Source organism: Flavobacterium sedimenticola (assembly GCF_030053345.1).
GTDB classification, from domain to species: Bacteria; Bacteroidota; Bacteroidia; order Flavobacteriales; family Flavobacteriaceae; genus Flavobacterium; species Flavobacterium sedimenticola.
In genome coordinates this window covers 1-57,671 of record NZ_JASGBP010000009.1, presented here as the reverse complement: position 1 = coordinate 57,671, position 57,671 = coordinate 1, and the positions used below count along the sequence as shown (strand labels likewise).

Genomic DNA, 57,671 nt, shown 5'->3' with positions numbered 1-57,671 from the left:
CAGCACGAGATAAACCAGGGCTTGTGTCATCCAATATGAAATTTTCATAATTTTATATTTAGAATTATGCTGCAATAGTATTTCAGGAAATCAAGCCCTTAAAATCATTTATACTAACGCTTTAAAAAAAATGATTAACCGCTGTAAAAAGAATTTAAAATGCAATTGGCATAAAAAAAGGAACGTTGGTCAATAAAATCATATAGTTCGTCATTCTTTTTTTTAAGCGTTCAAAACGCCCATTACTTTTAACCCAAAATAGTAAGCCTTGAAAAAAAACACATACCTCAATAGCTTCCTTCACCTCTCTGTCTGGATAGCGCTGCATCTCTTTTTTGTGACCAATGTGAAGACGGTAGGTGTTATTAAACAAACGCATGCGCATTTTCAATTGGCAATCTTTATCAGCAGCCTATGTAACGCCGGTCTCTTCTACACTATTTCACTTTACTTGTTGCCCAAAATGACTTTGGGGTATTCCATTCGCAAAACCGTTTGGCTTAGTGTCCTTCTGTGGGTGTTGTTCTCCTTAGTAGAAACAATAATCGATTTCTCTTTTTTTGTTAACTTTTATTCTACACACGACCAAGATTACGCCGGTCAATTATTCAGTAATTCTATAGTCAATCTTTTTGTGATTACCATGGGAGCTTCCTACGGTTTACTTCGCATTTGGAAAAAAAGTGAAAAGCAAAAGGAAGACCTCAACAGAGAAACCTTAAAAGCCGAGTTAGACTTCCTGAAAGCACAGGTTAATCCGCATTTTCTGTTCAATGTGTTAAACATGGCCTACTCGAGTGCCAATAAAAATAACGATACCGAAACCGCAGGTATCATAGAAGAGTTAGCCAACATGATGCGATACATGTTGTACGAAAGCAATGTGAATAAAATAGCGCTCGAAAAAGAGATCGAATACTTGCAGAGCTTTGTCAATCTTCAAAAAAAACGATTGTCTACAGAGGTGCTTCCTAACATTGCGTTTAGCATAGAGGGAGCTATTAAAAAACACCAAATAGCACCACTATTGTTGATTCCTTTTGTAGAAAACGCTTTCAAACACGGTATCCGGATGGGGAATGAAACCTTCATCATCATCAGGCTGGAAGTGACAGACCAGGCGTTGTGGTTTGAAGTAAAAAACAGCATCTCCAAAAACTCAAACGAATTAGAAACCCAATATGGCGGTGTGGGACTGGAAAATGTCAAAAAAAGACTCGAACTGCTCTACCCCAACCAATATGAACTGAGTATTACAGAGGAAGAAAAACAATTCAAAGTGATCTTAAAATTAAACATGTAAACTATGAAGTGTATTATTATTGATGACGAACCGTTGGCCTTAGATTTAATCAAATCGTATGTCGATAAAACCCCCATGTTGCAATTGGAAGCCACGTTTACCAATCCCTTCAAAGCGCTTTCGTTTTTGATTGATAATGAGGTCGATTTACTTTTCTTAGATATTAACATGCCGGAGCTATCCGGACTGCAATTGCTCAAATCGTTGTCTAAAAAACCTTTGGTCATTTTTACCACCGCCTACCCCGAATTTGGGGCCGAAAGTTATGAGTATGATGCCGTTGACTACTTACTGAAACCCATTAACTATGTGCGCTTTTTAAAATCGGTGACCAAGGCGTTGGATGTCTTCAAAAGTAAAAGTCCCGAGAACCTTTCAACAAGCACTTTAACCACATCCGAGCCCGCTAAAGAACATCACATTCTCATTAAGAGCAGTACCAAACTGCACAAAATTAACCTCGATGAAATACTCTACATCGAAGGCGCCGGCAACTATTGGTCATTTCAGCTCAAAGACAAAAAAATACTCTCGCTCTTTACCTACAATGAAATTGTGGGCTTAGTACCGCAAGACGAATTCATCAGAATCCACAAATCCTATATCGTACCCAAATCTAAAATAAGTGTCATCGAAAAACATCAGGTTACCATTAACGGCAAAACACTGCCTATAGGCCTAACATTTCGCGAGCATTTTTCAAAATTCATACACCAATAATTCATGTTACCCGTAAGTCAGTCCATCACACTGCGCCCCATTCAATTACAAGACAGTGCTGTTATTTATAAAACCATCATGCGCCAAAGAGAATACCTCGGCAAATGGCTTCCCTTTGTGGCACATACCCATACCGAGCAGGACACTTTAAACTTTATTACGTCTGTAATCAGCCGACCTGCAGCGCAATGGGAACCCTTTTTTGTTATTGAATTTGAGGGGCAATTTTGTGGCCTCATCAATTGTAAAAACACCGATTTTATCAACAAAAAAACCGAAATCGGTTATTGGTTGTCAAAAGATTTTCAAAAGCAAGGCATCATGATTCAATCCCTGCAAGCACTTACGCACTATGTATTTGCCGAATTCGGAATGAATCGCATTGTAATTAAATGTGCCGTAGAAAATGAACCCAGCCAAAATGTGGCCCTAAAAGCCGGCTATAAATGGGAAGGAATTGAACGTGAAGGCGAGCAAATTAGCGCCCTTGCCTACAGAGACCTGCAAGTATTCAGCTTGTTAAAAAAAGATCTTCATGCCAAACCAATCCTCAAAAAGACAAAACCCGGTATTAACCATATCGAATTGTGGGTAGCCGATTTGGACACCTCGGTATCGTTTTACAGGGAAATACTGAATACCATCGGTTGGGTCCAAATTAATCCTACAGCGTTCGCCACAGAAACCATGGAGGTTTATTTAAAAGAAATGCCGCCACTCACTACAACCAATAGTTTGGGGGTGAGACACATTTGTTTTCAAGCAACAGAAAAAAAACAAGTCGATAAAGTGGCAAAGTTTCTCGTTTCCGAACAAGCCGTAATAATCAGAGGCCCTATACAAATGAATTATTCGGAAGGCTATTACACTGTAGACTTTTATGATCCTGATGGCTTAATTGTAGAAGTGGCCTATACCCCTAACATGAAATTCCTGAACTGAAACTAAGCCGAAGTTCAATTGGTAGCGCCAAATAAATCCAAAAGCCCATAACATTCCAAAAACAGGAAAACGTATAGCAGGCTCAACTCACAACGATTTGAAAACAGCAATCGTTAAGGGTTTGAGGTTCCCTATCAACCAAAAAACGTTAAAAACTACCGCAAATACCATGGTCAACAGAGCGATACCACGGTATTGGAGGAAAAAACACATGCCTTGTCCCTGCATCAGGAATTAATGGTTATTGATGCGCTTTGAGTTACAGCTAATACGTTGTTTAGTAGCTGCTGTGTGTTGCAACTCTAAGCTAACCCATCAGTTCGAGTGATTTTCGCGAAGTGAAAATTGCATCGAGAATCCATCAGTTCGAGTAGCCCATAGGGCGTACTTCTCGATACGATTTACAGCTACAAAAATTGGCATTTTTGTAGCTATTAATCACTCGAAGTGACGCTGCTGTTCGTTCAAAAAAGAGGGGCGTCAGTTCGAGTAGCCCGGAGGGCGTATCGAGAACCCCTCCACTAAAATCCGGCACAGATAAAATCATTGGGGTATTTTTACTATTTTTAAAGCGCATCGAAAAACATATGGAAACCAAATCGCGCATCAACTACATCGACAACATCAAAATAGCCATTACCTTTTTGGTAGTGGCCCATCATGCCGGACAACCTTATGGAAACACCGGCGGGGTATGGCTATTGGAAGACACCCCTAAACTGGAGTGGCTGTCTTCCTTCTTTTTTATCAATGCTGCTTACATGATGGGGTTTTTCTTTTTTGTCTCCGGTTACTTTATGTATTTTTCCGTAGCCCGAAAAAGTACGGCCGTTTTTCTTAAAGATAGATTTCGTCGCTTAGGCATTCCGTTGTTGTTTTTTATGTTCGTGGTTTTTGTTCCCCTCAGTTACATGATGGCAGATACCCGGGAAAACTATTTTGTATTCCTATACGATACCTATTTTCATAAACCGCCACTGGCGGTGGGGCATTTATGGTTTGTGGCGTCATTGTTGGCGTATACCTTTATCTTTATGGCCCTGAAAAAGCCCCTGCTAAAAAGCCGGGAATTGGTGTGGCAACCCTGGTATCCTTTAGTGTTTATCATGGTACTGGCTGCGGTAAACTATGGGGTTCGGTTAAAATACCCTATAGACCATTGGGAAACCTGGCTCATCCCGATAGAAGTAGCCCACCTGCCTCAATACCTAAGTTTGTTTCTTTTGGGTGTGGTAGCCAATAAAAATAATTGGCTCGAACAACTGCAACCCAAAACAGGATGGGTTTATTTTGCCGTAGGGGTCTCCCTATTTTGCATACGAGAAACACTAAACGAATGGGTTTCCGAAGCTATGGCAGAACCCTTAGTAGAGACTTTTTTATGCGTGGGTATTATTATGGGCAGCCTAGTAGGCTTCAAAAAATGGGGAAACAGTACCCATGCGGTAGTACAGTTCTTTTCCAACTGTTCTTACGGTATTTATCTTTTTCATGTGTTGTTGGTCATTGCTTTCCAACTACTGTTCCAAGGAATGGGCATGCCCACCTTGCTCAAATTCATTGCTGTAACCCTACTGGGCATAACATCTGCCGCCGTCCTCACCAACTTTTTAAAGAAAAATAAAGGGTTGAATAAAATTCTCTGAAAGCCACCATTAGCACGAGTAGCCCGAAGGGCATATCGAGAACCGAGAACCATTGTGCGTAAAAGCTTCTCGATACCATTTTACAATCTAAAAACTACCGTTTTTAGATTGCAAAATCACTCGAAGTGACGCGTCTTGTAGTAAAAAAAAACCAGGGTCGTCAGTTCGACCCTTCGATATATTTTGGCTTCGCCAAAATACTCAGGGTGACATCCTGCATTATTACCGTCAGTTCGAGTAGCCCGAAGGGCGTATCGAGAACCGAGAACCTGTAGTGCCTTCGAGCCCTAGCGCAGCATGGCAAAATGCCCCCGCTCCTCGGTACCGTTGGCCCGTTGCACCACAAACCAATAATCGGTAGAAGGCAACATCCGTCCCTGAAACTGTCCGTCCCATCCGTAACCATCTCCCGAAAATGAAGTGAGTATCGTACCATAGCGGTCAAAAATACGCACACGCATACCGGGTTCTAAATAGGCATTGGGTATAGCCCACACATCGTGTATTCCATCGCCGTTAGGGGTAAAGTATTTGGGATACATCAGCAAAACCGCTTCGCCTCGGGCTTCGCCACAGCCGTACACGTCGCGAACAAACACCTCGTATTTTCCGGGCAATAAATCGGTAAAGGTATTGGACTGCTGGTAGCTGATGCCGTCCAACGAGTATTCATAGAGGCCCGAGCCCGATACCGTCACCACTATACTGTTGTTTTGATCGGTCCAATCGCGAACACTGATATGGGTAATTACCGGGGCCGACGATAGTGATACCGTCGTAGTGGCTGTAGTGGCACAGGCAAAATTACCGTCCAGATGGGTTACCGTCACACTGTAATCCCCCGGTTGGGTCACCACTATATGAGGGGTCGTGGCACCGGTAGACCACAAATAGTGGTCAAATCCCGTAGGTACCGTCAAGGCAATAGCACTGCCGGCACACAGCCAATTAACAGGTTCTAAGTGTAGCTGCGGTTTAAGAACCACATGTAGGTCAAAAGACGTAACAGCATAGCAACCCGAAGCCGAAGTAACCCGGGCATAAAGGGTTTGCGGGTTCACCGTATTTTGAAACTGAAGCGGTAAGGCTCCTGTACCGCTTTCGGCATCCGCCTGCGAGGTATAAAACGTTACGGTGTGCTGGGTGGCAGACTGATTGGCCAAAACCACACTTTGCCACGGCGACAAGTCAAATAAGGCCAGGCCGTCGTTACCGGCATCGTCACATACTTTTACCGTTGCAGGTGCGGTAGCCGTCACCCCCGGCAATACGGTAACTGTAGTGCTGAAATAGCGCTCAAAATCTTGGCTACGGGCTTTCACACGCACGGTGTAGGTACCCGGCTGTGCATATACATGCGTCGGTTGCCAGGCCGTCGAAAAATTGCCGTCACCAAAATCCCAATACATGCTGTCGGGAGTCTTGGTGGTAGTCGCATTAAATACGATAGCATTACCGGCACAAGAACCGTTATGCTGTACTGCCGTAATATAAAAACCCGGTTGGTAAAAAGTAGGCAACCCGTAAAAGGTAATCCTACCGGCTAAGGCTGTGGTTAACGGCTGTAAGGTGCATCCCAAGCCAATCACATCGGGTTGCTGAATCACCGACAACCTGTTAGAACCATACGTGGCTACATAAATTTTGGCATCGGGCGCTAAGTCGAGCATACCCCATTGCAAATTATTCAAACCCGGCGTCACCTGAAGGGCAGAGCCTACGATATCGGCGGCTTGCAAATCAAACTGAAAAACAGCCGAATTGTCGTAAGAGGCTTCATTAACATAAACCGCATTGCTCGAAGGCGAAAACTCGGCACCAAACTGGTACCCTGTCATCAGCGTTAGCGGATTACTCACTACACCGGTTTGGGTATCAAAATCAAACAACTGCGTGTTGATAGAAGTATTCACATTCACCAATTTACGACCATCGGGCGATACCTTGAGTTGCCCGGCCGCGGCTATATAAGGCTGCGGTCCTATTACGACCGTGCCTACCGCACTAATCACAGGAGCCGAAACACCGGCCGCCGTTACCCGCCAAGCATAAAAAGCATTGCTGTTCCATTGGTGCCCCAGTACCCAAATATCGGTACCGTTAGGATGAGGAACGGCTGCCAGCTTTTCGCAACTTTGGGCCAATAACAAAACATTTTTAACCACCACATCGCCCAAACCGTTTTGTGCACTCATGTCGATTTCCGAATAGTATATCCCTTCTGAAGCTACTTCGCCGGCGGTAAACAAATAATACCTGCCGGGAACCCCCGGATGGGCAATACTCAAAGCCGAATGAGTACTCGAGCTGCCGCCTTTTAAACCGCTTCCGTTAGGCATGGTAGCGTGGTTGCGGTTAACCACGCGCATCCCATTAGAGTAAAACAGCAATTGCCCGTTGGCATCGCAAACGGTAGTGGTCCCTTCGTACGTATTAAAAACATTATCGGTGAGCGGCACCGGAACTCCTGAAGCAAAGGTCAGACCTGCCCTATTGCCAAAGTACCACACAGGATCGCGCTGCGCCGTTCCCGAAGTAAAACAAAACATGGCCCCCACAAGAAAAAATATCGGGCCGCATAATTTCTTTTTAAGCTTGATAATCAAGCGTGTAACTCCATTTTTCATACGCCAAATGTAAGCGTCAAGGTAACGTCATGCGCATGGTAATGTAATGAAGGGGAAACATTTTGACATAAACCGGGATTATCCCATCATGAAATTACCGGCTCAGTATTATGGCTTTGTTATACGAAGAGTGTGTTTTCGGTAGGACTCCCCCAACATAATGCGGAATACTAAGACCATCCTCATCCTCATCCTCATCCTCATCCTCATCCTCATCCTCATCCTCATCCTCACCCTCATCCTCACCCAAAACTTTTTTATAATTAGTATGCATGCATAATAAATTTTTTGTATCTTTGGATTTTAATCGCAATCGATATCGTAATTTTTAGGTATGAAAGATAAAACTATAGATTATATCCTCCGGGCAACATGGCAAGCGGTAGCACGCATGTACAACGAGGAAGCTTCAAAGTTTGACGGTTCTATGGCGATTGGTTTTGCCTTACTGAGTATTGACAAAGAAGAAGGTACGCCTTCTACCTACATCAGTTCGCGCATGGGCATGGAAGCCACCAGTTTAACCCGAACCTTAAAAACCCTGGAAGATAAAGGATTAATCATTCGCAAAAAAAATCCGGATGATGGTCGGGGTGTTTTAATTTACCTCACCGACCTAGGCAAACAAATGAGAGAGCAATCGAAAATAACGGTGCTCAAATTTAATGAAGTGGTCAAACAAAATGTACCCGAAGAAAAACTGCAGCACTTTATAGAAGTAGCCGATATCATTAACGAATTGATTACAGAGAAGAAGATTTTTTAAAGAAGTTGTAGGTGCTACGTTATAGGTTGTAAATCCTAAAACAATAAACAACTTAGCGCCTACAACACAGAACATATGACATACAACTTACAACAACAAAGAAATGAAACGAACAATTAAAAAAGTGGCCGTAATCGGTTCCGGAATCATGGGTTCGGGAATTGCGTGCCATTTTGCCAACATTGGGGTCGAAGTGTTGCTTTTGGATATCATTCCGAATGCCTTAACCGAAGCCGAAGAGAAAAAAGGACTAACGCTCGAGAGCAAAGCCGTTCGCAATCGTTTGGTCAATGAGCATTTGGCGAATGCCTTAAAGTCGAACCCATCGCCCATTTACAGTCAGAAGTTCGCTTCCCGAATCACGACCGGAAACACGACCGATGACATGGCCAAAATAGCCCATTACGATTGGATTATTGAAGTAGTGGTAGAAAGACTGGACATCAAAAAAGTAGTATTTGAACAAATAGACCGCTATCGAAAACCGGGCACTTTAGTAACGTCTAACACCTCGGGGATTCCTATCCAATTCATGAGCGAAGGCCGAAGCGAAGATTTTCAAGCGCACTTTTGCGGCACGCACTTCTTTAATCCGGCGCGTTACTTAAAATTGTTCGAAATTATACCGGGACCCAAAACCAGTAATGAGGTATTGGACTTCTTGTTCGATTACGGTTCCAAGTTTTTAGGGAAAACATCGGTCGTAGCCAAAGATACACCGGCCTTTATCGGGAACCGTATCGGTATTTTCGGCATCCAAAGCTTATTCCACTTAGTCAAAGAAATGGATTTAACCGTTGAAGAAGTCGATAAATTAACCGGTCCCGTTATCGGTCGTCCCAAATCGGCTACTTTCCGAACCGTGGATGTGGTCGGTTTAGACACCTTGGTGCACGTAGCCAATGGTTTATACGAAAACTGTCCGAACGACGAAGCACACGAACTATTCAAATTACCGGACTTCATCAACAAAATGATGGAAAACAAATGGCTGGGGAGCAAAACGGGGCAAGGCTTCTATAAAAAAGAAGGCAAAGAAATTCTGTCTCTCGATTTAAATACACTTGAATACAGAGCCGCTAAGAAAGCCTCATTCGCTACTCTGGAATTAACCAAGACCATCGACAAACCGATTGACCGTTTCAAAGTACTGGTCAAAGGAAAAGACAAAGCCGGTGAATTTTACAGAAAGAACTTCGCAGCGATGTTTGCTTATGTGGCCAACAGAGTCCCTGAAATTACCGACGATTTCTATAAGATAGACGACGCCATGAAAGCCGGATTCGGTTGGGAAAACGGACCGTTCGAAATATGGGATGCCATCGGAGTGCAAAAAGGGATTGAACTTATGGAAGCTGAAGGTTTAAAACCCGCCGCTTGGGTAGGCGAAATGATTGCTTCGGGTCACAATAGTTTCTACACCGTCAAAGAAGGAGCGACTTATTATTACCACATCCGAAGCAAGTCGCAAACCAAAGTTCCCGGACAAGACAGCTTTATCATCCTCAACAATATCCGCGAAAGCAAAAAAGTTTGGAGCAACAGCGGTGCTGTCATTCATGATTTAGGTGACGGCATCTTAAACCTTGAATTCCAGAGCAAAATGAACACCATTGGTGGTGATGTGTTAGCCGGAATCAACAAAGCTATCGACTTGGCCGAAAAGCAATACAACGGATTGGTTATCGGCAATCAAGCCGCTAATTTCTCGGTTGGCGCCAACATCGGTATGATCTTCATGATGGCCGTCGAACAAGAATATGATGAATTGAACATGGCCATCAAAATGTTCCAAGACACCATGATGCGTTGCCGCTACTCTTCTATTCCGGTGATCGTGGCACCACACGGCATGACTTTAGGGGGTGGTTGCGAAATGACCATGCACGCCGATAAAGTAGTCGCTGCGGCAGAAACTTATATTGGTTTGGTGGAATTTGGCGTGGGTGTTATTCCCGGAGGTGGTGGCTCTAAAGAAATGACGTTAAGAGCCTCTGATTTATACCGAAAAAATGATGTGGAATTAAACACCTTGCAGGAATATTTTTTAACCGTAGCCATGGCCAAAGTGGCCACTTCCGCTTATGAAGCCTTTGACATGGGCGTGTTGCAAAAAGGGAAAGATATTGTGGTGGTTAATAAAGACCGTCAAATAGCGGAAGCCAAGAAACACGCTTTACTAATGGCCGAAGCCGGTTACACTCAGCCTATCCAAAGAAAAGACATCAAAGTATTAGGTAAGCAAGCCCTCGGAATGTTCTTGGTAGGTACTGACCAAATGGTAGCCGGACAATACATTTCGGAACACGACCAAAAAATCGCCAACAAATTAGCTTATGTCATGGCCGGAGGAGATTTATCGGAACCAACACTAGTTTCAGAACAGTACTTGTTAGATATAGAAAGAGAAGCTTTCTTATCGCTTTGTACCGAAAGAAAAACATTGGAGCGTATCCAATACATGTTAACCAAAGGGAAACCGCTTAGAAATTAGTAGTAAGACAGAAGTATTAAGTAGTAAGACAAAGAGTATGCACAATTTCGAGAAATTAAAGATATGGCAAAAAGCAATGGACATTGCGGTAGCTGTTTATGAAATTTCCCTGCATTTACCCAATGATGAGAAATTCAATTTAATTCATCAAATTAAGAAATGTGCTGTATCTATTCCTTCAAATATAGCAGAAGGTTCCGGGAGGAATCACAACTCAGAATTTATTCAATTTTTAGGAATTGCCAACGGCTCAACGTTCGAATTAATAACACAATTAATACTTGAAAACGACTAAATCTTATAAAAGAGGAAATAGCACAACCCATAATTAATCAATTGGTAGAAATTTCAAACATGAATTTCTCCTTCCAAAAAACGTTAAAATCATAAACAAATGATTGGCAAGTCTTAATACTTAATACTCCAATCTTAATACTCAAAATATGAAAACAGCATATATCGTAAAAGCATACAGAACTGCCGTCGGCAAAGCTCCCAAAGGCGTATTCCGCTTCAAAAGACCCGATGAGTTGGCCGCAGAAACCATTCAGTTTATGATGAATGAACTGCCCGATTTTGACAAAGCCCGTATCGATGACGTCATGGTAGGCAACGCCATGCCGGAAGCCGAACAAGGTTTAAATGTAGCGCGTTTGATTTCCTTAATGGGATTAAAAGTAACCGACGTACCGGGCGTAACCGTAAATCGCTATTGTGCCTCAGGTTTAGAAACCATCGCGATGGCAACCTCCAAAATCCAAAGCGGAATGGCGGATTGTATTATCGCCGGAGGAGCTGAAAGCATGAGTTTTATTCCGATGGGTGGCTACAAACCAACACCCGATTATCGTGTAGCTGCTGAAGGACATGAAGATTATTACTGGGGGATGGGATTAACGGCAGAAGCCGTGGCCAAACAGTACAATGTCTCCAGAGAAGACCAAGATGAGTTTGCCTTGAACTCTCATTTAAAAGCGATTAAGGCACAAGCCGAAGGGAAATTCGACAAACAAATTGTACCGATTACCGTAGAGCACACTTTTATCAACGAAAACGGTAAAAAAGAAACCAAATCCTATACGGTTACGAAAGATGAAGGCCCGAGAGCCGACACCAATGCCGCTGCCTTAGGAAAATTAAAACCTGTTTTTGCTGCTGATGGAAGTGTTACCGCCGGGAATGCTTCTCAAATGAGTGACGGCGCCGCTTTTGTACTCATTATGAGCGAGAAAATGGTTAAAGAATTAAACCTTTCGCCTATCGCTCGTATGGTAAGTTATGCCGCCGCCGGAGTGGAACCGAGAATCATGGGAATCGGACCGGTAAAAGCCATTCCGAAAGCTTTAAAACAAGCCGGTTTACAACTAAATGATATTAATTTAATTGAGTTAAACGAAGCCTTTGCTTCCCAAGCCTTAGCCGTTACAAGGGAACTAGGTATTAATCCCGATATCGTAAATGTGAATGGTGGCGCGATTGCTCTGGGCCATCCGCTGGGATGTACCGGAGCCAAGCTATCGGTGCAATTGTTTGACGAAATGAAACGTCGTGGAGACAAATACGGTATCGTTTCTATGTGTGTCGGAACCGGTCAAGGGGCAGCAGGAATCTATGAACTATTATAACCTAACATTTCCTCTTTTTGTCATTCCGACGAAGGAGGAATCACCTATTTTCAGGAAGGATTTGATGAGATTCCTCCTTCGTCGGAATGACAAGATTGTAAAATAATTAATAAACTAAAAAAGCATATAAAATGGAAGATATAACAAGAGGCGGACAATTTTTGGTCAAAGAAACCAAATGCGACAATGTTTTTACTCCTGAAGATTTCACTGAAGAACAAATCATGATGCGCGATGCGGTGAAAGAATTTGTAGACAAAGAAATTTGGCCCAACAAAGATCGCTTTGAGCATAAAGACTATGCCTTCACCGAAGAAATGATGCGCAAGGCAGGAGAAATGGGCTATTTAAGTGTAGCGGTTCCCGAAGCTTACGGCGGCATGGGAATGGGATTTGTGGATACTTGTTTGGTGTGCGATTACATCTCGGGTGCAACCGGTTCGTTTTCAACAGCGTTTGGAGCGCACACCGGAATCGGTACCATGCCGATTACCTTGTACGGAACCGAAGCTCAAAAACAAAAATACGTTCCGAAATTGGCTTCGGGCGAATGGTTTGGAGCGTATTGCTTAACCGAACCGGGCGCCGGTTCGGATGCGAATTCGGGTAAAACCAAAGCCGTACTCTCCGAAGACGGTAAATACTACAGCATCACCGGACAAAAAATGTGGATTTCCAATGCCGGTTTTTGTTCGTTATTCATTGTTTTCGCGCGTATTGAAGACGATAAAAACATCACCGGTTTCATTGTGGAAAACGATCCGAGTAACGGCATCAGCATGAACGAAGAAGAACACAAACTCGGGATTCGCGCCTCCTCTACCCGACAAGTCTTTTTTAACGAAACCAAAGTGCCGGTAGAAAACATGTTGGCCGGTCGTGGCGAAGGGTTTAAAATTGCCATGAATGCCTTAAATGTAGGACGTATTAAATTGGCGGCTGCTTGTTTGGATGCACAACGTCGTGTAACATCTAATGCCATTCAATACGCCAATGAAAGAGTACAATTCAATACCCCGATTTCGAGTTTTGGTGCCATTCGCTACAAATTAGCCGAAATGGCCACTTCCGCTTACGCCGGAGAAAGTGCTACGTATCGTGCCGCGAAAGACATTGAAAACCGCATCAAAATTCGCGAAGCCGAAGGTGCCAGCCACCAGGAAGCCGAATTAAAAGGTGTGGAAGAATTCGCCATCGAATGTTCTATCTTAAAAGTAGCGGTTTCGGAAGATGTACAAAACTGTGCTGACGAAGGTATCCAAATTTACGGTGGTATGGGATTCTCCGAAGACACGCCAATGGAAAGCGCTTGGCGTGATGCGCGTATTGCCCGTATTTACGAAGGTACCAATGAAATCAACCGCATGTTGTCTGTTGGGATGCTAATCAAAAAAGCCATGAAAGGGCATGTTGATTTATTAGGCCCGGCCATGAAAGTGCAAGAAGAATTAATGGGCATCCCTTCCTTCGAAACACCGGATTATTCGGAATTGTTTTCGGAAGAAAAAGAAATGGTAGCCAAATTGAAAAAAGCGTTCTTGATGGTCGCCGGAGCCGCCGTTCAAAAATACGGTATGGATTTAGACGCACATCAGCAATTATTGACCGCAGCGGCAGATATGCTGATTGAAATATACGTAGCCGAAAGTACTATTTTAAGAACCGAGAAATTGGCCAAAAAACAAGGTGAAGAGAAAGCCAAAGAGCAAATTGCCATGGCCAAATTATACCTGTACAAAGCCGTAGACATCGTCACTCAAAAAGGAAAAGAAAGCATTATTTCGTTTGCCGAAGGCGATGAACAGCGCATGATGCTTATGGGGTTACGTCGTTTTACCAAATATACCAACATGCCGAACATTGTTGGCCTAAGAGAAACTATTACCGCCAAATTGGTGGCGGAGAATAGCTATTGTTTCTAAATTTTAGTTTAGTTAATTGTTTTTTTGAGAACCATCTGCTAACGCAGATGGTTTTTTTTTGGAGTTGCCTTACCGCTCTGTATATTTAAAAAAATAAAAACACTTGTTAACTAATTTAACATTTTTAAAAAAAATATATGAAAAAAGTTACGTAAATTTGAGATACTCTTCTAATCTTTTTAGTTAAAATGTATTAAAATTCAAGCAATGTATTCTTAGGTATGAGCAAAAAAGAAGGAGACGACAATGAGCTTCTCGTGAAGATCAAAGAAATCTCCGATTACAAATATGCGCTTGATGAATCGTCCATAATAGCTATCACTGACCAAAAGGGAATTATAAACCATGTTAATGACAACTTCTGTAAAATATCAAAGTATTCACGAGAGGAACTTCTAGGTAAGGATCACAAGATAATTAATTCAGGGTATCATTCTAAAGAGTTTATAAAAAACCTTTGGAGGACGATTGCACAAGGTAAAATTTGGAAAGGAGAACTTAAAAACAGAGCCAAAGACGGTACCGCCTATTGGGTCGATACTACTATTGTACCCTTTTTAAACGAACACGGGAAACCGTACCAGTACGTGGCGATTCGTTCCGACATCACTGAACGCAAAAAAGCGGAAGAGGAATTACTCAAAAAAATCAAAGAAATCTCCGATTACAAGTATGCCTTAGACGAATCCTCCATAGTAGCCATTACCGATCAAAAAGGCATCATCACCCACGTGAATGATAACTTCTGTAAAATATCCAAATACAGTCGTGAGGAGTTGTTGGGACAAGACCACAGGATCATCAATTCGGCTTACCATTCCAAGGAATTTATCAAAAATTTATGGAAAACTATTGCCAAAGGAAACGTTTGGAAAGGCGAATTAAAAAACAAGGCCAAAGACGGTACCGCCTATTGGGTCGATACCACCATAGTGCCTTTTTTGAACGAGCACGGCAAACCATATCAATATGTAGCCATACGCTCTGATATATCGGAAAGAAAAAAAGGAGAAGAAAAAATTGCCAAAATGCTCATTAATGCCGAATACCAAAACAAACAATTGGTGGACTTTTGCAACATCGTTTCCCACAATCTCAGAGCGCCATTGGTCAATATTTCAATACTGCTCGATTATATAGAAACCTGTGATGACCCGGAAGAAAAAATAGAAGTATTCGACAGAGTCAAACCCGTTATAAACCATCTCAACGGAATACTCGACGAATTGGTCGAATCCTTGCAAGTAAGACAAGATAACGATATCGAATCAACCATCATCAATTTAAAAGAAACAACCGAAAAAATATTAATCGGATTCGAGGGACAAATCAAACTGTATAATGCCAAAATCACCACAGACTTTAGTGAAGCGGAAAAAATAAACTATCCGCAACGCTATATCGAAAGTATACTGGCCAACCTGATCAGCAACGCCTTAAAATACAAATCACCCGACCGAGACATCGCTATTGATATTAAAACTCAAAACAGCGATGAAGGTGTGATTTTGTCGGTAGCCGACAACGGACTCGGTATTGATTTAGACTTACACAAAGACAATATCTTTAAAATCCGTAAAGTATTCCACAAGCATCCCGATGCCAAAGGCTTTGGATTATTTATGACAAAAACACAAGTGGAAGCCATGGGAGGCAAAATTTGGATTGACAGCATCCCCGACAAGGGAAGTACTTTTTACATACAGTTTAAACCCTAACTATCATGAAAAAAATCGAACTACTGGCGCTGGTTGATGACGATGATACATTTGTATTCATCACCAAAAAAATCATTGAAAAAACGAATCACGTGAAAGAAATTAAAGTTTTTCATAACGGATTAGAAGCCATCACCTACTTAAAAGAAAATTTAAATGCTGACTATAAATTGCCGGAAGTTATCTTTTTAGACTTGTCGATGCCGATTATGGATGGCTGGCAGTTTTTGGATGAATTTACCACGTTGGAGACACACAAAACAAGCAAAATTATCATTTACATTTGCTCGTCCTCTATTTCGCCACACGATATCATGAAAGCCAAAAAAATGAGCGCGGTGAGCGACTTTATCATCAAACCCGTAACCAAAGACAAGTTTACGGAAATCATATTAGCGCTTTAACAATTTGCAGATAAAATCATAAGTAATGAATTGGCCGCTCCAAAGCGGCTTTTTTTATTAGACGCAAATGCCTATTTTAGTGGCTTAAAATGCATACTTATGAAATTATTAGGAATAGGCTCCCGAATCAATCATGCCGAATACGGCAAAGGCGTAGTAACCAACGTCTCATCTAAAGACTACTGGGTAACTTTTATCGACGGCGGTTTAGAAACCATCGCCATCAATAGCGAGTTCGACGTCATAGAAGCGGCCGAAAATGAAGTAGACACGGTTAGTTTTTACGAGGTAGAACAAAGCTTACTATCCATATTGAAAAAATGGAATGGCTTGGGCGAACCCGTAGCTATTGGCGACAAATGGAAAGGCGGCAACATGAAGTTAGAACCGGGCCAACCCGGATTAGCCGCTAAAGATGTTCCGATTGATACGTTTTTTCACAAAATTGTGATGCTTCGCGATCGTTTGCGCGTGATGGAACAAAAAATAAATGCCAGCAACTTAGAGGAAATTGAAAAAGTAGAACTGCAGCAATACATTACCCGAATTTACGGAAGTTTAACTACTTTCAACGTATTGTTCAAATCGCAAAGCGATTACTTTGTAGGCGAAAAATCGAAATGATTTAACACATCTTTGTATCGGCAGTACTCCATTTTTGAGTAATTTTATAAAAATTAAATTGTAACCCGATGAAAAAGTTTTTTTACACCATTACCATAGCCGGAGTATTGCTTTTTGCCTGCAAAAGTTCCAATGCCGGTGACCCGGCCAAAACCTTGTCATTGAACTTTGAAGCTAAAAGCGGCAGTAAGGTGAGTGGTACCGCTGTTTTTGTTGAAAAAAACGGTAAAGTAACCCTCACCGCCAAACTAAGCGGGTTAAAACCGGGGGTACACGCCATTCACATTCATGAAAAATCAGATTGTTCGGCAGCCGATGCTACTTCTACCGGCGGTCATTGGAATCCTACCTTCAAAAAACACGGTAAATGGGGCGATGCCGAGTATCACAAAGGCGACATCGGGAACTTTACCACCGACGTAGACGGAAACGGAACTGTGCTGTTCACCACAGATGAGTGGTGTATCGGTTGCGGCGATGAAACCAAAGACATTTTAGGAAAAGGATTGATTGTACACGACAAACCGGATGATTTTGTGACCCAACCTACCGGAAATGCCGGTGCTCGTGTAGCGTGTTCCGCCATTATTAAATAATTTTTTTTGGAAGATAAAGATCATTTGTACTTTAAAAATGCACAAGAATGGCGCGATTGGTTACACGAAAATCACCAATCGGCCACCAAAGTGTATTTGATTTTTTATAAAGTAGGCAGTGGCGTAGAAAGTATGCGCTGGGAAGAAGCGGTTCAGGTAGCTATTTGCTATGGCTGGATTGATTCTACCGTAAAGAAACTGGATGACGAACGCCGTCGTCAAATGTTTACGCCGCGTAAAGACAAAAGCGTTTGGAGCAAACTTAACAAAACGTATATTGAAAAACTCATCGCCGAGAATTTAATGCATGAGAGTGGTTTGCGCAAAATAGAAATTGCCAAACAAAACGGTTCATGGGAAGCATTGGACCACGTAGAGAACCATGTGATGCCCGAAGATTTAAAGTTGGCTTTTGAGCAACATCCAATGGCTTTAGAAAATTACAACAACTTTAGTCCTTCCTATCGAAAAAGCTATTTGTATTGGTTAAACCAAGCCAAACGAGCCGAAACAAGGGCCAACAGAATTGCCGAAATCATCTCACTTTGCGCTCAAAACATCAAATCAAGAGATTCATTTTAAATTTGGTTACAAAATCATAACCTGCAACTCTCAAAAATAAGTTAGTTTTGTGCTTATAATTGTCTCTTTAAAATGATTAACCCTTCAGTTCCCGGTTGGATTGATAAATTTTTCACAGAATTCAGTCAGTCTGAGCATTCTTTTCCGCAAAACGAAACGGATTTCTATATCCGAACACGAACCACGGGATTTATCTTTGGACATATTGTAGGCTTTGATGCTGCAATCAGTATCGAAACGGAAGATCGATTCCCGCAGGAAATATCGAAAATCGGTATGTTGAATACTCTTTTTCAAGTGTATCGCTTGATACGGAAAACCAATCAGTCGGAAGATTTCATCCAAGAAGCAGTAGCTTTTTACAATACAATGATTCCGAAAGGCTTTAATCCGTTGAAAAAAGTATTAGAATCCCATTCGCCTTCCAGCAAACTGGAGAAAATTATCCACGATCGGGTGCAAACCAATGAGGACTTATTCAGTAAGAACTTTTCACACGTCATCACCAATGCATTATTGTTTATTGATGTTTTGGCCTTCAAAAAACATTTGGAAAAAGGCGAAATTCCCGAAAAGTACTCCAATAAAATTGAGGATATTGTTATCAGCATTATTTCGCTTTCGCTAAAATCCAAAACCGGTATATCCCCGCACGATGACTTGCTGCTCAAACTCTTTGAGTCGTCGGTTCGGTACAATAAATTTTCTTCAAAAAAACTGACTACTATTGAAGATTTAGATTTAAGTTACTTATCGGATAATCTTGAAAAATACTATGTTATCGATTTAGCCGGAATCAGTTTGTGGAGCGATGAAAAAGTAGAAAATGAAGAGCGCTATTTTTTGTTCAAACTGGGTGAAACTTTACAAATCAGTGATGCGGTAGTTTTGGAAAGCATTCATTTTATTAACGAATTTATAGTACAATACAAAAGCGAAATTCCGTATTTTAACTTTTCGAACCCGGTAAAACATTTTTACGAACAAACCACCGAAAGTGTGGCTATTTTAATCAACCGAAACAAGTCGAGATTGCTCAAAGAAATCACGGAAAGTAAAGAACTGATGCAACTCTTGGCAAAGTCGACTGTAAAAGATTTAAACAAAGAAGAGAAAAAGAAAGTCAAACGACAAATGCTCGACATTTGCAAAACCATTCCGTCACTCACTATTTTTTTATTGCCCGGTGGCGGGTTACTCCTACCGATTTTAATCAAGTTTATCCCCAAAATGCTGCCATCGGCATTTAATGAAAATATCGATGACTAATAGGCGTCAATCCAGGAAAAAGAGTTCAAACGAATACTTTCTTTAGTCGCTCGTATAAACTCTAAATAGGCGGCTGCCACCGGACTCATTGCCTTCCCTTTCAACCAAATCAAACGCCAGTTCGTTATCATCGGCAAGCCTTCGGCAGGAATAATGACAATATCATTCTTTTCCAATTCATTTTTCAACCCAATCAAGGGCATAATAGAATAACCCAAACCGGCTACTACCGCTTGCTTGACGGCCTCGTTAGAGGTGAGTTGCAGGCGCATATTGGAAACTATCCCGTTTTGTTGTAAGTACTTCTCCATACTGGTTTTGGTAGCCGACCCATCTTCCCTGAAAATTAAAGGAACTTTGGCAAAAAAGTCAGATTGAACCGGTTTGGTATCAATAGGCAACGTTTCTTTGTTACCGACCAAGAATAACTTATTGGCCATTAACACCTCCGATTCGAGGGCTAAATCGTCGGGCGGAATGGAGACCAAAGCAAAATCGACTTCATTATTCTTCAAACTTTTAACCACTTTTGTCTTATTGGTCACATCCATGACCAGTTCGATACCGCTGTTCATCTTCATAAAATCGGAAAGAAAATACGGAATCACATACTTACCGGTAGAAACGACCGATATCTTTAATTTACCCGATAAAATACCTTTGTAGGCGAGTGTTTTATAATTAATGGTGCTTACCTCATCAATAATTTTTTGTGCGGCTACCGCAATTTCTCTTCCGAACTCGGTAACGTACAATTGTCTTCCGATAACTTCCGTCAGCGGGATGTCGAATTGATCTTGCAAGTTTTTTAATTGAATGGAAACCGCCGGCTGTGTCAGATGCAGCTCTTCTGCTGCTTTGGTAATGCTCTTGGTTTGCGTGATTTTTAAAAAAACCACCAACTGATGCAATGTAAAATTCATAAAAAATATTTATGTTATTCATTACAAATATAAATAAAAATATATGAAATATAATTTTGAATTTTGCCTCGTCAAACCATAAAAATTAAATACAGCATGACGCGAATTACAGTAGCCAAAGGCGACGGAATTGGTCCGGAAATTATGGAGGCCACGTTAGATATCATTAAAGCGGCCGGAGCTCAAATTGAAATTGATGAAATTGAAGTGGGTGAAAAAGTATATTTATCCGGAAATACTTCAGGCATTGCATCGGAATCTTGGGATATTATCCGCAAAAACAAAGTATTCTTGAAGGCGCCTATTACGACACCACAAGGCGGCGGTTACAAAAGCTTGAATGTGACCACGCGCAAATTTTTGGGATTGTACTCTAATGTAAGACCTTGCATGAGTTTGCATCCGTTCGTAGAAACCAAACATCCGGAGATGGATATCGTAATTATTCGCGAAAATGAAGAAGACTTGTATGCCGGAATTGAGCACCAACAAACCGATGAAGTCGTACAATGCTTAAAATTAATCAGTCGTCCCGGCTGCGAAAAAATTATTCGTTATGCTTTTGAATATGCCAAAGTATACGGACGAAAAAAAGTGACTTGCTTTACCAAAGACAACATCATGAAGCAAACCGACGGTTTATTCCACCAAGTATTTGATGAAATTGCCGCCGAATATCCTGAAATTGAAAATGAGCATTGGATTATCGACATCGGAGCGGCCAAAATGGCGGATACACCCGAAGTATTCGATGTGATTGTAACTTTAAACTTATATGGGGATGTCTTGTCGGATGTGGCTGCTCAAATAGCCGGTTCGGTAGGGTTAGCCGGTTCAGCTAACATCGGTGAAGAATGCGCAATGTTTGAAGCCATTCATGGATCGGCACCAAGACGTGCGGGCCAAAATTTGGCCAATCCGTCCGGACTGTTACAGGGTGCCATAATGATGCTGAATCACATCGGGCAAACCGATGTAGCCGAAAAAGTGCAAAACGCATGGCTTAAAACCATCGAAGAAGGGACTCATACCTACGACATTTACAAAGAAGGTGTCAGCAAACAAAAAGTGGGCACCAAAGAATTTGCGCAAGCCGTAATAGCCAACCTCGGGCAAAAACCAAAACTCCTCAAAGAGGTTTCGTATGCCAAAGACGTGGTGTTAAACCTGCCTAAATATGTTAAAAAACCGGCTAAAAAAAAGGAACTCGTTGGAGTAGACTTGTTTGTACACTGGGATGGCACAAATCCGGACGCGTTAGCAGCCCTGTTACAAACAATTAATACCGAAAACAAACACCTCACCATGATTACCAATAGGGGAATCAAAGTATGGCCCGACGGTTTTAAAGAAACGTATTGCACCGATCATTGGCGTTGTCGTTTCAAACCGACACAAGGCAAGGTGATGTATAAAAACAATATCATCAATTTATTATCAAGGGCATTGGATGCCAAAATTGATGTCATTAAAGTAGAAAATCTCTATGAGTTCGATGGGAAACCGGCTTACTCTTTAGGACAAGGACAATAACATTTCACATGAAAAATAACACCAACAACACTGTAGTACATAATTTGAAACTACTCCTGAATCTTCTTTTTTTATTTGCCGGATTGTATTTGTGTATGCACGAAAACTCAGTACAACACAACGGATTATTAGGCACAGGAATTCTGCTTTCAGGTTATACTTTGATGAACATTGCAAAAAAAGAGTAATTATGAATACCCACGAAGAATACAAATTAATTGACGGGACCTTCTCGGCAGAAGACGCCGACAAAGTTTTAACCGCATTGTTTAATTATAAAATTGATTATCACAATCGAGAAGACTTCAGCAATCATATCCGATTCAATCAGGATATTGAGCACTCCAAGAAGCGCATTCAAGAACTTATTCAAACAAAAGAGTCTATCCAACAGAAGATAGCAGAAGCAAAATCGAACAAATTTAATTTGGTTATTAATAGTACGATTACCATTCGTTTAGAAAAGTAAGAATGTTTACCGGAAGAAGTCTTCTCATTGCTACCAAGCATCGGAAAGAAACAGTGATAGCGCCGCTTTTTGAGAGGAAATTTGGCCTGCACTGTTTCACCTCCGATGTATTTGACACAGATACCCTCGGAACCTTTACGGGAGAAATTGCACGAAAAAAAAATGTACTGGAGACCCTGCGCGACAAATGCCACATGGCAGCTCAAGCCACAACAGCCGATTTAGTTGTGGCGAGTGAAGGGTCATTTGGGGCACATCCGACAATTTTTATGGCTCATGCCGATGACGAATGGGTAATGCTGAAAGATTATCGGAACGATATCGAAATTGTAGCACGGGAAATAAGCACGGACACCAATTTTTACGGGGAACTGATTTCAAGCAAAACGGCTTTGGAAGCATTTGCCGAAAGGGTTCAATTTCCCTCACACGGCATCATTCTCAAACCGAGTGAAACCAACTGCCATTCCATCATTAAAGGAATAACGTCTCATTCCGAATTAATCGCAGGGTTTAAAAAATTACATTCGGAATACGGTTCGGTGTATGCCGAAACCGATATGCGTGCGCTCTACAACCCAACCCGTATGAAGGTTATTGAAAAGGCTACCGAAAAACTAATTGCTAAAATCAAGAACCACTGTCCGCAATGCCATACTCCCGGATTTGATATTGGAGAAGTAAAACCGGGATTACCCTGTGAAATGTGTGGTTCCCCTACTCGTTCCACACTGAGTGTAGTGTATCAATGTAAATCCTGTCAGCATGAAGAAGAAAAAAAATACCCGCGCGGGATTCGTTTTGAAGATCCCATGTATTGTGATTACTGCAACCCTTAACTCATGAGTATTATTTCAAACGACATATCCAAAGCGAAAGCCATCCTTGAAAAGGAAGACTTAGTAGCCATTCCTACCGAAACCGTGTATGGCTTGGCAGGCAATGCTTTTAGTGAAAAAGCCATTCGCAAAATATTTGACACCAAAAAACGACCTTTATTCAACCCGTTAATTGTACATATTCACGCTGCTGCCGTCGTATCGGAATTGGCCAAGGATATCCCGGAAAAGGCCTATCAATTGGCCCAAGCTTTTTGGCCCGGCTCACTTACTTTAGTGTTGAAAAAAAAGAGCGTGGTTCCCGGCTTGGTTACAGCCGGAAAAGACACGGTCGCCATTCGTGTTCCCAATCATCCGCTCACTCTCGAATTATTGCGCTCGTTGTCCTTTCCGTTGGTAGCACCGAGCGCCAACCCGTTTGGTTCCATCAGTCCGACTCGGGCAGTCCATGTGGCCGGTTACTTTGAAAACACCTTGCCCTTAATATTGGATGGTGGAAATTGTACCAGCGGTATTGAGTCGACCATCATCGGGTTTGAAAACCAGGAACCGGTTCTCTATCGTTTGGGCGCCATTTCATTGGAAGAAATTGAAGCGGTGATTGGTAAAGTAATCATCAAAAATCATAAGGAATCGGCACCCGAAGCTCCGGGCATGTTGTTAAAACATTATGCCCCAAAAACCAGAACCATTTTAGTCGATTCCGTTAAAGATTTCATTCAACACGCTGAAACGGAAAAAATCGGAGTGATTACTTTTCAGCAAAAGATTTCGGGTACCCAAATCATACACCAAGAAATACTCTCAGAGCAAGGAGACTATAAAGAAGCAGCGGCGAACTTATACGACGCTATGCATCGCTTAGATACTATGAAACTAAACCTAATCGTGGCCGAGCGTTTTCCGGAGGAAAATTTAGGAAAATCCATTAATGATCGATTAACCCGAGCCACAAAATAACAAACCATGAATTTAGACTTACTCTTTGACAATCTGACTAACCCGGCGCTATTATTCTTTATGTTGGGAATTATGGCTGCCCGATTGAAAAGTGATTTGGAAATCCCGCCCAACTCGTCCAAGTTTATCTCTTTGTACCTACTCTTTTCCATAGGTTTCAAAGGCGGACAAGAATTAGCACACAGTCATTTTGATATGGAAATCATTTGGTCGGCCTTGTTTGGGGTTTGCATTGCCATTGTAATTCCGATTTACAGTTTCTTTTTACTGAAAAGAAAATTCAGCATTGAAAATTCGGGTGCTATAGCCGCAGCTTACGGTTCGGTAAGCGCAGTTACTTTTGTCACTGCCGTGTCTTTTTTAGAAATACAAAAGTACAATTACAGCGGACATATGGTGGCTATAATGGCTTTAATGGAAGCTCCCGCTATTATTGTTGGCGTTATTTTAATGCGCTTGTATCACAAAAAAGAGGTCGTAAAAACCAAAATGCGCACTGTGATTAGTCACTCATTCACCAACGGGAGTGTATTGCTCATTTTGGGAAGCTTACTCATTGGCTATTTGGCAAGCGATCAACAAGCTATGGGTATTAAACCGTTTACTACCGATATTTTCAAAGGTTTTTTAGCAATTTTTTTATTAGATATGGGCATCATCAGCGGCAAAAAACTGGATGTGTTTTTTAAAAGCGGTTGGTCACCCGTAGTGTTTGCCATTATCATACCATTGTGTAACGGAACTATGGTGGCCTACCTGAGTGAGCATGTAACAGATTCTATCGGCAATCGATTTATTTTAGCCATACTGGCTGCCAGTGCTTCTTATATTGCGGTCCCGGCTGCCATGAAAATTGTCGCGCCTAAAGCCAACCCGGGATTGTTTTTACCTATGGCGTTGGCCATTACATTTCCGTTCAATATTACCTTTGGAATGCCTATATATTTGGGTGTTATTATGAACTTTTAAAAAAAAAGCAATCTTTAAAAGATTGCTTTTTTTCTGAATTAATTAAAAAATTAAACTGAAAACTTCAATCGGTATACTTCATCCAGATTATCATTAGAAGTCATGTTTACCCCTAAATCGGTTACATAACCCGAATTTAATCCGTAAGCCCAACCGTGTAATGTTAAATCCTGTCCGTTTTTCCATGCATTCTGAACAATAGAGGTTTTAGCCAAATCGAAAACCTGCTCCTGTACATTGATTTCTACAAACTTGTTGAAGCGATCTTCTTCATCAGCAATGGAATTTAAATAATCTTCGTGCAAACGATACACATCTTTAATGTGACGAATCCAGTTATCAATCAATCCGATAGACTGGTTGCCCATAGCTGCTTTTACACCGCCACATCCGTAATGACCGCATACAATAACGTGTTTTACTTTCAAAACATTTACGGCATAATCCAAAACACTCAACATATTCATGTCACTATGAACTACCATGTTGGCTATATTTCTGTGCACAAACACTTCTCCCGGTTTAGCCCCGATAATTTCATTCGCAGGCACACGGCTATCAGAGCATCCAATCCACAACAATGGCGGTTGTTGGCCTTTGGCTAAATCTTTAAAATAATCTTTGTCGATAGCCAATTGGGATTCTACCCATTTCTGATTGTTTTCTAATATTTTTTTATAATAATCTGTACTCATTGTATTTTTTATTTATTAGTTATAAAGTTACGTATTTCAAATTGTAAATAATCACTATGTGAGGGAGCTATTTTTAATCTCTCGTTTTAATGTCTTTCGTTTGGCCACATCATAGTAATGTTCAAACGTGACTTTGTTCAGATTTTCTTCACTGTTTTCCAGTTGGTATGCTTTTTTAAATCCTTTAAGCTTGACTTTGATATTTTCGTCTTTGGCTCGGGTTTCTTTAAATTCTTTAATTAAATCCAGCACATCATGGGCAATATAAACCGTATCTTGAGCATTAATAATCACTCTCGAATTCTCCGGTATTTCTTTCAGCGTGGCTTTAATAGCCGCTTTGTTTAAAAACGATACTTCTTGCGCCAAATCGATACGTATTATATCGCCTTCATTATACTCTTCTCTACTAAACTTGTAAGCTCGTTTAGCATTTCCAATCAATACAAAAATGATGTTCACTATCATTCCCAAGGCAACTCCTTTTAATAAATCGGTTAGTACTACTGCTACAAAAGTGAGTATGAAAGGAATGAATTGGTAAATCTTGTCCTTTTTCCAAAAATGCTTTATGGTTTTGGGATTAGCCAGTTTGTATCCCACTAACAATAAAACAGCAGCTAAAGTGGCTAGTGGTATTTTATTCAACAAAACGGGTATGGTTAACACACTAATTAGTAAAAGAAAACCGTGTATTATAGCCGACATCTTTGACTTTGCACCGGCTGCATTGTTGGCCGATGTTCTAACCACTACCGAGGTCATTGGCAATCCGCCTAAAAGGGCACTAACCATGTTTCCGACTCCCTGTGCTTTTAACTCGACATTGGTATCGGTGTATCTTTTTTGTGCATCCATACGATCTGCAGCTTCAATACAAAGCAAGGTTTCTATAGATGCCACTACAGCAATGGTAGCACCTACTACCCAAACTTTCGAATTGGAAAAAGCCGTAAAATCGGGCAATACAATAATGCTTTGAAACTCTTCAAGTGTTGTAGGCACCGGTAATCTAACCAAATGATTTTCCTTTACAGCCAGAAAACTTCCGGTTTGGATGAAAATTTCGTTCACCACTATACCTGCAATAACCGCAATTAAAGCTGCCGGAACCAACTTAATCTTTTTCAAAAAGTCAATTTTATTCCAGCTAATTAAAATAACCAACGAGATAAATGTGATTATCACTGAGCCCAATTGAACATGGTCTAAAACAGCAAATAATTCCGAAAAGGTATTATGACCATCGGCCTGAACAAAAGACTCATCTCCTTCAAAGTCATTGTCATAGCCAAAAGCATGCGGTATTTGTTTTAAAAAGATAATCACACCAATACCGGCCAACATTCCTTCTATAACATTGTTCGGAAAAAAATTGGAGATGGTTCCAGCCTTTAAAAAACCTAATGTCAACTGAATTAGTCCCGCTATCAGAACAGCGGTGAGAAATATATTAAACGCACCCAAATCGGTAATTGCCGTTAAAACTATAGCTGTTAAACCGGCGGCCGGACCCGTTACACTCAAGTGTGAAGTGCTTAAATATCCGACAACTATCCCGCCTATAATACCCGAAATAATTCCCGAAAAAAGTGGCGCACCAGACGCTAAAGCAATGCCTAAACACAAGGGCAAAGCCACTAAGAAAACCACTAAGCCTGATGCGAAATCAGATTTAAGGTTCGCCAAAAGATTGATTTTTTTTGTCATCCCAATAAATAATTTAATACAACGAAAGTTTCGCATATGCGAAACTGAAAACAACAGGTATTAAATGAACTCGGGCGGCGGAGAAAAAATTTCTTCTAAAACATTATCGTGCTTGGAACGGTTTTCCGAAATAATTTTTGAATTGATTTTTACCGGAAAGTTTTGAAAAACAAAATCATATTCGTGACCAAAATCAGCTTTTAGTTTTAAGTCTTTATGGATTTCTTCTTCCGTGAAGTTATAAAACATCGAGATATTACAGTTTTTTTCGATCAAACTGATTACAGTAGGCGTTGATAAAAACGCCAAAAACATGATTAATATGAGTCTCGATACAAGTTTCATGCTGTAAAAGTAGCTATAATACCTTATATGCTGCAACCGTTGCGATAAAATTTTAACAAAGTTTTATATCTCTTATTTTTAGCTTATGGTTCAGCTCTCAAACTGACTTCAGCCCTCAAAAATAAAGTCGTTGACCCAATAAAGCGCAAAATAGACCGCCTTCAACTCTATAAATTAAATTGATAGTTTTTATATTTGCATCAAATCAAATTATACAATGACTATCACACAACTCAAATATGTTTTGGCAGTAGCCGAATATAAAAATTTTACCTTGGCTGCCGAAAAATGCTTTGTAACACAACCTACGCTGAGCATGCAGATTCAAAAGATTGAAGAAGAATTGGATGTTCAAATTTTTGACCGGACCAAAAAACCCATTCAGCTTACCGAAATCGGGCAGAAAATTGTCAACCAATCCAAAAATATTGTCAACGAAGCCGATCGGATTCAAGATATAGTGCACCAGCAAAAAGGATTTATCGGAGGAGAGTTTCGTTTAGGAATAATTCCGACCGTTATGCCTACTCTTTTACCGATGTTTCTGAACAATTTTATTAAAAAATATCCCAAGGTAAAATTGATTATCGAGGAATTAAACACCTCTGATATCATTGACAAACTCAAAAACGGGCATTTGGATGCTGCCATCGCGGTAACTCCGTTAGAAGACGACAAAATAAAAGAGATTGTTTTGTACTACGAGCCTTTTGTCGCTTATATTCCTTCCAATCATCAATCGTTTCATAAAAAAGAAATTGAAGTTTCCGATTTGAACGTGAATGAAATATTGCTTTTACAAGACGGTCATTGCTTTAGAGACGGAATTTTAAATTTATGTAAAAATCAAAATCAAGAGGAAAAAAGCAGTTTCCAAATTGAAAGCGGCAGCTTTGAAACTTTAATCAAATTGGCCGATGAAGGATTGGGTACTACACTACTTCCGTACCTGCATACGCTAGACTTACCGGAAAAAGACGCTCAAAAGTTAAAGCACTTTGTAGAGCCGAAACCGGCTCGCGAAGTGAGTTTGATTTTTCCGAAAAATGAATTAAAAATTCATATCATAGATGCCTTGCGAAGCACGATATCCGGGGTGATAAAAGGAGCCATCCTGTTTCAAAACGTTGAAATTATCAGTCCGCTACAAAAAAAATAAGGAGCTTTTAACAAAGCTCCTTATTTTTCGTTAACTGACGACAGAAATACAATCCTTTAGTTCGGGATGTTCATTAGTAAAGTACTGCAGCCATTTTTTTAATTGTTCAATTTCATAGGGCAACAAATTTTTTACTGCTTTTTTCAATTCTTTGGCAAAAAGAATCGGATCAAAACTGACTCTCTCGAGTACAGATTTGGTGTAATCGTAAATCATTCTAGGCATAATAGTTAAGATTTGGGGTTATCTTATCGTAAGAACGTTTCGTAAAAGTATATTAAAAAAAGTTATCATCCCACATCATACGTCAAAAAACATCGTTAATGTACTTAAATTATCGATGAAATGCGTTTATTATGATTTTTTTTAAGATTTAACTTACCATTTTGTTTTTATCCAAAAATTCCAAAAACCACTTTTCTGGTTCCGGTTTATCGGCAGTATAAAAAAACAACCAATTCAATAAGTTTTCTTTTTGATGCGGTAATAAGATTTTAATTGCTTTACGCAATTCATTTAAAAAGAGTTCTTTGTTGTGACAAGCTTTAATAATAGATTGCTTAGTGGCACTGTAAACTTCATGACCCATACTGATAATGTTTAATCCATTACATATAACAGCCTAATGGCAATTTTTCCTACCTAAAAATACTAAAAAAGGAGCCGTTTAAGCTCCTTTAGTTTTATTAGTTCTTAATTTTGATTATGCAGTGTTGTAATTCGGGCTTTTCTTGTATGAATTTTAAAAGCCAAGCTTTTAACTCTTCAAGTTCATACGGCAATAATACCTTGAAAGCCTTTTCAAGTTCTTTGCTAAATAAATCGGCATTAAAACTTACTTTTTTCAACACTGATTTGGTGTGGTCTAACATTGATTTAGACATAAAAGTTTAGTTTTGTTAATGGTACTGAAGTAAGAACGTAATGCTATTATCAAAAATAAAAAATAATACTTTTTGAAATTGAAAATGATACGTTAAAAATAGTTTGGAAAAATGTTAAATTTTCAAATGCCTTTAACAGCGCGCAGCATTTCTCTTTTTCCCGGTGCTCCGGGAAGTTTTTCTACAGAAAATCCTGCCGAAATCATAGCATTTTTTATCGCCGTTCGGCAAGCATACGTAACCAAAACACCTCCGGGTTGTAATGCCGCAAACATCTTAGCAAAAATCGACTCCGACCATAATTCGGGTTGCACTCGGTATCCGAATGCGTCAAAATAAATCAAATCAAACGCCTCAACATCTTGAATATCCTGAAAAAATTGACATCGTTTGGTCAGTGTAAATCGATTAGACAAATCACACTTTTGTTCCCATGGTGTTTGATGCATCCGATTGAAAATGTGCTTTTCGCCTTTGTTGATGGCTTCGGGATAATTCATCTGCAAAGCCTCATCCATTGCAACCGGATAGGCTTCTACACCGACATAATCAATGACTTGCTGTTGATGTTGCGATTCTAAAAAGGTAATAAATGCATTCAATCCGGTACCGAATCCTATTTCTAAAACGGCAACGGACTTTCCTTTAAAAAGAGAAAGTCCGTTGCGGATAAATACATGATACGCTTCTTGAATAGCCCCGTGCTTCGAATGATAACTCTCATTCCATTCGGGCAAATAAATGGTTGTGGAGCCGTCTTGGGTTTGAATGATTTCCCTTTTCAACTTATTCTTTTATGTAGAGTTTCTTAATTCTTGGAATCGGACCACCGCATTTTTGCTGATGGCACTGTATGCAAGCATCAACACCGTTATTAAAATGCTTTTTGGCGTTTTTGGGATCTTTGTAAATCATTTCCTGGGCTTTAATAAACTTAGCCGCTTGCTCTTTAAAAAAGGCATCATTATCCGATTCGTCAGTCATCACCGCTTTGTGAATCTTTAAAAAATGTTGCGGAAACTGCCCAATAGTATCGCCTTTTTGAATGCGCTCTTTTAAACGTTGGTTGTCTACATACATTTGCTCCATCAAAGCCGCCATTTCCGACATTTGATACATTTCCAGTTTCTTACCGCCAACCGTATCACATTGCTCTTTGGCTGCCTTTTTTTCAACTTTAATGGCTTCTTTCTTTTGACAAGAAAGGACGCTCAGTATCAAAAAAATCAAAACCAAAATAATGACCGCTACTTTTTTCATTCTATTTATTTTTTGATATAAACGCCCGAAGCTAAGAACGAATACGTAATCTCGGGTTTGGTGATTTTAGCTATTTCAGCAGCCGATTTTCCGGCATCTTTGGCGTAGTGTTTCAATTCTTCTACAGAAACCACATCTACAAAAGCTTTACCACTCACTATGGCTTCACTGTCATCGGCATTTAACGGCACAAAAAAACCATAGTCTTTAAATTTCACAAACGAGGTGTCATCACCGGCCAATTGCATTTTCATCCAGCACCCTTTCTTTTTACAAACCGATTTTATGGTTGACACGAATTGAACTGTTATGGTATCCCCTTTTTTAAGATTTTTATACTTTTTGAGCATTTCCTCCTTTGTCAAAATTTTGCCTACTTTGAATTTTTCACCAAACAAGGCATAATTAGTGGCATTAAAAGATTGAGCCGTTTTTTTAGCTTTGCTTTGGGCCATAATGTTACCACTTACAGCCAACATCAGTACTAACACGAGTAAATTAAGTTTTTTCATATTCTATTGTTTTAGTGAACACAAAAGTAAACCAATTAACAATTTTACATAATTTTAATCGCATTAATTTCCCGAATTAATGAAAAATTAAGGCAAAAAGAGACTTCCTAAAAAGAATTCCTGAAAAAGATTTCAGATTTTTTACAGGCTGTCAAAACCAATTATATTTTTATTAGTTTTACAAAAAACTAACAACACAACCTATTAATTACGAAGTGATTTTACAACTATTTCATTATCAATTAATTGTAGTATTTACTTCTTTTAAATCTCTTATCCAATGATGTTACAATCGCCTTCCGAAATCGATATCGTAAGAGCTGCTGCCTCTAAAATTAATTCGGTCGATTTCGATAATCTTTCTTTCGGAAACACCTTTACCGACCACATGCTGATTTGTGATTACAAAGAAGGTAAATGGCAAAAACCGATTATCAAACCTTACGAGCCGTTTTTAATCGACCCTTCTGCCAAAGTATTTCATTACGGTCAGGCTATTTTTGAAGGCATGAAAGCCTATAAAGATGAAAATAACGATGTTTGGCTGTTCCGTCCGGATCAAAATTTAGATCGATTTAATAAATCAGCTGTCCGTATGGCCATGCCGGAAGTTCCCGAGGATATCTTTATCGGCGGTTTAAAAACCATAGTCGATTTAGAACGCGACTGGGTTAAGAAAGGAATCGGCAATACTTTATACATACGACCTTTTATGATTGCCATTGGTTCGGGTGTGATTGCACAACCATCAACCCAATATCGATTTATGATTATCTTGTCACCTGCCCGTTCCTATTATTCGGGCGAGGTAAAAGTAATTATAGCCGAACATTACAGTCGCGCGGCCAATGGTGGTATTGGCGCAGCCAAAGCTGCCGGAAATTATTCGGCCCAATTTTATCCGCAAAAATTGGCCCAAGAACAAGGTTTTCAACAGATTATCTGGACTGATGACGCTACCCATACTAAATTAGAAGAAGCCGGAACGATGAATGTTTTCTTCAGAATTAATGATACGTTATACACCGCACCAACCAGTGAAAGAATTTTGGATGGTGTGACGCGAAAAAGTTTAATTGATTTGGCAAAAAGAGAAGGCATCAAAGTAGAAGAGCGTTCGGTTTTGGTAGACGAATTAGTTGCTGCCGCCAAAGACGGCAGTTTGAAAGAAATTTTCGGTGCCGGAACGGCTGCTGTAGTCAATCCCATTGTAGGTTTTCAGTATAAAGAACACTATTATGAACTGCCAAAGTTGGAAAGTTCCTATGCTTTGGAACTGAAAGATAAGCTTACTAAAATTCAATACAAGCAAGCCGAAGACACTTTTGGGTGGACCGTGAAAATCTAAACCAGAATCGTTTTTATTATGTAAATCAAACTCCGGAAGTATCCGGAGTTTTTTTATTGGCGGATTTTTCTTGGTTTCTTGTCGGTTTCTATAACTAAAAACAGTAATTGGCGCTTTAGAACCTATATTATCACCGTAATCGAAAATTTTTTTATAAATTTGAGGCACCACAAATACCACAAACATGTTTAGATTATATCCCAACGAAGTATTTCGTGAAGTCGAAATACCTTATCCGTTGCAAATGCGATATGCAGTGTCCAATAGAGGAAGACTTATCAGTTTTACTGATGATATGAGAAACGGCACACTTTTAAAAGGCGGCAGTTTGGAAGGTTATAAAACCTTGCGCTATAAAATGAGAAAGGACAACGGTAAAATAGTCAATAAATCCATTTTCATTTACAAGTTAGTCGCTGAATTTTTTGTCCCTAAAACCGCGGAAGATCAAGAATATGTCATCCATTTGGATCATTCGAGAGACAATGATGTAGTCTCTAATTTAAAATGGGTGAATTACCAAGACATGTTGGCACACCGCAAGAAAAGTCCGGCCGTTATTCAATCAAAAAGAAAATTAATCGAGCACAATTTAAAAGCCGACGGTAAAAAACTAACCTCAACCGATGTGATTCGTTTGAAGAAGATTCTCAACAATCCGAACCGCAGAACCCGAATCAAAATTTTAGCGAAACAATTCGGTATCAGCGAAATGCACATCAACCGCATTAAAAACGGTGTGAATTGGGGACATATTAAAGTCTGATATGACTATTTCAAGATGGCTTCAAAACTGGGTTTGAAATAATTAGGCCCTTTCATCACTTTGCCGTCTTCACGGTAAATGGGTTGTCCGTCTTCTCCTAATTTGCTCATATTGCTGCGCTGGATTTCATCAAAGACTTCCTCAATTTTATGTTGCAATCCATGTTCTAAAATGGTACCGCATAAAATGTAAAGCATGTCGCCCAATGCATCGGCGATTTCGACGATATCATTATTTTGAACGGCTTCTAAATATTCTTCGTTTTCTTCTTTCATAAGATTAAAACGAAGCAGTTTTTTTTGCTCGCCCAGGTCGGCTCTCATTTCATGACTTACGCCTAATCCGAATGCGGTATGAAACTCTTTAACCGCGTTGAGTTGCTTTTGCATTTTGTAAAAAATTAAATAGTACTGCAAAGTACAACTTTAGCGCACAAATGTTTATTTTTGTTGAAAATTTCAAGCAAATGTTTACAACTGGACAATGGGTTTTTGCCGCCCTGTTTTTTATTGCTTTTGTGATTGCGATGTATTTCGCCTACGGACGAGACAAATCGTTACATCAGAAGATGTACAAAGGGAGTTATAAAATTTTAATTGGCTTCTTTGTTTTTGTGGGGTTGTTATTTGTCATCAAATTTTACATTAAGCACTAACTCTACTTCCCTTTAAATAAGTTGACACTTACGGTGGCCAAGTCGGAATTCGGAAATTTAGTAAACACCTTAGCGTCCGAATACAATCCGGCTTCGGCGGCAATTTTGTGAAGGACTTCAATTTCCACGATATACTGATCCGAAAAACCATGAGTGGCATCATAGGCCGTAGCGGCTGTTTTACCCAAATTAGCCGCCGTCAATTCGGGTGCAATGGTATGTAATTCGATAATTAGTAACCCGAATTTTTGAACAAACGGAGACCATTTATTCAAATGTTCAAGTAAATTGTCTTCCACATCATTGTTGCTGATACGTTGGCCTCGGTGCGCAAAAGCGCCGGTAGAACTACTTACTCTTCCGGTTGTTTTAACAGCGGGTTCAAACCAGATGCGATTGTGGTCGAGAAACGTTCTCACATTGAGCAATTCTTTCAAATCGATACCATAATCATCACGAAGTGTATCCGATAACAATTGCGGTCTGCCGATATCGCCCCAAATTACTTTAGCCCAAATATCGGCTTTGATTAAGTTAGCTCGGGTTACTTTGAGTGCTGCTTCGTTATAATCCACACCAACCAAAAAAAGCGGGTAATCATCTAGCATCTTGCCGCGAAGTGTTTGGCGCTCAATGACATCAAAAATATGCTCTAAAAACGCCCCGTTCCCGCAACCCATATCTAAAATACCCTTGGGCTGTTCTGTAATCGGCCGGTTGAATAAATCGATAATGATATCATCTACAATTTTAAAATACTCCGAATGCGCACCGCCGCTTCCCCAAACATTCATCTCGCGATCGACATGCAATTCAGTTTCGTGTTCGCCCACATTTCTCAGTATGGAAGCGTTTCCGAAAAGAAGTTCATCCAACTTACGAAGCGTAGGAATATAGGAAACCGTCACACCATATGCCGTGGCGCGTTTCGCATAAAACAAACCGGTTTCGGTAAACTGATAATGATTATTCTTTTTGGTAAACCAATCCAAGTACGTTAAAAAATCTAATATTTCCTGAAAACATTCGGGATTTTTATGAAACTCCTCCGGACGAAAAGAGGTTTCCATAAAATACTTATGAAACATGCCGGTCATACCCAACATGACTATGGTTGGCCCAACCAGATTTCCTTCAATATGATACAAAACCTGTTGTTGAATGGCTCTGGTGGCAGGATCTTCCGCTAGGTGAATCCCGAAATTATTTTGGTATTTTTTAAATAAGGTGTTGAGCAGGGCAAACGGTTCGACCTCAAATTTTCGGGGATGAAAATGTTCGGTAAACTGCATCAATTGAAATACTTCTTTGTAAAGCGGCACCAACGAAAAAGCCAATTCGGAGGCATCATTGGTACTAAAGATAACCTCGTCGTTCTGATGGCCTATTTGCTGTGTCAACCAACCCTGAGATGCCAATACGCGCAATGCCACATTCAAATACCCTTCGTTAGCCTTAAAAGCGGCTGTCACAGAACCTAAAGTTGCGGTTTGCTTTTCCAGTAAATACGCTAAAACCCCTTTTTGATGCAACACATAAGCTGTGGGTGCTGTCGTAATACCGTCTAAATGGCGGAATAATATACTTCGAAGTTCGCTTTTTGTTTTCATAGAATGCGGTTTGCTCACTAACAAATATAATCAAACTCTTAGTAACACAATTAAATGTTTTGCTAACTTTGTGTCACTTAAAAATCGACCTATGAGAATCCTGAAATACATATTCTTGTTATTGCTGTTGGCCTGTATCGGGATAACCGTTTATGTAGCGACACAGAAAGGCGATTTCAAAGTAACACGCAGCTGGATTATTCACACCCCGAAAAGCACGGTTTTTGATTATGTAAATGATTATAAAAATTGGGAAACTTTTGGTTCATGGATGTCGAAAGACAACCCAATTCAATTTACCTATCCGGCCAAAACCATGGGTGCCGGTGCTCGTTTTAGTTGGCAAAACAATTCTGACACCGGAGACCTGCGAACCCATTTTGTAAAAGAAAATGACAGCATTGCGCAAAAAGCAAATTGGAACGGCACTGTAGCCGATGTGCATTTTAAATTTTCAGATACTTTGGACGGCACTAAAGTTACGGTTCAAATCCGAGGAAAAATGGATGTTTTAACCAAAATAAAAACTTTTTTCAGTGGCGGAATCCACAGCATTATTGTAGATGGCATGGAAAAGAGTTTGCGCAACCTCGATAAAACCTTAGCTTACGAAATCAAAACCTACAGCATCAAAGTAAATGGTATTTCTCAGAGAAATTCGGGTTATTGCCTCAAACAAACCGTTTCCTGTAAAGTAAAAAACGTGACCAAAAATATTAAAATCTTTTTACCGAAAATGGTTCATTTTTTCAAAAAGAATCAATTGCCCATGGCCGGAAAACCGTTTGTGCTTTATGAACGATATGATATCGCTAACGACATCGTGACTTTTTCAGTGTGTATGCCTACGCAAAAGCAAATTTTTATAAGCTCGGGCAGCGATGTAACTTCTGCCGAAATTGTGCCTTTTACGTGTATCAAAACAACCCTAACAGGCGATTATTCCCATTTACAGGAAGCATGGGCGAAAGCGCGAAAATACATTGCCGATAAAGGGTATACAGAAAATTTTGCCGGAAAATATTCGGAAGTTTACCTCAAAACCATCGACGATGTAAAGCAGCCGTCCCAATGGATTACCGAAATTCACATACCGGTTTTTCCCAAAGCAGCTCCCGCTGTACCGCTTAGTTTGCCTATAACTCCAACAGCTACTTCAACCCCTGAGACAGCTCCGGAAGCAGCAATACCTTAATTTTTTTTCGCTTCGAATTAAACCTTTTGTGCTATCTTTATTCCAAACCGTTAAATTTTTGCTTTGCAAGAGGAACACGATTTTATCAGGGAATTGTTAGACCCCAAAACGCAAGATCAGGCGTTTCAAAAACTCTTGCGGGATTACAGCAAGCCCTTATACCGTCATATTCGCAACATTGTATTGAACCATGATGATGCCGATGATGTGTTGCAAAACACATTCATTAAAGTATTTCAGTACCTAAATAATTTTAAAGGCGAAAGCAAGTTATTTTCCTGGATGTATCGCATTGCTACCAATGAAGCCATCACCTTTATCCATCAAAAAGCCAAGCGTAACCGGCAAACCGGCGAGGCAATGCAAAACAAAATCATTGAAAATTTAGTAGCAGATGTATATTTTGAAGGAGATGCCATTCAGATAAAGTTGCAGAAAGCCATCATCACACTGCCCGAAAAGCAACAATTGGTTTTTAAAATGAAATATTTTGAAGAAATCAAATACGAAGATATGTCGGAGATACTCGGTACTTCAGTAGGCGCGCTCAAAGCATCATACCATCATGCCGTCAAAAAAATTGAAGAATACATGAATACCCATTAAACCCTTAGACCCTAATTTTGTCCAATCGATATGAAAAAGTTTAAATTAAATGAAACCAATAAGCTAAATTCGGGGTTTACCACTCCGGATGGCTACTTTGATTCGTTTTCCGAAAAAGTGCTAATGCAACTCCCCAAAGAAGAACCAGAAGTAATTTCCATTTTCAGCCGCAAAAAGATTTGGTATTACGCAGCTGCCTCAGTAGTGGTTCTCCTGGGTTCGGTTCTTCTGTATAATTATTACACTGTTAAGACCCAAGAACTGGAAGCTGTGGCCTATGAAGAGTATATTACCAATCATATGAACATGTCCAATGAAGATATGGCAACTTTATTGAGTCAGGAAGATTTGGATAAAATGAAACTGGAATTGCATCTGGAAGACGAAGCTGTGGAAGAAGTGCTACTCAACAATACCGATATCGAACAATACATTACAAACTAATCTTTACAAAATGAAAAAAATAGTCACTGTCGTTATGCTGTTATTATCGTTCATCAGTTTGGCCCAAGGCGGACGTTTGTTGCGCGAAAAGAAAGAACAGATTAAAGCCATGAAAGTGGCGTACATCACCAATGAATTGGCATTAACACCTGACGAGGCCGCCAAGTTCTGGCCACTGTACAATGCTTTTGAAGAAAAACAACATGAAATTCGCAAACAAAAACTCAAAGGTTACCTAGATCGGGTTGACGATGAATCGTTTGACAATGTATCGGACAAAGAAGCCGCCACTCTTTTGGCTCAGATGGAAAGCACTGAAGACGAACTCTATCAGGCTAAAAAGAAATTTATCGCCAGTTTGAAAGGGGTTATTTCACCCCTTAAAATTCTGAAACTGAAAAAAGCTGAGGAAGGTTTCAACCGGAAACTGCTACAACAATACCGCGATCGAAAATTTGGAAGATAACAGAATGTAAGAGTGCTCTTGAGCACTCTTATTTTTTAAATTCTATTTTGATAATTTTATTTTTTCCGGCCGCAAAAGCCGTGTTCTCGTCTAAAAAGCGAATCGTGTACAAGGCTGAATCTGTGGCAAAAGTAACCCAAGTTTTGCCGCCATCAGACGAATACTGCAGTCCGGAAGCTCCCACACAAACCAATTGTTTCCCGCCTGAATTCGGCACAAATTGCACACAAGAGGCATAACCAAAACCAATGTTCTCGGCTATTAATTGCCAAGTTTGGCCGCCATCATAAGTAATGGCTTTGTTTTGATAGTTTTGCGTAGGTTTTTCGTAATTGCCGCCGGCTACAAATCCAATCTTTTCATCATAAAAATCAGCAGTAAAAATACCTGTCATGGCTTCGCCCTGAACAATGGGTGTATCAAAAACTTGCCAATTCTTTCCTTTATCGGGCGAATAAAAGACACGCGACTTCTTGCCGCCCGAAACCACCCAAGTTTTATGGCCTTTAATCACAATATTGGTATTGCTGGCCGCAAAAGCCGCTTCGCCATCGGCTGCTTTCGGCAATTGCGAACACGCTAGTTTGTGCCATGATTTGCCGGCATCTCGGGTAATAATTACTGATAAGCAATCTTCTGTAGGATCACCAATGGCTATGCCTTCGGCATCATTCCAAAAGCGCATACAGTCGTAAAAAACTCTCTCATTTTTTTCCTCGTAGACCAATTCGCTTTGCTTAAAGTCTTTAGAATAACGATACAGCAACGCGGGATTACCAATTGATAAGAAATAGACATATTGAGAAGTCATTGCTATACTTCGAAATTCAAAATTATATGGTAACGATGTCAATTGCTTCTCGTATTGGGCGTTGGAAGACACAAAACCCAACTTCTTATCGGAGCCGGCATAATACAAAGTATCCCGATTAAAATCGATGGCCCGAATGCTGATCTTACCGGTGTAAATGGTATCAATGACTATCGAAGTAAATTTTTCAGAAGCAGCAAACTTAGTGGATTTACACGAGCCTAAAACCAACATTATCAATACATTAAAAAACAAAAAAGAAGATTTCACTGGACTATTTTTTGCTAAAAATACGTTAAAAAAATCATTTTAAATACCGTAAAACGATTTGTGGCATTGTAATTGGATATTGGCTTAAAAAACTATTCCAATACTAAAATATAGTTATTATGAAAACAAAAATGATCACCCTCGCCACACTGTCGCTTTGGAGCATTGTCAGTTCCTTTGCTCAAGACAGAACTACGGTTTCAGCATACAACTCTGAAATTAGTGACAACCTTGATTTGAGAGCGGTAGCTTCGATTTTTGGAGATTCCAGAGATTTGGCCGATTTTGAAAGACGTTTGAACGACCCTGAACTTCAAATTTCCAATTTGGATTTAAATGAAGACAATAAAGTAGATTATTTGCGTGTGATTGAAACGGTGGAAGGCAATGCCCATTTGATTGTGATTCAATCGGTATTGGGTAGAGACACTTTTCAAGATGTAGCTACTGTTGAAGTGGAGCGCGACCGAAACAACCGCGTACAAGTACAAGTTGTTGGTAATGTTTACATGTATGGTCCGAATTATATTTACGAACCGGTTTATTCGTTTACACCGGTAATTTACACCACATTCTGGATTAACAATTATCGTCCGTATTATTCTTCTTGGTATTGGGGTTACTATCCGGCTTATTATTATGCTTGGACACCCTATCCTATTTTCAGATACCGAAACCATATCGGAATCAGTATTAATTTCCACCACCATTACAACTATGTAACCTACCGAAGATGTCATGTGGCATACAACAACTATTATCGTGGCGGTTACAGAGGAAATGCTTACGAGGTACGTTATCCGAATCGTTCCTTCGGGGTTCGAAACAGTGGTTATGTGAATCGTTATGAGTTAGATCAGCGCAGAAATACTCGATCTGTAGCCAACGGAACTCGAAATTACAATACACCAAGAACTACTGCTTTGACAAGTACACCCAGAGGAAATTCAGGTGTGAGAAACTATGAATCTCCAAGAACAACGACTGTTCAGAGTACGCCAAGAGGAAATTCGGGTACCCGAAATTACGAATCACCCAGAGCTGCTGTTGAGAATTCACCGAGAGGTAATTCCGGTATCAGAAACTACGAATCACCCAGAGCAGCCGTTGAGAGTTCGCCAAGAGGCAATTCCGGTATCAGAAACTACGAATCACCCAGAGTAGCCGTTGGGAGTTCGCCGAGAGGAAACTCCGATACCCGAAGTTACAGTTCACCCCGAGGTAATTCGGGTACCCGAAGTTACGAATCACCTAGAACTGCTGCTGCAGAAAGCACACCGAGAGGAAACTCGGGCTCTGGAAGCTATCAATCTCCCAGAGAGAATGCTCCGAGAACTTCGGCAGCACCAAGAGGAAATTCGACTCCGAGAGAATATTCAAGTCAACGCGGAAACAGTTCCAGAGGAGAAAATGGTTCCGGTGGAAACAGAAGAAGTTAAGTTTGTATATAGTTTTGTTGTTGGAAGGCATCGCTTAGGCGGTGCTTTTGTTTTTTTAAAATATTTGACTCAACTTCAATCAGATATTTTAAAAACATATAAATTTGCAGCTTTAACATTTTATTATGAGCTCTCACAGCCATCAAAATTTACACTCAAAACTCACCGCAGGCGGATTACTCTTAACATTGGGAATCATATACGGTGACATCGGTACCTCGCCTTTGTATGTAATGAAATCTATCATAGATGAGCATCAAATAACTTCCGATTTAGTTTTGGGCGGATTATCTTGTATTCTTTGGACCCTAACACTCCAAACCACTTTAAAGTACGTTATCATAACACTTAATGCGGACAACCATGGTGAGGGCGGTATTTTTTCGTTGTATTCTTTAGTAAAAAGAACCAAAATTCAATGGTTGATTGTTCCTGCTATTATAGGGGGTAGTTTGCTCTTGGCGGAAGGTATTATCACGCCTCCCATCTCGGTATCCTCTGCCGTAGAAGGATTATTGATATTCAAACCGGATATTCCTACTATTCCGATTGTGATTGCTATATTATTTGTGCTCTTTACCATTCAACAGTTTGGAGCAAAAATTGTAACCAAATTTTTCTCTCCTGTAATGCTGATTTGGTTCTCCATGTTAGGGGTTTTGGGTATTATCCAGATTACTCAAAATATGGAGGTTTTAAAGGCTGTTAACCCATACTATGCATACAAATTATTGACTTCTGATGCCTCCGGGCACGGCTTTTTTATTTTAGGAGCGGTGTTTCTTTGTACCACCGGGGCCGAGTCATTATACTCAGATATGGGACATTGCGGCAGACGAAACATCAGAGTGAGTTGGATTTTTGTGAAATCTACTTTGGTATTAAACTATTTCGGACAAGGCGCCTATTTATTGCAACATAACGGCAGTACCTTATCACAATTGAACGATCACAACCCGAATCCGTTTTATTTAATTATGGCCGAATGGTTTCAACCTATCGGTATTATTGTAGCTACTCTTGCAGCCATTATTGCTTCACAAGCCTTAATCAGTGGATCATTTACCTTAATAAACGAAGCCATGCGGCTGAACTTTTGGCCAAAAGTCCGCATTAATTATCCTACTGATGTGAAAGGGCAATTATACATTCCTTCCATTAACTGGCTATTGTTTGTAGGCTGTGTTGGTATTATTTTATATTTTAAAGAATCCAAATACATGGAACATGCCTATGGTCTTTCCATTATTTTAGGGATGATGATGACCACCACTTTATTAAATTTCTATTTGATTATGAAAAGAGTCAAATGGTATTTTATTGGGGCCATTATCACCGTTTATGCCGTAATTGAGCTTAGCTTCTTGATTGCTAATGTTACCAAATTTATGGAAGGCGGTTATGTAACCCTGGCTATTGCTATATTCTTAATTGGGATAATGTCGACTTGGTTTTTAGCGAAAAAAATCAGTAAAAGTTACACTAAAATAGTCAAAATTAACGATTATAAGAAGGTATTGGCAGAGCTGAGTGTAGATTTGTCTATCCCAAAATATGCCACGCATTTGGTATATATGACCAACTCTCAAAGAAGTGATGAAATTGAAGAAAAGGTAATGTATTCCATCCTTCAAAAGCGCCCCAAAAGAGCCGATTTGTATTGGTTCATCCACGTAAATATTTTGAGCGAACCTTATAAAAAAGAATACCGAGTGACTGAAATTGTTAAAGATGATATCTATCGCATCGATTTTTATCTTGGTTTCCGCGAGCCGACCAAAATCAACTTAATGTTCAAGCAAGTCATTAAAGAAATGGTACAACGCGGTGAAGTTGATATTACCAGTCGCTATGAATCATTACACAAAAACCATATTATTGGTGACTTCAAATTCGTGTTGTCTGAAAAATTTCTTTCCAATGACAGCGACCTGACTTTCTTCGAAAAGATAGTAATGAACACCTATTTTCTGATGAAAAAATTAAGTTTGTCTGAAGAAAAAGGGTTTGGTTTAGACAGTAGTTCGGTAAAAATTGAGCAATTCCCGTTGGTGATTCATGCACCGGAAAAAATAGAAATGCGACGTATCGAAAAAGATTGTCCTATTTTATAAATTTTCCGCGTCCTACTATTTTGTTTTCACTTGAAACAATATAGTAGTACACTCCTTCAGAAAAATCAGCGGTATCAATATTGGTTGATTCTGTAAAAGTTTCCGACACTATTTTTTTTCCTGTTCCATCAAAAATAATAATGTCACAGCGCGTTGAAATGGCGACCCGAACCATCAATACCGTATCCGTCGGGTTAGGATAAATGGTAACTGTATTTTCCGTCGAAGCAGTGTCAACACTCAACGACGGACACAGTAGGCAATTTTTTTGAAACGTAATGGCCGTATCTGCTGTGATTTGAGCATCAAATTGACTTCCGGCGTTACAATCGCCTTTTAACTGAAAGTTCAACCAAGGAATCAAATAGCTGTTGATAATAGCTTGTTGAGAAGCTCTGCTGATAGAAGCTTGTGGCGAACAGGAACTTTCTCCGAAATTGCATAAAAAATTGCTATTAGCCATTTGACAATGACTTCCTCCGGTGATGGAAATCAACGTTTTACACTGCCCTGCTAAAGCACTGTACATCGGAATTTGATGGGCATTGGGCGGTGTCACACAATCGTTACTTCCCGAAAAAACAAGTGACGGTATTGCAATCAAACCCGCAGCAGTAATCGCCGATGGATTGGTTTCTGCGGCAGCAAAATTGACTAATGTTGTAATGTTACTGTTGAGTTGGGCTGCCAAAAAAGAAGCACCGCCGCCCATACTATGACCCATTACTGCATTCATGGTACTGACTCTGTTATAAAAAAGAGAGGCGGAATTACTATTCAATACCAACATCTGATTGAGAATAAAGGCCAAATCTTTACCAAAATCCAAGTGCGAGGGAGAAATCGATCCTTCAGTCTTCGGAAAAAGCATAATATAGCCGTTCGGAACCAAAGAAGTCCAAAAATTCTGATAAGCATCCCAAGTCATCACAAAACCATGTCCGAAACTCAACGTCGGAAAAACCACATTATCATTGGCCAAAGGCACATTGTCTCCGGCAAAATCGGCCGGATAATACACCTCGGTAGCAATTACTCGATTTCCTCTGGAAGAATCGGTAAAATTAATAGTAGTATGCCCAATTTGGTAAGTTTGAGCCAAGATACACTGTGAAAAAAAGCAAACAATTATAAGAATAAAATACCGCATAAAAAGAGAATTAAGCCTCTCAAATATAATGATTTATGCTACAAACCATTTTTCCTCTGTTAATTTTAAGTGCCGATAATAAAAAAGGAATATCTTTGCACGCTTATTTTTTGTCAACATGCGATTACATCGAAATTTAGTATATACCACTATCGACTCTCTAAATGCCATCTTCAACGAAGGAGAATACGCCGATAAAGTAGTGGCTCGTGCCTTAAAAAAAGACAAACGTTGGGGAAGCTCCGACAGAAAGTTTGTCGCCGAAACCATCTATGAAATTGTACGTTGGAAAAGATTGTATGCCGAAATTGCCGAGGTAAAAGAACCTTACGACCGGGAAGATTTATGGCGTCTGTTTGCTGTTTGGGCGGTACTACGCGGATATCCTATTCCGGATTGGCGCCAATTAGAAGGAACACCTGCCCGTAAAATCAAAGGACGATTTGATGAACTTTCAAAAATCAGAAAATACAGAGAATCCATTCCGGATTGGATGGATGAGTTGGGTGTTAAAGAGTTGGGTGAAGAAATTTGGACAAAAGAGATTGCGGCACAAAACCAACAAGCGCAAGTTATTTTAAGAACCAATACCCTAAAAACCACCAAGGAAAAACTTCGCGCCCTATTGATGGATATCAATATAGAAACGGAATTCTTAAAAGACCAACCGGACGCTTTGGTCTTGAAAGAAAGAGCCAATGTTTTTTTAACCGATGCTTTCAAAGAAGGCTTGTTTGAAGTGCAAGATGCTTCTTCGCAATTAGTCGCTCCTTTTCTCGATGTTCAACCGGGAATGCGGGTGGTTGACACCTGTGCCGGAGCCGGCGGAAAAACTTTGCACATGGCCTCTTTGATGCAAAACAAAGGACAACTAATTGCCATGGATTTATACGAAAGTAAACTCAAGCAATTAAAATTAAGAGCCAAAAGAAACGGTGCCTTTAATATTGAATACCGCATTATTGACTCTACCAAAGTCATCAAAAAATTACACGAAAAAGCCGACAGAGTCCTCATTGATGCTCCTTGCAGCGGATTAGGCGTATTGAAAAGAAATCCGGATTCGAAATGGAAATTACAACCCGAATTCATCGACAATATCAAAAAAGTACAAGCCGAAGTTTTAGAAAACTACTCCAAAATAGTTAAACCCGGCGGTAAGTTAGTGTATGCAACCTGTTCTGTTTTACCCTCTGAAAATCAGGAACAAATTAAGCGTTTTTTAAGTACCGACACCGGCAAATCGTTTACCTTTGTAAAGGATACAAAAATTTTAGCGCAAGACACCGGATTTGACGGTTTTTACATGGCTTTGTTAGAACGAAAAAAAGAAATATAATTTAAACAAATGAAGAAATTTACCTACCTACTATTATTCAACATTGCCATTGCATTCTCACAGGCCGGAGCTCCCGCGAGTCCGTATTACAACGGATTCAACTGGACACTGACCGGTACGAATTTAAAAAATGCACTAGCAACCAAAATCACCACTACGCATACCAATTTTTTAACTTATACTCCCGGTGTTTGGAATGCGTTGAAACAGGTAGATTTAGACCCAACGAATACTGCTAATGTATTACTGGTTTATGGTTGGGAAAATGGCACCGATGGTGATGTAACCAATGACAGAACTCGTGATAAAGACAACAATGGCGGTACTAACGGACAATGGAATCGCGAACACATCTTTGCGCAAGCGTTAGGGAATCCCGACTTAGGTCAGGACGGTCCTGGAGCCGATGCACACATGCTTCGTGCTTGCGATGTGCAACGCAATGGTACCAGAGGCAATAAATTATATGCCGCAGGCTCGGGAAATTCGGGGAATGTTGGGGCTAATTGGTATCCCGGTGATGAATGGAAAGGCGATGTAGCCCGAATCATCATGTATATGTATTTACGGTACGGCAACCAGTGTTTACCAACCTATGTAGCTGTGGGAACACCTGTAGCTTCTGATGCCAATATGTTGGATTTATTATTGCAATGGAATGCACAAGATCCGGTGTCGCAATATGAAGATAATCGCAATACCTATTTAGGCAATGCATCCAACAGCTACGGTCAAGGAAACAGAAATCCGTTTATTGACAATCCTTATTTAGCAACCGTGATCTGGGGCGGACCAACAGCGCAAAACAGATGGCCCACCGTTTTTCTTTCCAATGCCGATTTTATACTAGCAGAAGACATAACTGTATATCCTAATCCGGCAAATGATATTGTAAATATTGAAACCAACATCTCCGTTGATGAGATTGATATCATTACCATTAACGGTCAGGTGGTGCAACAAATTAAATCACCGGTTTTAAACAATAACACCTACTCTATCAGCAATTTACCAAAAGGCTTTTACTTTTTAAAAGTATCCTCAGGTTCTCAAACGGTTACCAAAAAAGTAATGGTCAACTAAAAACAAAAATCACAAATATCACGTAAAACGCTGTTGGCCTTCAACAGCGTTTTTTTGTTTTTCAACGTGATAATATACAGAAAACAGTGTTTTCCTTTGATGTTTAGCGCTTCTTTTATTATCTTTCGCCCTCAAAATGTGTAACCTTTTAAAACATTTACAAAAATGTTAGAAGAAAAGAATGATAACCTGCAAGACGCAGATGGAAATGTAGTAAACGAGTCTTTTGAAGTGTCTGCTACCGAAACAGAAGAAAAAACGGCCTCTGAGGAAGCTATCGAGACCACTGAGGTGATAGAAGAAACTACTCCTATTGAATCGGTAGCAACGGAAGAAGAAACGCCGGTTGAAGTGGCGGTGCTAACCGAAGCACTGACCGAGGACGAAATCGAACTGGCGGCCGAAAGAGAAGCCTTGGTGGAAGAAGCTGTGGAAGAAAATCAGGAGACAACCGTAGCATTAACTGATGAGCAAGTGGCTGATGACACTCCGGTTTTAGAAACCGAAAACGATTCGGTAATGAACGCTATTCAGGAAGTGAATGCCGAGGAAAGTGAAGATGAATCACTCAAAGACCGTCATGATATTCCAATGCTCGACTACGAGACTTTATCAATGGAACAACTGGTAGATGCCTTAGGTGATTTAGTTGTGGTTGAAAGAGTCATGTCGGTGAAAGACCATGTGGAAGAACTTAAAAAAGCATTCCTCTCTAAATACTATCATTTTATTGATGAAAAAAGAGACGAATATTATGCCGAAAATCCGGATACTACCGAAGATTTCCATTATCATTTACCCTTAAAGGTTAAATTTGATCAATTATACAACAACTATCGCGACAAGAAAAACAATCATTTTAAAGCGCTTCAAAACAGCTTAAAATCGAATCTAGAAACGCGATTAGCCATAGTAGAAGAGTTAAAGCAACTCATTAACTCCCAAGAAAGCATTGCCTCGGCCTTGAAGCACTTCAACGATATTCGGGAGCGGTGGAAAAATGCCGGTCCGATTCCGAAAGACAAATACAATCACGTGTGGAATAATTACCATTTCCATGTAGAGAATTTTTACGACTTTTTACATTTAGACCGCGAAGCCCGTGATTTAGATTTCAAACACAACTTGGAGCAAAAGCAAAAAATCATTGCTCGTGTAGAAGAACTGATTCATTTGGAAGACATTAATAAAGCTTTCCGCGAATTACAGGATTTGCACCGCATTTGGAAAGAAGATATCGGTCCGGTATCCCGCGAACACCGTGAAGAAATCTGGAACCGCTTCAGCGAATTAACCAAACAAATGCACGACAAACGCGAGAGTTTATTTGAAAAGCTACGCGAAGTGGAAAATACCAATTGGGAAAAGAAAAAAGAAATCATTGCCCAAATTGAAGTGTTAGCACAGGAGAGAGTTAACTCACATGCAGCATGGCTGGTTCAAATTGAAAAAGTAGAAGCTTTACGCAATCAATTCTTCGCTGCCGGCAAAGTTCCGGCCGAAGTTAATGAAGACACTTGGACGTCCTTTAAAAATGCGGTAAGAAGTTTTAATGCCTTGAAAAACTCTTTTTACAAAGACATAAAAAAAGACCAAAACGACAATCTGTCTAAAAAACAAGCACTCGTGGCCAAAGCCATCGAACTTAAAGACAGTACTGATTTTGCCACCACTACGCCGTTGATGAAACAAATTCAGGAGGAATGGAAAACTATCGGTCATGTACCGCGAAAATTCTCCGATAAATTATGGGCCGAATTCCGTGCGGCTTGTAATGAATATTTTGAAAAGCTGAAAGAGCAGAAGAGCGAAGTCAATGCAGAAGAAATTGAAGCTTTTGAAAAGAAGAAAGCCTATCTGGAAACCTTGAGAGCTTTTGAATTGGTCGGCGATCACAAAACCGATTTGGATGCCATCAAAGCACACATTGAAATGTGGAAAAGCTTCGGTAAAGTTCCGTTTGCACGTCGACACATTGAAGGCAAGTTCAATAAAATTTTAGACGCCTTATTTGAAAAATTAAGTGCCAGTAAAAAAGAAAATGAAATGACGCGTTATGCCAGTCGTTTAGACCAATTGGCTAATAACGATACGCGAAAGTTGGATAACGAAAAAGTTTTCTTAATGCGTAAAATTGATGAAGTACAAGGCGAAATTTTCCAGTTGGAGAATAACATTCAGTTTTTTGCGAATGCCAAGGCCGATAACCCTATGGTAAAAGAAGTGATGAAAAATATCGAATTCAAAAAAGAAGAGCTGGCATTGCTCAAAGAAAAGTTGAAACAACTTCGAAATTTGAAAACGGAATAACAAAAAAGCCTCGCAATTGTGAGGCTTTTTTATTTAAGATTGAATCTTTGACGCTAACAAATAAATAACCGCCATCCGAATCGCAACGCCGTTTTCCACCTGATCCAAAATAACCGATTGATTGGAATCGGCCACCTCTGAGGTGATTTCCACCCCACGATTAATCGGACCCGGATGCATAATCACTATTTCTTTATCCAGCGAATTGAGCAGGTTTTTATCTACACCGTATTGTTGGGCATATTCACGAGTCGAAGGAAAATAGTTCACATCCATTCGCTCGTTTTGCACACGAAGCATGTTGGCTACATCACACCATTCTAAGGCTTTACGCAGGTTGGATTCCACGGTAACCCCTAAACTTTCAATATATTTCGGAATCAAGGTTTTCGGACCACACACTTTTACTTCCGCACCTTGCATTTGCAATGCGTAAATATTGGATAAGGCTACCCGGGAATGCAAAATATCACCCACGATTACTACTTTCTTTCCGCCCACTTCTCCCAGTTTTTCTCTAATAGAATAACTATCGAGTAATCCTTGCGTCGGATGCTCATGAGCACCGTCTCCGGCATTGATGATACTGGCCTTTACATTTTGAGATAAGAAGTATGCCGCACCCGGATGGGCATGACGCATCACCACCATGTCGACTTTCATCGACAAAATATTGTTTACGGTATCAATTAGCGTTTCTCCTTTTTTGACTGACGATTGTGCCGCCGAAAAACTAATTACATCGGCTGACAAACGCTTTTGAGCCAATTCAAAAGACAATTTGGTACGGGTGCTGTTTTCAAAAAAGATATTGGCGATAGTGACATCGCGCAGCGAAGGCACTTTTTTAATCGGACGATTGATAACTTCCTTGAAGTGATCGGCTGTTTCAAAAATCAAATCAATATCCGATTTTTGAAGGTATTTTATTCCGAGTAAATGGTTTACGGTCAGTTCAGACATTTTGATATATAGTGTTGTGTTGTATGTTTATATTAAATGTTGCGGGTTGCGGGTTAGAGAACACGTAACTTTAAACTCGTAACCTTCAAACCAAATAAACCGCATCTTCTCCATCCTTTTCATTCCAACATACTTTTACTTTTTCATTTTGGATAGCATCCACTTGGCGGCCTCTGTAATCGGGTTGTATCGGCAAATGACGACTAAATCTACGGTCAATTAACACTAACAGTTCTACTTCCGCCGGTCGTCCAAAGGATTGGATAGCCGTGAGTGCCGCATTGATACTGCGACCGGTAAACAAAACGTCATCAATAAAAACTACTTTTTTATCTTCAACCAAAAAATCGATTTGGGTTTTATTGGCTTCCAATTGCTTTTCGCCGCGGCGGAAATCATCTCTGAAAAAAGTAATATCCAAATATCCCAATTTCACATCGGTCACTTGGTATTCGTTTTCGAGTAGTGATTTAATCCGATTGGCTAAAAAAGTTCCTCTGGGTTGTATGCCAATTAAAACGGTATTGGAAAAATCGAGGTGGTTTTCGATTAACTGACAAGCCAAACGATGGAGTATGATATTGACTTCTTTGGAAGTGAGCAATACTTTTTGACTCATGATAGTGTTGTTTGGGTTGTAAAAATACTATTTTTTTACAGAGTATGTGGTCTTCCGAAAAAAATAAAAAAAATGCCCGTTGTAAAAACGGGCATTGGATTTATTGTAAACTGGCTAAACTTTGCTCGATGGTAGCTATTTTAGCCAAAGCATCGGCCTCTTTTTTGCGTTCGTTTTCGATGACTTGCGGCGGTGCTCCGGCTACAAATTTCTCATTTGATAGTTTGCCTTGAACGCTTCTCAAGAACCCTTGGGTATATTTTAACTCTTCTGTGAGTTTGGCTATTTCAGCAGCAACATCAATATTTCCGGAAACCGGAATAAAGTATTCGTTCGATTTTACGCGATACGTTAAAGCGCCGTCTACGGTATCGGTTACATATTCCAAACTGCTGATGTTTCCTAACTTCAGAATTACACTGTCAAAATAAACGGAAGCCTTTTCGTGATTAATCACTTTTAAATTAATAGCTTCTTTCATGGCTATGTTTTTGTCCTTGCGGATGGTTCGTACCCCGGCAATGACTTCGGCAGCAAAGTCAAAATCGGCTATTAACTTCTCATCATAAGCAGATGCTTTTGGGTATTCGGCAATAATCAGCGCTTGCTCCGGTGTTCGCTCGGCGATGTGTTGCCAAATCTCCTCGGTCAGGAACGGCATAAACGGATGGAGCAACTTTAAATTGGCTTCCAACATCGCGATGGCTTTGTCAAATGTAGCGCGATCGATTGGCTGTTGGTATCCCGGTTTGATCATTTCGAGGAACCACGAACAGAAATCGTCCCAAACCAATTTGTAAATCGCCATTAAGGCATCGGATAAGCGGTATTTATCAAAACAATCGTCGATAACAGCTAACGTTTGCTGCAACTTCGCTTCATACCACTCAATGGCTACTTTGGAGCTTTCCGGTTGCGCAACATCGGCCACTTCCCACCCTTTAATCAAACGGAAGGCATTCCAGATTTTGTTGGCAAACGCCTTCCCGTTGTTGCACAACTCTTCGTCAAATAAAATGTCGTTTCCGGCCGAAGCACTCAACAACAATCCTACCCTAACGCCGTCGGCACCGAATTTTTCAATCAATTCTAAGGGTTCCGGTGAATTGCCTAACGACTTCGACATTTTGCGACGCTGTTTGTCGCGCACCAATCCGGTTAAATATACATTGGTAAACGGTTTTTTACCGGTATATTCATAACCGGCAATAATCATACGCGCTACCCAAAAGAATAAAATGTCCGGTCCGGTTACCAAATCGTTGGTCGGATAGTAATATTTGAAATCTTCATTTTCCGGATCTAAAACGCCTCCGAAAACCGCCATAGGCCACAACCAAGAGGAGAACCAAGTATCGAGAGCATCAGGATCTTGTTTCAGATTATGAATTTCGAGTTGCGGGTTATTGGTTTTAGCTCTTGCTAATTCTAGCGCCGTTTCAATATTTTCAGCCACTACGAAATCTTCTTTGTCGTCACCGTAGTAATACGCCGGAATTTGTTGGCCCCACCACAATTGACGCGAAATATTCCAATCGCGGATATTTTCTAACCAATGACGATAGGTATTGTTAAAACGCGACGGGTATAATTTGATTTCTTCGGTTTCCAACACCGCTTTGATGGCGGGTTTTACCAATTCTTCCATGCTTAAGAACCATTGGTCAGACAGACGCGGTTCGATAACGGCTTTGGTGCGTTCTGAGGTTCCTACCTTATTCATATGAGTTTCGGTCTTTACTATCGAACCTAACTGCCCCAACTCTACCACGATTTCTTCACGCGCTACAAAGCGATCTTTGCCTTCATAATGCAACCCAAAGGAATTTAGGGTAGCGTCTTCGTTAAAAATGTCGATGATTTCAAGGTGGTGTTTTTCCCCCAATACTTTATCATTTACATCGTGTGCCGGCGTTACTTTTAAACAACCGGTTCCGAATTCCCTGTCGACATACTCATCAAAAATGATTGGTATTACGCGATTGGAAATAGGAATGATAGCCTTTTTCCCTTGCAGGTGTGTGTAGCGTTCGTCCTCGGGATGAATGCAAATAGCGGTATCTCCAAAAATAGTTTCAGGACGCGTGGTGGCGATCGTTACAAATTCGTTAGATCCTTCAATAGCATAGCGCAAATGATAGAGTGTGCCTTGTCGTTCTTCATAAATTACTTCTTCATCCGATAAGGTCGTTTTGGCCTCCGGATCCCAATTGACCATGCGATACCCGCGATAGATATAGCCCTTATTGTATAAATCGACAAACGATTTGATTACAGAAGCCGACATGTCGGGATCCATCGTAAACTTGGTGCGCTCCCAATCGCAAGAACAGCCCAATTGCTTTAGCTGTTCTAAAATGGTGCCCCCATATTTATGGGTCCAATCCCAAGCGTGTTTGAGAAACTCTTCGCGCGTTAAATCGTTTTTATTGATGCCTTCGCTTTTCAACTTGGCTACTACCTTTGCCTCGGTGGCAATCGACGCATGGTCGGTTCCCGGTACCCAGCACGCATTGAACCCTTTTAAACGGGCACGACGAATCAACACATCCTGAATGGTGTTGTTTAACATATGGCCCATGTGTAAAACTCCGGTCACATTAGGTGGCGGGATGGTAATGGTGTACGGTTTACGATGGTCGGGTTTGGAGTGAAAATAGTTATTTTTCATCCAGTAGTCGTACCATTTTTTTTCTACGGCTGCGGCATTGAATTGGGAAGGAATCATATTCAGATTGTTAGACTTCTTAGATTGTTAGACTTCTCAGATTACAAAAGGACAATACGATTTTGCCATAGCCCCGATTGCAGAAGTTACCCCCGTCCCGAAATTTCGGGCTCGGGGTAACTCGTAAAGCGGGAATAAAGACGGCTGACACACCCGAACCTTTCGCTCCTGAATGTATTGGCACACCTTTTGTAAACTGAATTGCAAAAGTAGCTAAATATAGACTTTAGAAAAAATTAAGAATTAAATTTTTGTGTATTAACCGAAACGGTTTATTTTTACTAAACCAAATATTAAAATTTGACCTATGAAAAAACTAATACTTATCACCGCTATGGTATTTAGTACTGCGTTTTTTGCCCAGACCGGGCCGAAAATAGAGTTTAAAGACAAAGACAACACGATTGATTACGGCAGAGTTAACAAAGAAGATGATAATGGTGTTCGTGTTTTTGAGTTTACCAATACCGGTGATGCGCCGTTGATTATCATCAATGTACAATCGAGTTGCGGTTGTACGGTTCCTTCAAAACCCACCGAACCAATTATGCCGGGAAAAACCGGAAAAATTGAAGTAAAATACAACATGAATCCGGGGCCGATTCGAAAAACCATCACCGTAGAAACCAATGCCGTGAATGTGGATGATGGCCGAGTAGCCTTAAAAATAAAAGGGGAAGTGTATGTAAAACCGGTTGAAAATTTACTGGAGAAAAAAACGAAAAGCCCGATGATGCAATAATAAAAAAAGCCCCTTCAATAAGGGGCTTTTTTTTTATATGATGCTTTTGAGTTGGAAACGAAATGTGTATACATGCCCTTTGCGGTCAACTTCCATTTCAATGATCTTTCCCTCTTCGGATTTCAGCAGTTCATTTATTTTTTCAATACTTAAGGTATGAGCGTTTTGCTTGTTGATTTTGAGTATTTTATCATCTTTCTGCAAACCAGCTAATTCGGCTGTTGAACCGGCTCTGACGTTATAAATTTTAAATACCGGTTTGAGTTCAAACTTAATGCGAAGATTATCCTGAAAGCGACCTTCGTTGGTCGTGCCCATCTTGATGGTGACTCCTTTAGCACCAGGATCTTCATACGTTTCTTTTACCCATTCCAATCCGTCGTGCTGTACCTCTATACCGCTCATATTAAAATTAAAAGGCTGATTGACGTTATGGTTGCTCTTAGTAAAAATCAGGTGATTTGGGTAATCGAAGAATACCGAGAATCGCGATAATACTTCGCCTCCTAAAGAACCCACCCGATCTTTAACAAAATTAACACTCTTTATAGAGGTCGAATCCGGAAACGTACCGATGGCGTTAGCAAAACTGTGATTTCCAAAGGTAAAACGAGAGATTCGGCCTCGCTTCCCATATACATTACCACTAAAGCCGCGTCCTAAAAAATCATCAATATTCTTGGCAGGCAATTCGACTTGATTGGTTCTGTTAAGAAACAACCAAATAGCATCACTGTTGCCGGTATCAATAAGCAATTTTGCCTCGCAACGTTTTCCGGCACTCTCCACGGTAGCATAATAATACGGTTTGTTTTCTTCTATCAGCAAAGGCTCTTTCGTGAAATGACGATTAAGTCTTTTGACAATCTTGGGGTGATTATCAGCATACACCGTCACTTTTTTGCGATCATAATCAATTTCAACTAAATGATTCTTAAAAAAATGATAGCCAATAATGCCGTTTACGGGAATTCCGACTTGTGACGAAAAATTAAATTCCTGATCTAAGACAAGATAAATTTCATGCTCCTTGTCGGTAAATCCGTTGACTTCTAATTTATTTCGAGACGATTTGTATGCTTCCGCCGCATTATTTCCTCCTAATCCTTTGAGCATTATTTTCTCCAAATGATACAAACTGACTTGTTCCTTGTCGTCTAAACTAAAAAGCACTGTTTCTTCTACTCCGGTATCTAACAAAAACGTTAAGGTTTCTCCGTTGACTTTTATAGGAATAAAAATCAGGTTGTTGATGAGTTTAAAAGGGATTACGATTTTCCTTTTATTATGGTCAATTTGAAAACCCGACTGACTGCGGCAAGGAATAAAAGCAATAAAAAGAAAACAAAAAGTAAATAACAACCGCATTCGAGATGATTTTGGATAAATTTAATAAAAAACTATCCGCAAAAAACAATATTTAACAATTTATAAACCACCAAACGGATTGCTTTCAAGCAAAAAAATCGCAAATTTGCAACTCAAACTAAAACGTCATGCCAAAAATTTCATTAAAGGGGCAACAGATGCCCGAGTCGCCTATTCGAAAATTGGTTCCTTATGCCGAAATCGCCAAAAAGAAAGGCCATAAAGTATACCATCTAAATATAGGACAACCTGATATCAAAACTCCGGATGTTGCCTTAAATGCGGTTAAAAATGCCGATATCAAAGTATTAGAATACAGTCACTCCGCCGGTTTTGAAAGTTACCGAACCAAATTATCCGCTTACTACAAAGCACACGGTTTACCGATAGAGGTAGCCGATATTATCATCACGACGGGTGGTTCCGAAGCCTTGTTGTTTGCTATGGGAAGCACGATGGATTCGGGCGATGAAATTATCATACCGGAGCCTTTTTATGCCAATTATAACGGTTTCTCCACGGCCTCCGGTGTTAAAGTGGTTCCCGTTATTTCCACCATCGATGAAGGCTTTGCCTTGCCACCGATTGCCGCTTTCGAAAAATTAATCACACCCAAAACCAAAGCCATTTTAATTTGCAATCCCGGGAATCCTACCGGTTATTTGTACTCGAAAGAAGAAATCATGCAATTGGCGGAAATTGTTAAAAAACACGATCTGTTCTTAATTGCCGATGAAGTATACCGCGAATTTATTTACGACGAAAACGAAAAACATCACTCCGTGATGAACGTTCCGGGTATAGAACAACACGCCATCATGATTGATTCGGTTTCCAAAAGATACAGTATGTGTGGCGCACGTATCGGTTGCCTTGTGTCTAAAAACAAAGAAGTCATGGCTACGGCTATGAAATTTGCGCAGGCGCGATTGAGTCCGCCAACCTATGCTCAAATTGCCAGTGAAGCCGCTTTGGAAACACCGCAAAGTTATTTCGATGATGTGATTGCCGAGTACAAAGACCGCAGAGATACGTTAATCGCCGAATTGCAAAAAATCGAAGGCGTTAAAGTAGCTACCCCTAAAGGTGCTTTCTACTGCATTGCACAGTTACCGGTGAAGAATGCCGATGATTTTGCTCAATGGTTATTGGAATCGTACAACAACAACGGCGAAACCGTAATGGTCGCCCCGGCTGCCGGTTTCTACTCTACTCCTGGCGTTGGTTTAAATGAAGTACGTATTGCGTATGTGCTTAAAAAAGCCGATTTAATCCGTTCGGTAGCAATTCTTAAAGAGGCTTTGAAGGTCTACAATTCGTAATCGTCAAACTTTATTATAAAAAAACGCTTCAAGTACTTGAGGCGTTTTTTGTTTTTAGGAGCACATGTTTTGGCTTTCTTTGACAACGGCTCCCGCCATTCGCGCTACCCCGATGTCTCGGGGGTAGCCAGCTGCTGTCGGGGCTAGGTTCACGGTGAGTAGTCAGCTAGAACGTAATTTACTACAAATGAATCAAATGAAAACCATACTCTGAAATGACAAGCTTGTGTGTTTCTCTGTAAATAATATACTTATTTACCATGTTGAGGGTTTCTTCCGGAGAAGGAAAAACCGAGTCATAAAGGGTCTTATTCATTTCAAAAAAAAGAATCGGATCTTCTATTTTTTCACCGAGAAAATAATACTCCACCAAGAAAGGAGTATCTAATCTTTGAGCATGCTCAAATACAGCGGACAATATCATTAGTTAGGTTTGTTTGTTTTGGGATTATAAATGTAGAGAATTCCTATAAATAATTAGTGTTAAAACTGCTGCTCGGAAATGTTAAAAAAAGAAGTCATACAACGATAACAAGGTCAAAAAACTTACAAAAAAATAATTCTTGCCGAAAATGGTTCCTGCCACAATAAATAACTTGAACTAACCATCCCAAAAACGTTGCCCTTAAAATTAGGCTGTACCATAAAATCTCCACAAACAAAAACACCCGCTGTTATAAGCGGGTGTTTTTGTTTTATAAGTTGTTTCATTATCGTTTCAACGAGAAGTGTGCCTTAAACTGTTTCATCACTCCTTGTTCCGGATAATCTACCGTAAACCAGTAATCTGTTGATGGCAACGGCACTCCATTATATGTCCCGTCCCA

Annotated in this window: 59 protein-coding genes (1 of these 59 running past the window's edge); 36 read left to right on the top strand and 23 right to left on the bottom strand. The window is 40.2% G+C overall.

Annotated elements, in window-relative coordinates; all coding sequences use genetic code 11:
• On the bottom strand, positions 1-48 hold the 5' portion of the coding sequence (locus tag QHT84_RS12110) for an alpha/beta fold hydrolase (RefSeq protein ID WP_283239826.1). The gene continues 1,380 nt to the left of window position 1, outside the view; only the first 48 of its 1,428 coding nucleotides appear in the window; its start codon is at positions 46-48; its stop codon lies off the left edge, out of view.
• A gap of 220 nt (positions 49-268) precedes the next feature.
• On the opposite strand from QHT84_RS12110, the gene QHT84_RS12105 reads away from it, so the two are divergent.
• The 4 genes from QHT84_RS12105 (at position 269) to QHT84_RS12090 (ending at position 4,611) form a co-directional block, all read left to right on the top strand.
• Positions 269-1,303 (top strand): sensor histidine kinase, encoded by a 1,035-nt coding sequence (locus QHT84_RS12105; protein ID WP_283239825.1) that lies wholly within the window; start codon positions 269-271, stop codon positions 1,301-1,303.
• 3 nt (positions 1,304-1,306) lie between these two features.
• Positions 1,307-2,023, top strand: coding sequence for a LytR/AlgR family response regulator transcription factor (locus QHT84_RS12100; RefSeq protein ID WP_283239824.1), 717 nt, complete (start codon positions 1,307-1,309; stop codon positions 2,021-2,023).
• Between the two features lie 3 nt (positions 2,024-2,026).
• A complete protein-coding gene (locus QHT84_RS12095) occupies positions 2,027-2,965 on the top strand; it encodes a GNAT family N-acetyltransferase (RefSeq protein WP_283239823.1) in 939 nt (312 codons plus the stop codon).
• Positions 2,966-3,552: 587 nt separating this feature from the next.
• Positions 3,553-4,611, top strand: a complete 1,059-nt coding sequence (locus tag QHT84_RS12090) for an acyltransferase (RefSeq protein ID WP_283239822.1) — start codon at positions 3,553-3,555, stop codon at positions 4,609-4,611.
• 287 nt (positions 4,612-4,898) lie between these two features.
• Here QHT84_RS12090 and QHT84_RS12085 read toward each other — a convergent pair whose 3' ends face one another.
• Entirely contained in the window at positions 4,899-7,238 is a 2,340-nt protein-coding gene (locus QHT84_RS12085; protein WP_283239821.1) for a T9SS type B sorting domain-containing protein, read from the bottom strand.
• A gap of 94 nt (positions 7,239-7,332) precedes the next feature.
• A complete protein-coding gene (locus QHT84_RS12080; RefSeq protein ID WP_283239820.1) occupies positions 7,333-7,512 on the bottom strand; it encodes a hypothetical protein in 180 nt (59 codons plus the stop codon).
• Positions 7,513-7,572: 60 nt separating this feature from the next.
• Here QHT84_RS12080 and QHT84_RS12075 point away from each other — a divergent pair, with 60 nt between their 5' ends.
• The 11 genes from QHT84_RS12075 to QHT84_RS12025 all read left to right on the top strand — a co-directional run bounded on the left by QHT84_RS12075 (position 7,573) and on the right by QHT84_RS12025 (position 19,238).
• The gene (locus tag QHT84_RS12075; protein WP_283239819.1) at positions 7,573-8,004 is read left to right on the top strand and encodes a MarR family winged helix-turn-helix transcriptional regulator; all 432 of its coding nucleotides are present in this window, start codon (positions 7,573-7,575) and stop codon (positions 8,002-8,004) included.
• A 103-nt stretch (positions 8,005-8,107) separates the two neighbouring features.
• Positions 8,108-10,498, top strand: coding sequence for a 3-hydroxyacyl-CoA dehydrogenase/enoyl-CoA hydratase family protein (locus QHT84_RS12070; RefSeq protein ID WP_283239818.1), 2,391 nt, complete (start codon positions 8,108-8,110; stop codon positions 10,496-10,498).
• Between the two features lie 37 nt (positions 10,499-10,535).
• Positions 10,536-10,793 (top strand): four helix bundle protein, encoded by a 258-nt coding sequence (locus QHT84_RS12065; RefSeq protein WP_321169619.1) that lies wholly within the window; start codon positions 10,536-10,538, stop codon positions 10,791-10,793.
• Between the two features lie 148 nt (positions 10,794-10,941).
• Positions 10,942-12,123, top strand: coding sequence for an acetyl-CoA C-acyltransferase (locus QHT84_RS12060; RefSeq protein WP_283239817.1), 1,182 nt, complete (start codon positions 10,942-10,944; stop codon positions 12,121-12,123).
• Positions 12,124-12,254: 131 nt separating this feature from the next.
• Positions 12,255-14,045, top strand: a complete 1,791-nt coding sequence (locus QHT84_RS12055) for an acyl-CoA dehydrogenase family protein (protein ID WP_283239816.1) — start codon at positions 12,255-12,257, stop codon at positions 14,043-14,045.
• Positions 14,046-14,266: 221 nt separating this feature from the next.
• Positions 14,267-15,763, top strand: a complete 1,497-nt coding sequence (locus QHT84_RS12050) for a PAS domain-containing sensor histidine kinase (protein WP_283239815.1) — start codon at positions 14,267-14,269, stop codon at positions 15,761-15,763.
• Positions 15,764-15,768: 5 nt separating this feature from the next.
• Complete coding sequence (locus QHT84_RS12045) at positions 15,769-16,167, top strand: response regulator (RefSeq protein WP_283239814.1); 399 nt, start codon at positions 15,769-15,771, stop codon at positions 16,165-16,167.
• 99 nt (positions 16,168-16,266) lie between these two features.
• On the top strand, positions 16,267-16,791 hold the full coding sequence (locus QHT84_RS12040) for a hypothetical protein (protein WP_283239813.1): 525 nt from the start codon (positions 16,267-16,269) through the stop codon (positions 16,789-16,791).
• Positions 16,792-16,859: 68 nt separating this feature from the next.
• Complete coding sequence (locus QHT84_RS12035) at positions 16,860-17,387, top strand: superoxide dismutase family protein (RefSeq protein WP_283239812.1); 528 nt, start codon at positions 16,860-16,862, stop codon at positions 17,385-17,387.
• A 6-nt stretch (positions 17,388-17,393) separates the two neighbouring features.
• Positions 17,394-17,969: a YdeI/OmpD-associated family protein gene (locus tag QHT84_RS12030; RefSeq protein ID WP_283239811.1), complete on the top strand. Its 576-nt coding sequence runs from the start codon at positions 17,394-17,396 to the stop codon at positions 17,967-17,969.
• A gap of 72 nt (positions 17,970-18,041) precedes the next feature.
• Entirely contained in the window at positions 18,042-19,238 is a 1,197-nt protein-coding gene (locus QHT84_RS12025; protein WP_283239810.1) for an LETM1-related biofilm-associated protein, read from the top strand.
• Here the strand turns inward: QHT84_RS12025 and QHT84_RS12020 are convergent.
• On the bottom strand, positions 19,235-20,161 hold the full coding sequence (locus QHT84_RS12020) for a LysR family transcriptional regulator (protein WP_283239809.1): 927 nt from the start codon (positions 20,159-20,161) through the stop codon (positions 19,235-19,237). The two genes, QHT84_RS12025 and QHT84_RS12020, sit on opposite strands and share 4 nt — an antisense overlap.
• Positions 20,162-20,257: 96 nt before the next feature.
• Between QHT84_RS12020 and QHT84_RS12015 the strand changes: the two genes are divergently transcribed.
• From QHT84_RS12015 to QHT84_RS11990, 6 genes are read left to right on the top strand one after another with little or no spacing between them, the layout of a single operon-like run.
• On the top strand, positions 20,258-21,694 hold the full coding sequence (locus QHT84_RS12015) for an NADP-dependent isocitrate dehydrogenase (RefSeq protein WP_283239808.1): 1,437 nt from the start codon (positions 20,258-20,260) through the stop codon (positions 21,692-21,694).
• An 8-nt stretch (positions 21,695-21,702) separates the two neighbouring features.
• The gene (locus QHT84_RS12010) at positions 21,703-21,882 is read left to right on the top strand and encodes a hypothetical protein (RefSeq protein ID WP_283239807.1); all 180 of its coding nucleotides are present in this window, start codon (positions 21,703-21,705) and stop codon (positions 21,880-21,882) included.
• Between the two features lie 2 nt (positions 21,883-21,884).
• Positions 21,885-22,163, top strand: a complete 279-nt coding sequence (locus QHT84_RS12005) for a hypothetical protein (RefSeq protein ID WP_283239806.1) — start codon at positions 21,885-21,887, stop codon at positions 22,161-22,163.
• 2 nt (positions 22,164-22,165) lie between these two features.
• On the top strand, positions 22,166-23,002 hold the full coding sequence (locus QHT84_RS12000; RefSeq protein ID WP_283239805.1) for a DUF6671 family protein: 837 nt from the start codon (positions 22,166-22,168) through the stop codon (positions 23,000-23,002).
• Between the two features lie 3 nt (positions 23,003-23,005).
• A complete protein-coding gene (locus QHT84_RS11995; protein ID WP_283239804.1) occupies positions 23,006-23,962 on the top strand; it encodes an L-threonylcarbamoyladenylate synthase in 957 nt (318 codons plus the stop codon).
• A gap of 6 nt (positions 23,963-23,968) precedes the next feature.
• Positions 23,969-24,931, top strand: a complete 963-nt coding sequence (locus QHT84_RS11990) for a sodium-dependent bicarbonate transport family permease (RefSeq protein WP_283239803.1) — start codon at positions 23,969-23,971, stop codon at positions 24,929-24,931.
• Positions 24,932-24,981: 50 nt separating this feature from the next.
• Here QHT84_RS11990 and can read toward each other — a convergent pair whose 3' ends face one another.
• Genes can through QHT84_RS11975 form a run of 3 tightly spaced genes read right to left on the bottom strand, consistent with a single transcriptional unit; the run spans position 24,982 to position 27,681 of the window.
• The gene (gene can / locus QHT84_RS11985; protein ID WP_283239802.1) at positions 24,982-25,626 is read right to left on the bottom strand and encodes a carbonate dehydratase; all 645 of its coding nucleotides are present in this window, start codon (positions 25,624-25,626) and stop codon (positions 24,982-24,984) included.
• Between the two features lie 54 nt (positions 25,627-25,680).
• A complete protein-coding gene (locus QHT84_RS11980) occupies positions 25,681-27,336 on the bottom strand; it encodes a SulP family inorganic anion transporter (RefSeq protein ID WP_283239801.1) in 1,656 nt (551 codons plus the stop codon).
• A 60-nt stretch (positions 27,337-27,396) separates the two neighbouring features.
• The gene (locus tag QHT84_RS11975) at positions 27,397-27,681 is read right to left on the bottom strand and encodes a hypothetical protein (protein ID WP_283239800.1); all 285 of its coding nucleotides are present in this window, start codon (positions 27,679-27,681) and stop codon (positions 27,397-27,399) included.
• 217 nt (positions 27,682-27,898) lie between these two features.
• Between QHT84_RS11975 and QHT84_RS11970 the strand changes: the two genes are divergently transcribed.
• The gene (locus tag QHT84_RS11970) at positions 27,899-28,840 is read left to right on the top strand and encodes a LysR substrate-binding domain-containing protein (RefSeq protein ID WP_283239799.1); all 942 of its coding nucleotides are present in this window, start codon (positions 27,899-27,901) and stop codon (positions 28,838-28,840) included.
• 30 nt (positions 28,841-28,870) lie between these two features.
• Here QHT84_RS11970 and QHT84_RS11965 read toward each other — a convergent pair whose 3' ends face one another.
• The 6 genes from QHT84_RS11965 to QHT84_RS11940 all read right to left on the bottom strand — a co-directional run bounded on the left by QHT84_RS11965 (position 28,871) and on the right by QHT84_RS11940 (position 31,496).
• On the bottom strand, positions 28,871-29,065 hold the full coding sequence (locus QHT84_RS11965) for a hypothetical protein (protein WP_283239798.1): 195 nt from the start codon (positions 29,063-29,065) through the stop codon (positions 28,871-28,873).
• A gap of 148 nt (positions 29,066-29,213) precedes the next feature.
• Positions 29,214-29,429: a hypothetical protein gene (locus QHT84_RS11960; protein ID WP_283239797.1), complete on the bottom strand. Its 216-nt coding sequence runs from the start codon at positions 29,427-29,429 to the stop codon at positions 29,214-29,216.
• A 97-nt stretch (positions 29,430-29,526) separates the two neighbouring features.
• Positions 29,527-29,724 carry a hypothetical protein gene (locus QHT84_RS11955; protein WP_283239796.1) on the bottom strand — a complete coding sequence of 66 codons (198 nt, stop codon included), beginning with the start codon at positions 29,722-29,724 and terminating at the stop codon, positions 29,527-29,529.
• A gap of 122 nt (positions 29,725-29,846) precedes the next feature.
• Positions 29,847-30,509, bottom strand: a complete 663-nt coding sequence (gene mnmD / locus QHT84_RS11950) for a tRNA (5-methylaminomethyl-2-thiouridine)(34)-methyltransferase MnmD (protein ID WP_283239795.1) — start codon at positions 30,507-30,509, stop codon at positions 29,847-29,849.
• 1 nt (position 30,510) lies between these two features.
• Positions 30,511-30,984 (bottom strand): hypothetical protein, encoded by a 474-nt coding sequence (locus QHT84_RS11945; protein ID WP_283239794.1) that lies wholly within the window; start codon positions 30,982-30,984, stop codon positions 30,511-30,513.
• A gap of 5 nt (positions 30,985-30,989) precedes the next feature.
• Positions 30,990-31,496, bottom strand: coding sequence for a DUF4920 domain-containing protein (locus tag QHT84_RS11940; RefSeq protein ID WP_283239793.1), 507 nt, complete (start codon positions 31,494-31,496; stop codon positions 30,990-30,992).
• 280 nt (positions 31,497-31,776) lie between these two features.
• On the opposite strand from QHT84_RS11940, the gene QHT84_RS11935 reads away from it, so the two are divergent.
• Both QHT84_RS11935 and QHT84_RS11930 read left to right on the top strand, forming a co-directional pair.
• The gene (locus tag QHT84_RS11935) at positions 31,777-32,844 is read left to right on the top strand and encodes a branched-chain amino acid aminotransferase (protein ID WP_283239792.1); all 1,068 of its coding nucleotides are present in this window, start codon (positions 31,777-31,779) and stop codon (positions 32,842-32,844) included.
• A gap of 184 nt (positions 32,845-33,028) precedes the next feature.
• Positions 33,029-33,610, top strand: a complete 582-nt coding sequence (locus tag QHT84_RS11930; protein WP_283239791.1) for an NUMOD4 domain-containing protein — start codon at positions 33,029-33,031, stop codon at positions 33,608-33,610.
• 5 nt (positions 33,611-33,615) lie between these two features.
• Here the strand turns inward: QHT84_RS11930 and QHT84_RS11925 are convergent, their stop codons facing one another.
• A complete protein-coding gene (locus QHT84_RS11925) occupies positions 33,616-33,999 on the bottom strand; it encodes a nucleoside triphosphate pyrophosphohydrolase family protein (RefSeq protein ID WP_283239790.1) in 384 nt (127 codons plus the stop codon).
• Between the two features lie 77 nt (positions 34,000-34,076).
• On the opposite strand from QHT84_RS11925, the gene QHT84_RS11920 reads away from it, so the two are divergent.
• The gene (locus QHT84_RS11920; protein ID WP_283239789.1) at positions 34,077-34,265 is read left to right on the top strand and encodes a hypothetical protein; all 189 of its coding nucleotides are present in this window, start codon (positions 34,077-34,079) and stop codon (positions 34,263-34,265) included.
• A gap of 2 nt (positions 34,266-34,267) precedes the next feature.
• Here QHT84_RS11920 and QHT84_RS11915 read toward each other — a convergent pair whose 3' ends face one another.
• Complete coding sequence (locus QHT84_RS11915) at positions 34,268-35,875, bottom strand: class I SAM-dependent methyltransferase (RefSeq protein WP_283239788.1); 1,608 nt, start codon at positions 35,873-35,875, stop codon at positions 34,268-34,270.
• Positions 35,876-35,966: 91 nt separating this feature from the next.
• Here QHT84_RS11915 and QHT84_RS11910 point away from each other — a divergent pair, with 91 nt between their 5' ends.
• The 4 genes from QHT84_RS11910 (at position 35,967) to QHT84_RS11895 (ending at position 38,586) form a co-directional block, all read left to right on the top strand.
• On the top strand, positions 35,967-37,070 hold the full coding sequence (locus QHT84_RS11910) for a GyrI-like domain-containing protein (RefSeq protein ID WP_283239787.1): 1,104 nt from the start codon (positions 35,967-35,969) through the stop codon (positions 37,068-37,070).
• Between the two features lie 63 nt (positions 37,071-37,133).
• Positions 37,134-37,676 carry an RNA polymerase sigma factor gene (locus QHT84_RS11905; RefSeq protein WP_283239786.1) on the top strand — a complete coding sequence of 181 codons (543 nt, stop codon included), beginning with the start codon at positions 37,134-37,136 and terminating at the stop codon, positions 37,674-37,676.
• A gap of 30 nt (positions 37,677-37,706) precedes the next feature.
• Positions 37,707-38,120, top strand: a complete 414-nt coding sequence (locus tag QHT84_RS11900) for a hypothetical protein (RefSeq protein WP_283239785.1) — start codon at positions 37,707-37,709, stop codon at positions 38,118-38,120.
• A 10-nt stretch (positions 38,121-38,130) separates the two neighbouring features.
• Positions 38,131-38,586, top strand: coding sequence for a sensor of ECF-type sigma factor (locus QHT84_RS11895; protein ID WP_283239784.1), 456 nt, complete (start codon positions 38,131-38,133; stop codon positions 38,584-38,586).
• Positions 38,587-38,614: 28 nt separating this feature from the next.
• On the opposite strand, the gene QHT84_RS11890 is transcribed toward QHT84_RS11895, so the two are convergent.
• Entirely contained in the window at positions 38,615-39,667 is a 1,053-nt protein-coding gene (locus QHT84_RS11890) for a sialidase family protein (RefSeq protein ID WP_283239783.1), read from the bottom strand.
• A gap of 119 nt (positions 39,668-39,786) precedes the next feature.
• On the opposite strand from QHT84_RS11890, the gene QHT84_RS11885 reads away from it, so the two are divergent.
• Both QHT84_RS11885 and QHT84_RS11880 read left to right on the top strand, forming a co-directional pair.
• On the top strand, positions 39,787-41,106 hold the full coding sequence (locus QHT84_RS11885) for a hypothetical protein (RefSeq protein WP_283239782.1): 1,320 nt from the start codon (positions 39,787-39,789) through the stop codon (positions 41,104-41,106).
• 125 nt (positions 41,107-41,231) lie between these two features.
• Complete coding sequence (locus tag QHT84_RS11880; protein ID WP_283239781.1) at positions 41,232-43,220, top strand: KUP/HAK/KT family potassium transporter; 1,989 nt, start codon at positions 41,232-41,234, stop codon at positions 43,218-43,220.
• Here QHT84_RS11880 and QHT84_RS11875 read toward each other — a convergent pair.
• Positions 43,210-44,322 carry a poly(ethylene terephthalate) hydrolase family protein gene (locus QHT84_RS11875; protein ID WP_283239780.1) on the bottom strand — a complete coding sequence of 371 codons (1,113 nt, stop codon included), beginning with the start codon at positions 44,320-44,322 and terminating at the stop codon, positions 43,210-43,212. The genes QHT84_RS11880 and QHT84_RS11875 overlap by 11 nt on opposite strands.
• A gap of 166 nt (positions 44,323-44,488) precedes the next feature.
• Between QHT84_RS11875 and QHT84_RS11870 the strand changes: the two genes are divergently transcribed.
• From QHT84_RS11870 to QHT84_RS11860, 3 genes are all read left to right on the top strand, one after another.
• Entirely contained in the window at positions 44,489-45,709 is a 1,221-nt protein-coding gene (locus QHT84_RS11870) for an RsmB/NOP family class I SAM-dependent RNA methyltransferase (protein ID WP_283239779.1), read from the top strand.
• Between the two features lie 9 nt (positions 45,710-45,718).
• Entirely contained in the window at positions 45,719-46,792 is a 1,074-nt protein-coding gene (locus tag QHT84_RS11865; protein ID WP_283239778.1) for an endonuclease, read from the top strand.
• A gap of 165 nt (positions 46,793-46,957) precedes the next feature.
• Entirely contained in the window at positions 46,958-49,102 is a 2,145-nt protein-coding gene (locus QHT84_RS11860) for a DUF349 domain-containing protein (protein WP_283239777.1), read from the top strand.
• A 33-nt stretch (positions 49,103-49,135) separates the two neighbouring features.
• On the opposite strand, the gene QHT84_RS11855 is transcribed toward QHT84_RS11860, so the two are convergent.
• From QHT84_RS11855 to QHT84_RS11845, 3 genes are all read right to left on the bottom strand, one after another.
• Positions 49,136-50,065 (bottom strand): aspartate carbamoyltransferase catalytic subunit, encoded by a 930-nt coding sequence (locus QHT84_RS11855; RefSeq protein ID WP_283239776.1) that lies wholly within the window; start codon positions 50,063-50,065, stop codon positions 49,136-49,138.
• Between the two features lie 85 nt (positions 50,066-50,150).
• Positions 50,151-50,684 carry a bifunctional pyr operon transcriptional regulator/uracil phosphoribosyltransferase PyrR gene (pyrR, locus tag QHT84_RS11850; protein WP_283239775.1) on the bottom strand — a complete coding sequence of 178 codons (534 nt, stop codon included), beginning with the start codon at positions 50,682-50,684 and terminating at the stop codon, positions 50,151-50,153.
• 100 nt (positions 50,685-50,784) lie between these two features.
• Entirely contained in the window at positions 50,785-53,412 is a 2,628-nt protein-coding gene (locus QHT84_RS11845; RefSeq protein ID WP_283239774.1) for a valine--tRNA ligase, read from the bottom strand.
• Positions 53,413-53,719: 307 nt separating this feature from the next.
• On the opposite strand from QHT84_RS11845, the gene QHT84_RS11840 reads away from it, so the two are divergent.
• Positions 53,720-54,154 (top strand): DUF1573 domain-containing protein, encoded by a 435-nt coding sequence (locus QHT84_RS11840; RefSeq protein WP_283239773.1) that lies wholly within the window; start codon positions 53,720-53,722, stop codon positions 54,152-54,154.
• 33 nt (positions 54,155-54,187) lie between these two features.
• On the opposite strand, the gene QHT84_RS11835 is transcribed toward QHT84_RS11840, so the two are convergent.
• The gene (locus tag QHT84_RS11835) at positions 54,188-55,522 is read right to left on the bottom strand and encodes an aspartyl protease family protein (RefSeq protein ID WP_283239772.1); all 1,335 of its coding nucleotides are present in this window, start codon (positions 55,520-55,522) and stop codon (positions 54,188-54,190) included.
• A gap of 128 nt (positions 55,523-55,650) precedes the next feature.
• Between QHT84_RS11835 and QHT84_RS11830 the strand changes: the two genes are divergently transcribed.
• Positions 55,651-56,844: a pyridoxal phosphate-dependent aminotransferase gene (locus QHT84_RS11830; protein WP_283239771.1), complete on the top strand. Its 1,194-nt coding sequence runs from the start codon at positions 55,651-55,653 to the stop codon at positions 56,842-56,844.
• Between the two features lie 181 nt (positions 56,845-57,025).
• Here the strand turns inward: QHT84_RS11830 and QHT84_RS11825 are convergent, their stop codons facing one another.
• Both QHT84_RS11825 and QHT84_RS11820 read right to left on the bottom strand, forming a co-directional pair.
• Positions 57,026-57,268 (bottom strand): hypothetical protein, encoded by a 243-nt coding sequence (locus QHT84_RS11825; protein ID WP_283239770.1) that lies wholly within the window; start codon positions 57,266-57,268, stop codon positions 57,026-57,028.
• A 286-nt stretch (positions 57,269-57,554) separates the two neighbouring features.
• A partial coding sequence (locus tag QHT84_RS11820; protein WP_283239877.1) for a T9SS type B sorting domain-containing protein occupies positions 57,555-57,671 on the bottom strand: 117 nt, incomplete at its 5' end.

Excerpts from the sequence above, each read along its gene's own strand:
- QHT84_RS12100 (WP_283239824.1), top strand. The coding sequence starts at position 1,307 with ATGAAGTGTATTATTATTGATGACGAACCGTTGGCCTTAGATTTAATC.
- QHT84_RS12095 (WP_283239823.1), top strand. The coding sequence starts at position 2,027 with ATGTTACCCGTAAGTCAGTCCATCACACTGCGCCCCATTCAATTACAA.
- QHT84_RS12090 (WP_283239822.1), top strand. The coding sequence starts at position 3,553 with ATGGAAACCAAATCGCGCATCAACTACATCGACAACATCAAAATAGCC.
- QHT84_RS12085 (WP_283239821.1), bottom strand. The coding sequence starts at position 7,238 with ATGAAAAATGGAGTTACACGCTTGATTATCAAGCTTAAAAAGAAATTA.
- QHT84_RS12080 (WP_283239820.1), bottom strand. The coding sequence starts at position 7,512 with ATGCATACTAATTATAAAAAAGTTTTGGGTGAGGATGAGGGTGAGGAT.
- QHT84_RS12075 (WP_283239819.1), top strand. The coding sequence starts at position 7,573 with ATGAAAGATAAAACTATAGATTATATCCTCCGGGCAACATGGCAAGCG.
- QHT84_RS12070 (WP_283239818.1), top strand. The coding sequence starts at position 8,108 with ATGAAACGAACAATTAAAAAAGTGGCCGTAATCGGTTCCGGAATCATG.
- QHT84_RS12065 (WP_321169619.1), top strand. The coding sequence starts at position 10,536 with ATGCACAATTTCGAGAAATTAAAGATATGGCAAAAAGCAATGGACATT.
- QHT84_RS12060 (WP_283239817.1), top strand. The coding sequence starts at position 10,942 with ATGAAAACAGCATATATCGTAAAAGCATACAGAACTGCCGTCGGCAAA.
- QHT84_RS12055 (WP_283239816.1), top strand. The coding sequence starts at position 12,255 with ATGGAAGATATAACAAGAGGCGGACAATTTTTGGTCAAAGAAACCAAA.
- QHT84_RS12050 (WP_283239815.1), top strand. The coding sequence starts at position 14,267 with ATGAGCAAAAAAGAAGGAGACGACAATGAGCTTCTCGTGAAGATCAAA.
- QHT84_RS12045 (WP_283239814.1), top strand. The coding sequence starts at position 15,769 with ATGAAAAAAATCGAACTACTGGCGCTGGTTGATGACGATGATACATTT.
- QHT84_RS12040 (WP_283239813.1), top strand. The coding sequence starts at position 16,267 with ATGAAATTATTAGGAATAGGCTCCCGAATCAATCATGCCGAATACGGC.
- QHT84_RS12035 (WP_283239812.1), top strand. The coding sequence starts at position 16,860 with ATGAAAAAGTTTTTTTACACCATTACCATAGCCGGAGTATTGCTTTTT.
- QHT84_RS12025 (WP_283239810.1), top strand. The coding sequence starts at position 18,042 with ATGATTAACCCTTCAGTTCCCGGTTGGATTGATAAATTTTTCACAGAA.
- QHT84_RS12020 (WP_283239809.1), bottom strand. The coding sequence starts at position 20,161 with ATGAATTTTACATTGCATCAGTTGGTGGTTTTTTTAAAAATCACGCAA.
- QHT84_RS12015 (WP_283239808.1), top strand. The coding sequence starts at position 20,258 with ATGACGCGAATTACAGTAGCCAAAGGCGACGGAATTGGTCCGGAAATT.
- QHT84_RS12010 (WP_283239807.1), top strand. The coding sequence starts at position 21,703 with ATGAAAAATAACACCAACAACACTGTAGTACATAATTTGAAACTACTC.
- QHT84_RS12005 (WP_283239806.1), top strand. The coding sequence starts at position 21,885 with ATGAATACCCACGAAGAATACAAATTAATTGACGGGACCTTCTCGGCA.
- QHT84_RS12000 (WP_283239805.1), top strand. The coding sequence starts at position 22,166 with ATGTTTACCGGAAGAAGTCTTCTCATTGCTACCAAGCATCGGAAAGAA.
- QHT84_RS11995 (WP_283239804.1), top strand. The coding sequence starts at position 23,006 with ATGAGTATTATTTCAAACGACATATCCAAAGCGAAAGCCATCCTTGAA.
- QHT84_RS11990 (WP_283239803.1), top strand. The coding sequence starts at position 23,969 with ATGAATTTAGACTTACTCTTTGACAATCTGACTAACCCGGCGCTATTA.
- can (WP_283239802.1), bottom strand. The coding sequence starts at position 25,626 with ATGAGTACAGATTATTATAAAAAAATATTAGAAAACAATCAGAAATGG.
- QHT84_RS11980 (WP_283239801.1), bottom strand. The coding sequence starts at position 27,336 with ATGACAAAAAAAATCAATCTTTTGGCGAACCTTAAATCTGATTTCGCA.
- QHT84_RS11975 (WP_283239800.1), bottom strand. The coding sequence starts at position 27,681 with ATGAAACTTGTATCGAGACTCATATTAATCATGTTTTTGGCGTTTTTA.
- QHT84_RS11970 (WP_283239799.1), top strand. The coding sequence starts at position 27,899 with ATGACTATCACACAACTCAAATATGTTTTGGCAGTAGCCGAATATAAA.
- QHT84_RS11965 (WP_283239798.1), bottom strand. The coding sequence starts at position 29,065 with ATGCCTAGAATGATTTACGATTACACCAAATCTGTACTCGAGAGAGTC.
- QHT84_RS11960 (WP_283239797.1), bottom strand. The coding sequence starts at position 29,429 with ATGGGTCATGAAGTTTACAGTGCCACTAAGCAATCTATTATTAAAGCT.
- QHT84_RS11955 (WP_283239796.1), bottom strand. The coding sequence starts at position 29,724 with ATGTCTAAATCAATGTTAGACCACACCAAATCAGTGTTGAAAAAAGTA.
- QHT84_RS11945 (WP_283239794.1), bottom strand. The coding sequence starts at position 30,984 with ATGAAAAAAGTAGCGGTCATTATTTTGGTTTTGATTTTTTTGATACTG.
- QHT84_RS11940 (WP_283239793.1), bottom strand. The coding sequence starts at position 31,496 with ATGAAAAAACTTAATTTACTCGTGTTAGTACTGATGTTGGCTGTAAGT.
- QHT84_RS11935 (WP_283239792.1), top strand. The coding sequence starts at position 31,777 with ATGATGTTACAATCGCCTTCCGAAATCGATATCGTAAGAGCTGCTGCC.
- QHT84_RS11930 (WP_283239791.1), top strand. The coding sequence starts at position 33,029 with ATGTTTAGATTATATCCCAACGAAGTATTTCGTGAAGTCGAAATACCT.
- QHT84_RS11925 (WP_283239790.1), bottom strand. The coding sequence starts at position 33,999 with ATGCAAAAGCAACTCAACGCGGTTAAAGAGTTTCATACCGCATTCGGA.
- QHT84_RS11920 (WP_283239789.1), top strand. The coding sequence starts at position 34,077 with ATGTTTACAACTGGACAATGGGTTTTTGCCGCCCTGTTTTTTATTGCT.
- QHT84_RS11915 (WP_283239788.1), bottom strand. The coding sequence starts at position 35,875 with ATGAAAACAAAAAGCGAACTTCGAAGTATATTATTCCGCCATTTAGAC.
- QHT84_RS11910 (WP_283239787.1), top strand. The coding sequence starts at position 35,967 with ATGAGAATCCTGAAATACATATTCTTGTTATTGCTGTTGGCCTGTATC.
- QHT84_RS11900 (WP_283239785.1), top strand. The coding sequence starts at position 37,707 with ATGAAAAAGTTTAAATTAAATGAAACCAATAAGCTAAATTCGGGGTTT.
- QHT84_RS11895 (WP_283239784.1), top strand. The coding sequence starts at position 38,131 with ATGAAAAAAATAGTCACTGTCGTTATGCTGTTATTATCGTTCATCAGT.
- QHT84_RS11885 (WP_283239782.1), top strand. The coding sequence starts at position 39,787 with ATGAAAACAAAAATGATCACCCTCGCCACACTGTCGCTTTGGAGCATT.
- QHT84_RS11880 (WP_283239781.1), top strand. The coding sequence starts at position 41,232 with ATGAGCTCTCACAGCCATCAAAATTTACACTCAAAACTCACCGCAGGC.
- QHT84_RS11870 (WP_283239779.1), top strand. The coding sequence starts at position 44,489 with ATGCGATTACATCGAAATTTAGTATATACCACTATCGACTCTCTAAAT.
- QHT84_RS11865 (WP_283239778.1), top strand. The coding sequence starts at position 45,719 with ATGAAGAAATTTACCTACCTACTATTATTCAACATTGCCATTGCATTC.
- QHT84_RS11860 (WP_283239777.1), top strand. The coding sequence starts at position 46,958 with ATGTTAGAAGAAAAGAATGATAACCTGCAAGACGCAGATGGAAATGTA.
- QHT84_RS11855 (WP_283239776.1), bottom strand. The coding sequence starts at position 50,065 with ATGTCTGAACTGACCGTAAACCATTTACTCGGAATAAAATACCTTCAA.
- pyrR (WP_283239775.1), bottom strand. The coding sequence starts at position 50,684 with ATGAGTCAAAAAGTATTGCTCACTTCCAAAGAAGTCAATATCATACTC.
- QHT84_RS11845 (WP_283239774.1), bottom strand. The coding sequence starts at position 53,412 with ATGATTCCTTCCCAATTCAATGCCGCAGCCGTAGAAAAAAAATGGTAC.
- QHT84_RS11840 (WP_283239773.1), top strand. The coding sequence starts at position 53,720 with ATGAAAAAACTAATACTTATCACCGCTATGGTATTTAGTACTGCGTTT.
- QHT84_RS11835 (WP_283239772.1), bottom strand. The coding sequence starts at position 55,522 with ATGCGGTTGTTATTTACTTTTTGTTTTCTTTTTATTGCTTTTATTCCT.
- QHT84_RS11830 (WP_283239771.1), top strand. The coding sequence starts at position 55,651 with ATGCCAAAAATTTCATTAAAGGGGCAACAGATGCCCGAGTCGCCTATT.
- QHT84_RS11825 (WP_283239770.1), bottom strand. The coding sequence starts at position 57,268 with ATGATATTGTCCGCTGTATTTGAGCATGCTCAAAGATTAGATACTCCT.